General features: G+C 43.0%; 55 protein-coding genes (2 of these 55 only partly in view). 21 read left to right on the forward strand and 34 right to left on the reverse strand.

Going from position 1 to position 57671, the window contains the following annotated elements:
* The 3 genes from SCB77_RS06670 to SCB77_RS06680 all read right to left on the reverse strand — a co-directional run.
* On the reverse strand, positions 1 to 505 hold the start of the coding sequence (locus SCB77_RS06670) for a calcineurin-like phosphoesterase family protein (protein ID WP_320185654.1). 1058 nt of this gene lie to the left of the window's left edge; 505 of the gene's 1563 nt are visible here — the first part of the coding sequence; its start codon is at positions 503 to 505; its stop codon lies off the left edge, out of view.
* Between the two features lie 188 nt (positions 506 to 693).
* The gene (locus SCB77_RS06675) at positions 694 to 1110 is read right to left on the reverse strand and encodes a hypothetical protein (protein WP_320185655.1); all 417 of its coding nucleotides are present in this window, start codon (positions 1108 to 1110) and stop codon (positions 694 to 696) included.
* A 176-nt stretch (positions 1111 to 1286) separates the two neighbouring features.
* Positions 1287 to 1880, reverse strand: coding sequence for a C40 family peptidase (locus SCB77_RS06680; RefSeq protein ID WP_320185656.1), 594 nt, complete (start codon positions 1878 to 1880; stop codon positions 1287 to 1289).
* Positions 1881 to 2100: 220 nt separating this feature from the next.
* Between SCB77_RS06680 and SCB77_RS06685 the strand changes: the two genes are divergently transcribed.
* Positions 2101 to 3006, forward strand: coding sequence for an EamA family transporter (locus tag SCB77_RS06685; protein WP_320185657.1), 906 nt, complete (start codon positions 2101 to 2103; stop codon positions 3004 to 3006).
* A gap of 77 nt (positions 3007 to 3083) precedes the next feature.
* On the opposite strand, the gene mtaB is transcribed toward SCB77_RS06685, so the two are convergent.
* The gene (gene mtaB, locus SCB77_RS06690; protein WP_320185658.1) at positions 3084 to 4406 is read right to left on the reverse strand and encodes a tRNA (N(6)-L-threonylcarbamoyladenosine(37)-C(2))-methylthiotransferase MtaB; all 1323 of its coding nucleotides are present in this window, start codon (positions 4404 to 4406) and stop codon (positions 3084 to 3086) included.
* Between the two features lie 113 nt (positions 4407 to 4519).
* On the opposite strand from mtaB, the gene SCB77_RS06695 reads away from it, so the two are divergent.
* Together SCB77_RS06695 and SCB77_RS06700 are read left to right on the forward strand one after the other, a co-directional pair.
* Positions 4520 to 5341 (forward strand): thymidylate synthase, encoded by an 822-nt coding sequence (locus SCB77_RS06695; protein ID WP_320185659.1) that lies wholly within the window; start codon positions 4520 to 4522, stop codon positions 5339 to 5341.
* Between the two features lie 52 nt (positions 5342 to 5393).
* Complete coding sequence (locus SCB77_RS06700) at positions 5394 to 5888, forward strand: dihydrofolate reductase (RefSeq protein ID WP_320185660.1); 495 nt, start codon at positions 5394 to 5396, stop codon at positions 5886 to 5888.
* Positions 5889 to 5959: 71 nt separating this feature from the next.
* On the opposite strand, the gene SCB77_RS06705 is transcribed toward SCB77_RS06700, so the two are convergent.
* On the reverse strand, positions 5960 to 6970 hold the full coding sequence (locus SCB77_RS06705; protein ID WP_320185661.1) for a D-alanine--D-alanine ligase family protein: 1011 nt from the start codon (positions 6968 to 6970) through the stop codon (positions 5960 to 5962).
* Positions 6971 to 7187: 217 nt separating this feature from the next.
* On the opposite strand from SCB77_RS06705, the gene SCB77_RS06710 reads away from it, so the two are divergent.
* From SCB77_RS06710 to SCB77_RS06740, 7 genes are all read left to right on the forward strand, one after another.
* A complete protein-coding gene (locus tag SCB77_RS06710) occupies positions 7188 to 7943 on the forward strand; it encodes a PASTA domain-containing protein (protein WP_320185662.1) in 756 nt (251 codons plus the stop codon).
* Positions 7944 to 7953: 10 nt separating this feature from the next.
* The gene (gene mltG, locus SCB77_RS06715; protein ID WP_320185663.1) at positions 7954 to 8997 is read left to right on the forward strand and encodes an endolytic transglycosylase MltG; all 1044 of its coding nucleotides are present in this window, start codon (positions 7954 to 7956) and stop codon (positions 8995 to 8997) included.
* 104 nt (positions 8998 to 9101) lie between these two features.
* A complete protein-coding gene (locus SCB77_RS06720) occupies positions 9102 to 9512 on the forward strand; it encodes an acyl-CoA thioesterase (protein WP_320185664.1) in 411 nt (136 codons plus the stop codon).
* Entirely contained in the window at positions 9512 to 10483 is a 972-nt protein-coding gene (locus tag SCB77_RS06725; RefSeq protein WP_320185665.1) for a YihY/virulence factor BrkB family protein, read from the forward strand. Before SCB77_RS06720 ends, SCB77_RS06725 begins: the two co-directional genes overlap by 1 nt.
* Before the next feature lie 247 nt (positions 10484 to 10730).
* Positions 10731 to 12665, forward strand: coding sequence for a 30S ribosomal protein S1 (rpsA, locus tag SCB77_RS06730; protein WP_320185666.1), 1935 nt, complete (start codon positions 10731 to 10733; stop codon positions 12663 to 12665).
* Positions 12666 to 12815: 150 nt separating this feature from the next.
* The gene (locus SCB77_RS06735; protein WP_320185667.1) at positions 12816 to 13631 is read left to right on the forward strand and encodes a metallophosphoesterase family protein; all 816 of its coding nucleotides are present in this window, start codon (positions 12816 to 12818) and stop codon (positions 13629 to 13631) included.
* Position 13632: 1 nt separating this feature from the next.
* The gene (locus SCB77_RS06740; protein ID WP_320185668.1) at positions 13633 to 14208 is read left to right on the forward strand and encodes a hypothetical protein; all 576 of its coding nucleotides are present in this window, start codon (positions 13633 to 13635) and stop codon (positions 14206 to 14208) included.
* 26 nt (positions 14209 to 14234) lie between these two features.
* On the opposite strand, the gene SCB77_RS06745 is transcribed toward SCB77_RS06740, so the two are convergent.
* Together SCB77_RS06745 and gyrB are read right to left on the reverse strand one after the other, a co-directional pair.
* A complete protein-coding gene (locus SCB77_RS06745; protein WP_320185669.1) occupies positions 14235 to 15116 on the reverse strand; it encodes a pirin family protein in 882 nt (293 codons plus the stop codon).
* A 92-nt stretch (positions 15117 to 15208) separates the two neighbouring features.
* Entirely contained in the window at positions 15209 to 17167 is a 1959-nt protein-coding gene (gene gyrB, locus SCB77_RS06750; protein WP_320185670.1) for a DNA topoisomerase (ATP-hydrolyzing) subunit B, read from the reverse strand.
* Between the two features lie 217 nt (positions 17168 to 17384).
* Between gyrB and SCB77_RS06755 the strand changes: the two genes are divergently transcribed.
* Both SCB77_RS06755 and SCB77_RS06760 read left to right on the forward strand, forming a co-directional pair.
* The gene (locus SCB77_RS06755) at positions 17385 to 18008 is read left to right on the forward strand and encodes an OmpH family outer membrane protein (protein ID WP_320185671.1); all 624 of its coding nucleotides are present in this window, start codon (positions 17385 to 17387) and stop codon (positions 18006 to 18008) included.
* A gap of 106 nt (positions 18009 to 18114) precedes the next feature.
* Complete coding sequence (locus SCB77_RS06760; protein ID WP_320185672.1) at positions 18115 to 19017, forward strand: CorA family divalent cation transporter; 903 nt, start codon at positions 18115 to 18117, stop codon at positions 19015 to 19017.
* Positions 19018 to 19032: 15 nt separating this feature from the next.
* Here SCB77_RS06760 and tsaB read toward each other — a convergent pair whose 3' ends face one another.
* The 5 genes from tsaB to mscL all read right to left on the reverse strand — a co-directional run bounded on the left by tsaB (position 19033) and on the right by mscL (position 21165).
* Entirely contained in the window at positions 19033 to 19731 is a 699-nt protein-coding gene (tsaB, locus tag SCB77_RS06765; protein WP_320185673.1) for a tRNA (adenosine(37)-N6)-threonylcarbamoyltransferase complex dimerization subunit type 1 TsaB, read from the reverse strand.
* Between the two features lie 6 nt (positions 19732 to 19737).
* The gene (gene yidD / locus SCB77_RS06770) at positions 19738 to 19992 is read right to left on the reverse strand and encodes a membrane protein insertion efficiency factor YidD (protein WP_320185674.1); all 255 of its coding nucleotides are present in this window, start codon (positions 19990 to 19992) and stop codon (positions 19738 to 19740) included.
* Complete coding sequence (locus tag SCB77_RS06775) at positions 19955 to 20368, reverse strand: ribonuclease P protein component (RefSeq protein WP_320185675.1); 414 nt, start codon at positions 20366 to 20368, stop codon at positions 19955 to 19957. The genes yidD and SCB77_RS06775 overlap by 38 nt, the downstream gene beginning before the upstream one ends.
* Positions 20369 to 20417: 49 nt before the next feature.
* Positions 20418 to 20576 carry a 50S ribosomal protein L34 gene (gene rpmH / locus SCB77_RS06780; protein ID WP_320185676.1) on the reverse strand — a complete coding sequence of 53 codons (159 nt, stop codon included), beginning with the start codon at positions 20574 to 20576 and terminating at the stop codon, positions 20418 to 20420.
* 181 nt (positions 20577 to 20757) lie between these two features.
* The gene (mscL, locus tag SCB77_RS06785; RefSeq protein ID WP_320185677.1) at positions 20758 to 21165 is read right to left on the reverse strand and encodes a large-conductance mechanosensitive channel protein MscL; all 408 of its coding nucleotides are present in this window, start codon (positions 21163 to 21165) and stop codon (positions 20758 to 20760) included.
* A 211-nt stretch (positions 21166 to 21376) separates the two neighbouring features.
* On the opposite strand from mscL, the gene SCB77_RS06790 reads away from it, so the two are divergent.
* The gene (locus SCB77_RS06790; protein ID WP_320185678.1) at positions 21377 to 22024 is read left to right on the forward strand and encodes a response regulator transcription factor; all 648 of its coding nucleotides are present in this window, start codon (positions 21377 to 21379) and stop codon (positions 22022 to 22024) included.
* Positions 22025 to 22062: 38 nt separating this feature from the next.
* Here the strand turns inward: SCB77_RS06790 and SCB77_RS06795 are convergent, their stop codons facing one another.
* From SCB77_RS06795 to mraZ, 15 genes are all read right to left on the reverse strand, one after another.
* Positions 22063 to 23205 (reverse strand): sugar phosphate isomerase/epimerase family protein, encoded by a 1143-nt coding sequence (locus tag SCB77_RS06795; RefSeq protein WP_320185679.1) that lies wholly within the window; start codon positions 23203 to 23205, stop codon positions 22063 to 22065.
* Between the two features lie 81 nt (positions 23206 to 23286).
* Positions 23287 to 23472, reverse strand: a complete 186-nt coding sequence (locus tag SCB77_RS06800; RefSeq protein ID WP_320185680.1) for a histone H1 — start codon at positions 23470 to 23472, stop codon at positions 23287 to 23289.
* A gap of 133 nt (positions 23473 to 23605) precedes the next feature.
* Entirely contained in the window at positions 23606 to 25315 is a 1710-nt protein-coding gene (gene ftsZ, locus SCB77_RS06805; protein ID WP_320185681.1) for a cell division protein FtsZ, read from the reverse strand.
* 140 nt (positions 25316 to 25455) lie between these two features.
* Positions 25456 to 26820, reverse strand: a complete 1365-nt coding sequence (gene ftsA, locus SCB77_RS06810) for a cell division protein FtsA (RefSeq protein WP_320185682.1) — start codon at positions 26818 to 26820, stop codon at positions 25456 to 25458.
* 42 nt (positions 26821 to 26862) lie between these two features.
* On the reverse strand, positions 26863 to 27690 hold the full coding sequence (locus tag SCB77_RS06815; protein ID WP_320185683.1) for a cell division protein FtsQ/DivIB: 828 nt from the start codon (positions 27688 to 27690) through the stop codon (positions 26863 to 26865).
* Positions 27683 to 29041, reverse strand: coding sequence for a UDP-N-acetylmuramate--L-alanine ligase (murC, locus tag SCB77_RS06820; RefSeq protein WP_320186611.1), 1359 nt, complete (start codon positions 29039 to 29041; stop codon positions 27683 to 27685). The genes SCB77_RS06815 and murC overlap by 8 nt, the downstream gene beginning before the upstream one ends.
* 3 nt (positions 29042 to 29044) lie before the next feature.
* Positions 29045 to 30142: an undecaprenyldiphospho-muramoylpentapeptide beta-N-acetylglucosaminyltransferase gene (gene murG / locus SCB77_RS06825; protein ID WP_320185684.1), complete on the reverse strand. Its 1098-nt coding sequence runs from the start codon at positions 30140 to 30142 to the stop codon at positions 29045 to 29047.
* A gap of 7 nt (positions 30143 to 30149) precedes the next feature.
* The gene (locus SCB77_RS06830) at positions 30150 to 31343 is read right to left on the reverse strand and encodes an FtsW/RodA/SpoVE family cell cycle protein (RefSeq protein WP_320185685.1); all 1194 of its coding nucleotides are present in this window, start codon (positions 31341 to 31343) and stop codon (positions 30150 to 30152) included.
* 22 nt (positions 31344 to 31365) lie between these two features.
* Positions 31366 to 32739 (reverse strand): UDP-N-acetylmuramoyl-L-alanine--D-glutamate ligase, encoded by a 1374-nt coding sequence (gene murD / locus SCB77_RS06835; protein ID WP_320185686.1) that lies wholly within the window; start codon positions 32737 to 32739, stop codon positions 31366 to 31368.
* A gap of 1 nt (position 32740) precedes the next feature.
* The gene (mraY, locus tag SCB77_RS06840; protein ID WP_320185687.1) at positions 32741 to 33985 is read right to left on the reverse strand and encodes a phospho-N-acetylmuramoyl-pentapeptide-transferase; all 1245 of its coding nucleotides are present in this window, start codon (positions 33983 to 33985) and stop codon (positions 32741 to 32743) included.
* Positions 33986 to 33994: 9 nt separating this feature from the next.
* Positions 33995 to 35449 carry a UDP-N-acetylmuramoyl-L-alanyl-D-glutamate--2,6-diaminopimelate ligase gene (locus tag SCB77_RS06845; protein WP_320185688.1) on the reverse strand — a complete coding sequence of 485 codons (1455 nt, stop codon included), beginning with the start codon at positions 35447 to 35449 and terminating at the stop codon, positions 33995 to 33997.
* 5 nt (positions 35450 to 35454) lie between these two features.
* Positions 35455 to 37575: a penicillin-binding protein gene (locus SCB77_RS06850; protein ID WP_320185689.1), complete on the reverse strand. Its 2121-nt coding sequence runs from the start codon at positions 37573 to 37575 to the stop codon at positions 35455 to 35457.
* A 22-nt stretch (positions 37576 to 37597) separates the two neighbouring features.
* Positions 37598 to 38002 carry an FtsL-like putative cell division protein gene (locus SCB77_RS06855; protein WP_320185690.1) on the reverse strand — a complete coding sequence of 135 codons (405 nt, stop codon included), beginning with the start codon at positions 38000 to 38002 and terminating at the stop codon, positions 37598 to 37600.
* Between the two features lie 9 nt (positions 38003 to 38011).
* Complete coding sequence (rsmH, locus tag SCB77_RS06860; RefSeq protein ID WP_320185691.1) at positions 38012 to 38926, reverse strand: 16S rRNA (cytosine(1402)-N(4))-methyltransferase RsmH; 915 nt, start codon at positions 38924 to 38926, stop codon at positions 38012 to 38014.
* Positions 38919 to 39392: a division/cell wall cluster transcriptional repressor MraZ gene (gene mraZ, locus SCB77_RS06865; protein ID WP_320185692.1), complete on the reverse strand. Its 474-nt coding sequence runs from the start codon at positions 39390 to 39392 to the stop codon at positions 38919 to 38921. The genes rsmH and mraZ overlap by 8 nt, the downstream gene beginning before the upstream one ends.
* A gap of 505 nt (positions 39393 to 39897) precedes the next feature.
* On the opposite strand from mraZ, the gene aspS reads away from it, so the two are divergent.
* Together aspS and SCB77_RS06875 are read left to right on the forward strand one after the other, a co-directional pair.
* Positions 39898 to 41649, forward strand: a complete 1752-nt coding sequence (gene aspS / locus SCB77_RS06870; RefSeq protein ID WP_320185693.1) for an aspartate--tRNA ligase — start codon at positions 39898 to 39900, stop codon at positions 41647 to 41649.
* Positions 41650 to 41906: 257 nt separating this feature from the next.
* Entirely contained in the window at positions 41907 to 43298 is a 1392-nt protein-coding gene (locus SCB77_RS06875) for an LUD domain-containing protein (protein WP_320185694.1), read from the forward strand.
* Here the strand turns inward: SCB77_RS06875 and priA are convergent.
* The gene (gene priA / locus SCB77_RS06880; RefSeq protein WP_320185695.1) at positions 43292 to 45772 is read right to left on the reverse strand and encodes a replication restart helicase PriA; all 2481 of its coding nucleotides are present in this window, start codon (positions 45770 to 45772) and stop codon (positions 43292 to 43294) included. The two genes, SCB77_RS06875 and priA, sit on opposite strands and share 7 nt — an antisense overlap.
* A gap of 145 nt (positions 45773 to 45917) precedes the next feature.
* Positions 45918 to 46307, reverse strand: coding sequence for a DUF423 domain-containing protein (locus SCB77_RS06885; protein ID WP_320185696.1), 390 nt, complete (start codon positions 46305 to 46307; stop codon positions 45918 to 45920).
* A 187-nt stretch (positions 46308 to 46494) separates the two neighbouring features.
* Between SCB77_RS06885 and SCB77_RS06890 the strand changes: the two genes are divergently transcribed.
* The 5 genes from SCB77_RS06890 to SCB77_RS06910 all read left to right on the forward strand — a co-directional run bounded on the left by SCB77_RS06890 (position 46495) and on the right by SCB77_RS06910 (position 53180).
* Positions 46495 to 49110 (forward strand): PQQ-binding-like beta-propeller repeat protein, encoded by a 2616-nt coding sequence (locus SCB77_RS06890; RefSeq protein ID WP_320185697.1) that lies wholly within the window; start codon positions 46495 to 46497, stop codon positions 49108 to 49110.
* 120 nt (positions 49111 to 49230) lie between these two features.
* Positions 49231 to 50241, forward strand: a complete 1011-nt coding sequence (locus SCB77_RS06895; RefSeq protein ID WP_320185698.1) for a DHH family phosphoesterase — start codon at positions 49231 to 49233, stop codon at positions 50239 to 50241.
* A 22-nt stretch (positions 50242 to 50263) separates the two neighbouring features.
* Entirely contained in the window at positions 50264 to 51247 is a 984-nt protein-coding gene (locus SCB77_RS06900; RefSeq protein ID WP_320185699.1) for an FKBP-type peptidyl-prolyl cis-trans isomerase, read from the forward strand.
* Positions 51248 to 51364: 117 nt separating this feature from the next.
* On the forward strand, positions 51365 to 52147 hold the full coding sequence (locus SCB77_RS06905; protein ID WP_320185700.1) for a TatD family hydrolase: 783 nt from the start codon (positions 51365 to 51367) through the stop codon (positions 52145 to 52147).
* 10 nt (positions 52148 to 52157) lie between these two features.
* Complete coding sequence (locus tag SCB77_RS06910) at positions 52158 to 53180, forward strand: asparaginase (RefSeq protein ID WP_320185701.1); 1023 nt, start codon at positions 52158 to 52160, stop codon at positions 53178 to 53180.
* Between the two features lie 66 nt (positions 53181 to 53246).
* On the opposite strand, the gene SCB77_RS06915 is transcribed toward SCB77_RS06910, so the two are convergent.
* The 5 genes from SCB77_RS06915 to SCB77_RS06935 form a co-directional block, all read right to left on the reverse strand.
* Positions 53247 to 53996, reverse strand: a complete 750-nt coding sequence (locus SCB77_RS06915) for a YoaK family protein (protein ID WP_320185702.1) — start codon at positions 53994 to 53996, stop codon at positions 53247 to 53249.
* Positions 53980 to 54474: a hypothetical protein gene (locus SCB77_RS06920; protein WP_320185703.1), complete on the reverse strand. Its 495-nt coding sequence runs from the start codon at positions 54472 to 54474 to the stop codon at positions 53980 to 53982. Before SCB77_RS06920 ends, SCB77_RS06915 begins: the two co-directional genes overlap by 17 nt.
* Positions 54467 to 54988 (reverse strand): hypothetical protein, encoded by a 522-nt coding sequence (locus tag SCB77_RS06925; protein ID WP_320185704.1) that lies wholly within the window; start codon positions 54986 to 54988, stop codon positions 54467 to 54469. Before SCB77_RS06925 ends, SCB77_RS06920 begins: the two co-directional genes overlap by 8 nt.
* Before the next feature lie 198 nt (positions 54989 to 55186).
* Positions 55187 to 56545, reverse strand: coding sequence for a sensor histidine kinase (locus SCB77_RS06930; protein WP_320185705.1), 1359 nt, complete (start codon positions 56543 to 56545; stop codon positions 55187 to 55189).
* Complete coding sequence (locus SCB77_RS06935) at positions 56545 to 57273, reverse strand: response regulator transcription factor (protein ID WP_320185706.1); 729 nt, start codon at positions 57271 to 57273, stop codon at positions 56545 to 56547. Before SCB77_RS06935 ends, SCB77_RS06930 begins: the two co-directional genes overlap by 1 nt.
* 304 nt (positions 57274 to 57577) lie before the next feature.
* Between SCB77_RS06935 and SCB77_RS06940 the strand changes: the two genes are divergently transcribed.
* Positions 57578 to 57671, forward strand: the 5' end (the start) of a protein-coding gene (locus SCB77_RS06940) for a DinB family protein (RefSeq protein WP_320185707.1). Its footprint extends 566 nt past the window's final position; the window shows 94 of its 660 coding nt (coding positions 1-94); it begins with the start codon at positions 57578 to 57580; its stop codon lies off the right edge, out of view.

Here is a 57671-nt window from a genome sequence, read left to right on the forward strand (position 1 = left end):
ACAAAGGGCCTTTTCTTTCCTTCGCTTCATCCACCACTGCTTTTTTAAAGTACTCCATCTCGGCTTCATCATAGGCCTGTGGGTCGCCAAATACGAAAGCAGAGAATGTGGTAGGTTCTTCAACCGCCTGCAGGCCGAAGTCGATAGATTTCGGCAATTTGCCCGTTGGTGCAACGCCAGCAAACTGCAATGATGGTGATCCTTTTGGCTTGTGGAGGTGGTAGAATTTAGAATGGTTCACTTCATCCAAAGGCAGTTTATAGCCTGAAGGTTTGATCACGAAGATGACATTATCGTCCTGAACCGGCAATTGATAATTTCCTTTTGCATCGGTTTGGACGACCTGGATGCCATTGCTGACACTTACGCCGGCTAGACCGATTTCCTTTTTGCCACGTACGCCATTTGCATTCGCATCGACATAGACTACGCCACGGGCTACTTCCTGTGCCATGGCCGTTCCAGATAGAGCACACGCCAATAGTGCCCAACAGATATTCTTCATAAAATGAACGATTTGTTTGCTGGCAAACATAACTTTATGAAATAAAGAAATTGTAAATAGAGGATTAAGTTGTTGTTAGCTAAATCAAGCTAAACGGCAAAACAGCAGATAGGCATCAGCTCCCTAAAACGAAAAAAGAGCATCCAAAAATGCTCTTCGTTTTAAATATTATAAAAATCTCGGCCTCTTTAACGGGCGTTGGCAATATTGATCATCTCTAAAACCTTTTCTATTGTTGTTTTTGTGGCATCCTTCATCTTTTGGTTTCCCGCATAATCGGCATCTAAGGTTACTTGTTTACGCTTTTCCTTATACTTGTATTCCAAGGTGTAACGTGGAACATCACGACCTTCCAAGGAGTCTTTGCGTGGCGTTGTCATATCGTCGTCAACGTTCCAAAACCCCATTTCCATAGCTTTTCGGTGCAGATACAATAGATCGTCGTCTGTCAACTTAAGTTTTTGCTTCACCACCTGATTGCTTCGATTTAGGTATTGGTAATCTTGGGTGGCGGAATTGTACTGGTTCAACATGGAGTCTCTCGTTCCATAGGAAATAGTAATGTACTCAAAATCTGAAAACCGGTAAGGTGCATTTTTAATCATGTTGGAATAATAAAACACGCAATAGATAAAGAATGAACCTATAATACACAATCCAAGAAAAATAGCCTTTGTTCTTTTAGTCATGACATCGAAGAAATATGTCGCAAAAATAAACAATAAGGCCGAACTTGGAAGGTTGGCCGTTGTAGAAATCCACGAAATATGTAATTTGAATGTTAGATTTTCGGCGTTCCACAACGAACGAAGTATTTGTAGTACCAACTATCTTTCATGTCCGAAATAATGACACCTTTACGGGTAGACACATGCACAAATTTGTTGTTGTGCAGATAGACGCCGACATGATCGATGTTTCTACCACCAAACGAAAAGAAAATAAGATCCCCCTCCTTCAATTTATCTTCATATTTACGTTTTACGTTGTCCCCCATATCGCGAGATGTGCGGGGAAGATTCTTCCGATAGACCTCTTGATAGAGTATCCCTACAAAACCCGAACAATCAATGCCCGATTTCTGCGTGCCGCCTAAACGATGAGGGCTACCCATCCAATTGTCTATAAATTGGTAGAGCGCCTTATTATCCAGCTCCCTAACAGAAACGCCGAGGATATCTGCGTAGTTCTCCATTTTGGATCCCGACAATGATTTGTATCGGGCGTCGCTGGCATCTGTGGGGATCTTTTTTCCAGAAGTACCGATTTCGGTTCTCGGCCGAACAGCGGAGGAACCTTTCCGACGAGCGCCACAGGAAGCGAGAAATACGATAATAAAAACCAGATACAGGAACTGAAATATGTAACGATGCATGTTCGAAGCCATAAACAAATGTAATCAACCGTGTTCCTTGTAGCAAGAAGCGTGCAAAAATTATTATTGGTCAAAGCAAACCGCTGTTTTTAGAAAAGAGTGATTGAGTAGCAAGAATGAAATAACGAAAAGTCAATCAAGTTCACTTGTCTGAATATCGTCAACAATTTAATTCCGGCAAAAGCCTAGACAGGCTTTTCGTAACTTGCGCGAAATTAACATGGAAAAAATCAAAGGCATTATTGCCGTATTTGTTGGGGCAGCAAGTTTTGGCATACTATCAACTTTTGTGAAGAAAGCCTATGCCAAGGGCTTTACGTTGGGCGAGGTTACCGGTGTGCAGGCCCTATTCGGCATGATACTATTGTGGGCAACGTTATTGCTACTGTATGTCGGCTATCGTAAGTACTTCAAGCGATATGCCCGTAAAAGCAGTCGTTGGATGATCCTGATCAGCGGGATTTCAACCGGTGCGGTAAGTTTGCTGTATTATAAGTGCGTGCAGCTGGTTCCAGCATCTCTTGCCATTGTTTTACTGATGCAGTACATCTGGATTGGGCAGCTGATCGAATTTCTGGTGTTTAAAGAACGTCCGACACGAAGAAACATTGTTGGCATTTTTGTGATCCTGCTGGCCACTGTATTGGCGACCGGTTTATTGGAGCAAGATTTTCACACATTAGACATGATGGGGATCTTTTACGGCATGCTTGCCGCTAGTGCATACGCCATTTTTATCATTGTGAATGGGCGTGTAGGCAACGATCATCCGCCACTGCAGAAAAGTGCGTTCATGGTATCTGGTGCATGCCTCTTTATCTTTATCCTACTGCAGCCTTTTAGCTTATTTCATACAGACACCTTGCTGGAGATTGGACCTTATGGCCTGTTGCTGTCTGTTTTCGGAACGGTTCTTCCTCCAGTCATGTTCGCCTATGGCATGCCCAAAATCGGCATTTCCTTGGGCAGTATCTTAAGTTCGGTGGAATTGCCAGTTGCCGTTTGCATGTCCTATTTCGTCTTGCATGAAACGGTGTCAATGCTGCAATTTGCGGGTGTAGTGTGTATTTTAGTTGTAGTTGTTGTGCTGAATATGCCGAAGGGATCCAATAGTTCTACGCCGTAGTAGCCCCATCAAAAGATCAGCATATTAATCCGAGTTGAATCGGTTCGCACAAGCGGATGTTGCCTGCTGCAGAAACCTTAGTGATGAACGAGGAGTTCGGGAAGTTCTTCGATGTCAACCTCTCCTTGTTCGGTTATTGACACAAATTTCACAGGAACAATCTCGTTCACGAGCAAAGGATCATAGAGGGAACGAACTTTTACGTAGTTTTTCGAAAAACCATGCATATATCCATCTTTCACATCACTTTCAAATAGCACCTCGCCTACTTTTCCAAGTTGGGCTTCATAAAAAGCACGGCGCTTCTTTTCGGATAAAATGTGGAGCATCTTGCTACGGTCGCTACGCTGTGCCCCGGGTACTGCACCTTCCATCTGGGCGGCAATAGTATTTTCACGCTCTGAGTAGGTAAACACATGCAAATACGAGATATCCATGTCGTTCAGGAAGTTGTATGTATCAATGAAGTCTTCGCGAGTCTCGCCGGGGAAGCCCACAATCACGTCGACACCTATACAGCAGTCAGGCATTAAAGATTTTATCTTGGCCACACGCTCGGTATATAGTTCCCTTTTATACCGGCGACGCATCATCCCCAAGACCTTGTTATTACCCGATTGTAAGGGCATGTGAAAATGGGGCACAAAACGCTTGGATTGGGCTACAAACTCTATTATTTCATTGGCTAACAGATTGGGTTCTATAGAAGATATACGAATACGATCTATGCCTTCCACATTATCCAGTGCTTTCACTAGATCCAAGAACTTATCCTGGCGCTTGCCTTCGCGAATACCGAAATCGCCGATGTTGACACCGGTCAATACGATTTCCTTCACGCCGGATGCCGCAATTTCTTCCGCTTGGCGGACAATATCTTCAATTTTTCCGGAACGGCTGGCACCACGTGCCAACGGAATGGTACAAAACGTACAAGAATAGTCGCAACCATCCTGTACTTTCAGAAAGGTACGCGTGCGGTCGCCAATTGAAAAGGCGGAAACAAACTGTTTTGTTTCGTCAATAGGAGCATTGTGGATAACGGCCTTTTCTGTTTTGGTCAAATCGTTGATATGCTCGATAATGTTAAATTTCTCGGCTGCGCCCAACACCATATCCACACCAGGAATTTCCGCAATTTCCTTTGGCTTGAGCTGGGCATAACACCCCACGATAGTCACATAAGCATTCGGAGAATGCTTCAACGCTTCTTTTACAACCTTACGACATTTCTTATCGGCATGATCGGTTACCGAACAGGTATTGATGACATAAACATCGGCAGGGCTATTAAAAGCTGTGGTTTCGTAACCTGCATCTTTAAAGATCCGGCCAATAGAGGACGTCTCCGAAAAATTCAGCTTACAACCCAAGGTATAAAATGCGACTTTCTTACTCATGATTTCGGCAAAAATACATAAAAAGTAGCAAAATGTGAGTTGTTGAAAAATTGTGATATTGTAATGATGTAAAAACAAGTATCTTCGTGGTCACACCTTTGGGACTTTTCAGGATGAAACAATATATAGATTTACTTAAACACGTTTACGAAAACGGCGTAAATAAAACGGACAGAACAGGCACCGGAACACGCAGTGTATTTGGTTATCAGATGCGCTTCAATCTACAGGAGGGTTTTCCGCTTGTCACGACAAAAAAGCTTCACTTGCGCTCCATCATCCATGAACTCATTTGGTTTTTGAAGGGAGAAACAAATATTAAATACCTGAAGGATAATGGTGTGAGTATATGGGATGAGTGGGCTGATGCCGAGGGTAACCTTGGTCCAGTTTACGGTTCTCAATGGCGGTCGTGGCCAACAGCAGATGGACGCCACATTGACCAGATCGCACAGGTTATACAACAGCTTAAAAAATCACCCGATTCCAGACGGATAATCGTATCTGCATGGAACGTGGCCGAAATAGAAAATATGGCTCTACCTCCTTGTCATGCTTTTTTCCAGTTTTACGTTGCTCCGGCGGAGCCGGAGAAGGGTATACTCAAGCCGCGCTTGTCCTGCCAACTGTATCAACGCAGTGCCGATATTTTCTTGGGTGTGCCCTTTAACATCGCTTCCTACGCGCTGCTAACGATGATGGTCGCACAGGTTTGCGATATGGAAGCTGGTGACTTTGTACATACGTTGGGCGATGCACACATCTACAGCAACCACTTCGAACAAACAGAACTGCAATTAACCAGAGAACCGAAGCCCCTTCCCACGATTAAGATCAACCCGGCGGTGAAGGATATATTTGATTTTACATTTGCAGATTTTGAGCTGGAAGACTACACGTTTCATCCGCACATCAAAGCGCCGGTAGCTGTATAGCCAACCATTTTTACACATTGAAATAGATTTATTTTATCCACTTCTGATAAGTATGAGCAACCTGAAGATAATATTAATTGTAGCCGCCGCCGAAAACAATGCGATTGGAAAAGACAACCAAATGTTATGGCATTTGCCGGATGACTTCAAGTACTTCAAAAATAAAACTACTGCCCACTCCATTGTGATGGGCAGAAAAACCTACGAATCGATGGGCAAAGCTTTGCCTGATAGAAGGAATATTGTGTTGACCCGGAACGAGGACTGGTCGGCCGAGGAGGTCGACGTAGCCAATTCCATGAACGAGGTGCTCACCTACTGCCGTGATGAACGGGAGATTTACATCATTGGCGGGGGCCATATTTACAAGCAGTGGCTGCCTCAGGCACAGGAAGTACTTTTAACACGTGTACATGCAACTTTTGATGCAGACGCCTATTTCCCCGAGCTACCGACAGCGGAATGGAAGAAGGTAAAAAGCGAACGGCATGAGGCTGACGAACGCCACCAATATGAATTTACGTTTGAAACCTGGGAACGTATCTAAACGATTCAAGCAAAAAGAACAAGGGATAGATTTTTCAAAAATCTATCCCTTGTTCTTTTATAAGGAGGAGGTTAGTTATTGCTTTTCAATGCCGCCTCGATGAGCTCGGCATAGAAATCGCCTTCCTTCATCCCGAACGCACGAACCTGCTGTGGAATAAAACTCTGCGGTGTCTGTCCGGGGATAGTATTTATTTCAATAAAGTAGAAATGGTCGGTTTCTTGTTGCAAAAAGAAATCGACACGTACCATCCCTCGGCAGTTTAGGCGCACATAGATCGCTTGGAGAATACGCGCCGCTCTAGCCTGCTGCTCTTCAGAAAGATCCGCAGGAGTTATCTCTTCGGTCAAACCGGGAATATATTTAGCTTCGAAATCAAAGAATTCGCGTGTCGTTTTTACTTCCGTTGCCGGCAGTACCACCAGCTCGCCCGCCGAGTTTCGAAAGATACCCTGCGAAAATTCACGACCGGTAACAAACTCTTCGATCAGCACTTGCTGACCTGTATTTTCGGCGTTGAAAGCCTTTTCCAACGCTAACGTCAATTCCGACGACTCTTTCACCTTCGTCATGCCTATGCTACTACCGCCGGCATTGGGCTTAACAAAGTAAGGTAACTTCAACTGTTCCTGCACTTGCTGCGCTGCTGTTTCACGATCTGTCTCAAATAGCAACACTGATTTTGCGACGAATAATTCTGGGATATCTGCCAAGATTGCCTTCGTGTATCCCTTGTTCATGGTAAGCGCGGAAGTTAAGGCACTACAGGAAGTATAAGGAAGACCAATCATATCAAAGTAACCCTGTAAGCGGCCATCCTCTCCCGGGCTGCCATGAAGAATGATGAATGCGATATCAAAGGTCAAAAGATGTCCATTGATGACGAGTGAAAAATCCTCTTTATTCACAAGCGATTTAATTCCGGCGTCGTTCACGTGAAACCAGCTATCGACGCTGATCGTGATCGGATATACTTCATACCGTTCCGTATCCAACTGGGAATGTACAAATGCGGAGCTTTTGAAAGACACTTCCGCTTCGCCGGTATAACCTCCGGTCACTAATGCTACTTTTCTTTTCATCTGTTATTTTTCTTCAAGATATCGCCCATCACACTGTAAATGCCCTCCTTCCCCATTGCACTTATCCCGACGATTCATAAATAATGTTAAAGCTGAACAAATATAATTTGCGTTCCACGGAAAAACGAATATTTTTGCTTATTATATTAGTGGTAACGCTTATGGGCATATCGAAGCAAATTGGCTTAACTATTGCTCTTATTATTTCAAAGAATCCATGTCAAAACTGTTGTTGTATCTGAAAACAGATGCTTTTCGAAAAAATCTAATCGCGGCTTTTGTCGTTGTCCTTCTTTTATTTTTGGTTATCTATTTCGGATTACGGGCTTACACCAAGCATGGCGTTGCGATCGAGGTTCCTCAGGTGAAAGGCATGCAGATTGACGAGGCAATTCGAGTTTTGGAGAAAGCTGATCTTGAATATTATATAGACTCCGTTTATCAAATGGACATGAAGCCCGGCTTAGTTATCGAGCAAGATCCTGAGCCGAGTTCCCATGTAAAAACAGGACGTACGATCTACCTAACCATTATCACGCAGGTACCGCCGGACGTTGCTTTTCCAGACATTATTGACAAAACATTTATCGAAGCGTCCGCTATGCTTCGTAACCAATCGCTAAAAGTTGGCGATACGGTCTACGTTTCTGATATCGCGCGCGACGTAGTGTTGGATGTAAAATTTGCAGGACAACCGCTGAAAGCAGGAAGAATGGTTCCTAAAGGATCGAAGATCACGTTGGTTTTAGGAAATGGTCGTGGTGCTAGCGAGGTGGAACTCCCCAATTTAATAGGATTTTCATTGGAAGAGGCTCGTTTTGCTTTGACAGGCGTGGGACTAAACGTCGGCACATTGACTTACAGCGGCTCGGTGCTGGACTCGTTGAGTGCCAAAGTTATCAGTCAACAACCGGATAGTACGGCTGGTTTTGTAGGCATTGGCACAGCCGTGAACTTAACATTATCAAATTAAGGAGCTTGAAATGAGCGATAAAAAAAGAGGTTTTCCAAAATTTTTAAAAATTGTACTGCTTTTAATGTTAGTAGGTGGTATTGTGGTCGGCTACCTAGGCTATCAAGCATTTCTTGGTTCCAGTGTAACTAAAAATGAGCCCTACTTGTATGTTCACACCGGCGACAGCTACGCTGATGTGTTAAAGCAGTTAGAAGAAAAGAACATCGTTACAAATGTACAGTTCTTCGACTACGTCGCTAAAGCTATGGACTATCCGAGTGCTGTGAAACCTGGAAAGTACAAATTGACGGAAGGTCTATCCAACAGGAGGCTTATCGGCAACTTGCGTGGAGGTTATCAAGAGGCTGTAAAATTCCGGTTCGAGAATATCCGTTTGAAAGAGAATTTTGCAGCATTGCTGGGGAAGAACTTCGAAGCCGACTCCGTTTCTTTTCTAAATATTTTGCAAAATAATGCCGTTGCGGAGTCCTATGGTTTTACGGAAGCAAACTTCTTTAGCATGTTTATCCCAAATACCTACGAGATATACTGGAACACCTCGCCGGACAAGATTGTAGCACGTTTCCACGATGAGTACAATACGTTTTGGAACACCGAAAGAAAAGAGAAGGCAGCTGCTTTAAACCTAACGCCTCAAGAGGTGAGTGTTTTGGCTTCCATTGTCAAGGGAGAGGCATTGCATAGAGATGAGATGCCGAAAATAGCCGGTCTTTATCTCAACCGCCTGAAGCGAGGCATCCTGCTGCAAGCAGATCCTACCGTGATCTTTGCGAATAATGATTTCAGTATCCGTCGGGTGCTTAACAAACACCTGACAATAGACAATCCTTACAACACATACCGTTTTAAAGGATTGCCTCCAGGCCCTATCATGTTGCCCAGCATCGCTGCGATTGATGCTGTTTTAAACTATGCAAAGCACGACTACATCTATATGTGTGCAAAAGATGATTTTTCGGGATACCACAATTTTGCCGTTACACAAGCAGAACATTTGGTCAACGCCCGAAAATTCCAACGTGCGCTAGACGCCCGTAATATCAAGAAATAATTACTTTACAACATCAGGAAACGACCGCGACGAAGGCAACTTAGTGCTAAATAAAACAAACGGTCGTTTCCTCTTAACTATACTTTCCATTTTTACTTTTCAACATGTTTACACACGAGACCACATTAAGGACAAGATATGCAGAGACGGATCAAATGGGCTATGTGTATTATGGAAATTACGCATCTTACTATGAGGTAGCGCGTACAGAGATGTTAAGAAGTACAGGAATTTCCTACAGAGAACTCGAAGAAATGGGGGTTATGCTTCCTGTGACCGATCTTACCTGCAAGTATATGCAGCCCGCTCGTTACGACGATTTGATCACCATAAAAACCTACATCCGCGAGAAGCCCAACGTGCGTATCAAATTTGAGTATGAGGTTTTTAACGAAAATGGCGTACTTTTGAACACCGGCTCAACGCAACTTGTTTTTGTTGACATGGAAAAAAAACGGCCGTGCAAAGCTCCACAAATATTTCAGGAAAAAATTGCGCCTTACTTTAGTGTTTAATGCAGAAGAACATACATAGCTCCCTTTTACGCATCAAGATTTACGATAGGTTTATTGAATGGACAAAGGTGGCTATTATCCCAGGATTTGGTTCTCTTCCGCTATATACGGTGTTCAGTTTTTTCTTTCAAGAAATCGCGCGCGAATCTATCCTCAATAAGGCGTCATCCTTGGCTTACAACTTTATGTTGGCTATCTTTCCCGGTATTCTGTTTTTGTTTACCCTCATCCCTTACATACCGGTAGACAACTTCCAACAGAAGCTACTGGACCTGATCCAGGTTGCACTGCCGCATAATGCCTATGAATTTCTGCAAGCCACGCTAATCGATATCGTCAAGAACCAAAATTCAGGTTTGTTGTCTGTCGGTTTTTTGTTGGCAACCTTTTTTGCTACCAACGGCATGACCACCTTAATGATGGCCTTTAACAAGGCGTCTCTTGCTAAAGAAAAGAGATCTTGGCTACGTCGTCGGATTGCTGCAATAGGCCTATCTTTTGCTATTATCTTGGCTTTGGCGACGGGTATCGGTATTTTCACGGGAGCAGGCTTTATCATCAATTATCTCAAGAAACAGATCGACTACGATATATCTTGGTTTTGGACATTCATTGTCACTTTATCCCGCTGGATTGTCCTCTTTGGTATATATTTTATTACCGTAAGCATCTTGTACAAATTTGGGCCAAGTGATGCGAAGAAATGGAAGTTTCTAAATGCCGGCGCGAGTTTGGCAACTATTTTGGCCATCTTGACTTTCACCGGCTTTACCTTTTACATTGACAATTTCGGCGCGTACAACAAACTGTATGGATCGATCGGTACATTGATTGTCGTGATGATTTGGATGTACCTAAATTCCTTGATCCTTTTAATAGGATTTGAACTCAACGCCGCTATCGCGCTATCCAAACAAAGCATTAAAATTGTTAAGCCACGCGTCTACAATTCATTTAAAGCTGAGGAGTAGGATAGAAAAATACACAATCAACTACTAACCATAAGATTACAGCAAGAATCCATTCTCCATAAATGTCAATACAGAAAACGTCAATGACCAATATGGGTGGTGCAAATTAGCTTAAAGGATTCTGTTAACCCTTGTCTCGTTGATAAAATAGCGTCTAAAACATTTTTTTCACTTAATCTCTTGTATATAAAAGTTTTTCGTATTTTTGCAGTCCCTACAATGTGGGGAAAAGGAGAAAAAATAATTAATGGCAAAAAAACAAGAAGCAGAAAAAGAGTTAGCGGCGAAAAACGCAGAGCTACAAGGTGCTGACACTAAAGTAGTGAAAGACACTGAAACAATCGAGTCTGAAGCAGATTCAAAATTGATCGACGAAATCAAATCTAACACATGGAGCACACCACAAGGTGACTTCGACTGGGATTTGGACGAAAAAGCTTTCGGTAACTACAGCGAAGCTGAGCGTAACAAATTGGAAGAGCAGTACGCAGGTACATTCAACCAAATTAACCAAGGGGAGATTATTGAAGGTATTGTAGTATCTATCAATAACAAAGATGTGGTTTTAAACGTCGGTTTCAAATCAGACGGTCTTGTAGCATTATCTGAGTTCCGCGACTTACCTGACTTGAAAGTTGGTGATGCGGTTGACGTATTCGTAGAATCTCAGGAAGATGCGAACGGTCAATTGGTATTATCACGCAAACGTGCTAAAACACAAAAATCTTGGGAAGCTATCAACGATGCATTGGAAAATGATGCAATCATCGATGGTTTCGTAAAATCTCGTACTAAAGGTGGTTTAATCGTTGACATCAAAGGTGTAGAAGCATTCTTACCTGGATCTCAAATCGACATCAAACCTATCCGTGATTACGATGTTTACGTTGGTAAAACAATGGAATTCAAAGTGGTAAAAATCAACCACGAATTCAAGAACGTTGTTGTATCACACAAAGTATTGATCGAAGACGATTTAGAAAACCAAAAATCAGAAATCGTTGCAAAACTTGAGAAAGGTCAAGTATTGGAAGGAACTGTTAAGAATATCACAGACTTCGGTGTATTCATCGACTTAGGTGGTGTTGACGGTTTACTTCACATTACAGATATCTCTTGGGGACGCATCGAGCATCCAAAAGAAGTATTGGCTTTAGACCAAACAATCAACGTTGTTGTTCTTGACTTTGATGACGAGAAAAAACGTATCGCTTTAGGTTTGAAACAATTGTCAGAGCACCCTTGGGAGTCTTTGAGCACAGATTTGGCTGTAGGCTCTAAGGTTAAAGGTAAAATCGTAACTGTTGCAGATTACGGTGCTTTCCTTGAAATCATCCCTGGTGTTGAAGGTTTGATCCACGTTTCTGAAATGTCTTGGTCTCAAAACCTACGTTCACCACAAGAATTCTTGAAAGTAAGCGACGAAATCGAAGCTGAAATCTTGACTTTAGATCGTGAAGAGCGTAAAATGAGCTTAGGTATCAAACAATTGACTCCTGATCCTTGGAAAAACATCACTGAGCGTTACCCTGTAGGTTCTAAGCAATCTGCTGTTGTTAAAAACATGACTAACTTCGGTGTATTTGTTGAACTTGAAGACGGTATCGACGGTTTGATCCACATCTCTGACTTATCTTGGTCTAAGAAAATCAACCACCCTAACGAATTCACTAAAGTAGGTGAAAAATTAGAAGTTGTTGTTCTTGAGCTTGATGAAGAAAACCGCAAATTATCTTTAGGTCACAAACAATTAGAAGAAAATCCTTGGGATACTTTCGAAACCATCTTCACAGAAGGTTCCGTACACGAAGGTACAGTAATCAAAGTTGGTGACAAAGGTGATATCGTAGCTTTACAATATGGTGTTGAAGGCTTCTGCCCGAACAAACACTCCGTTAAAGAAGACGGTTCTGCGTTGAAAGTTGATGAAGTTACTGAATTTAAAATCATCGAATTCAACAAAGAAAACAAACGCTTAGTAATCTCTCACTCACGTATTTGGGAAGACCAAAAAGCAGAAGCTCGTATCGAAGAGTTCAATGCTCGTAAGAAAGAAGCAAAAGCAGCTAATTCAGCCGTTAAAAAAGTAAAAGAATCTGTTGAGAAATCTACTTTGGGTGATTTAGACGTTCTTGCTCAATTGAAAGAGCAAATGGAAGGTGACGAAAAGAAATCTAAATAATTTAGATTCTTAAACATACTTTTCTTAATCCCCAGCTATCTAGCTGGGGATTTTTTATTGACCTAAAACTGACTTTTAATCCCTAAAAGTTAAAAATTAAAACACTAATCTTGTACTATAATTTTCAATGCCAAACGCTCGAACAACGATATGCGATTTTCCACCATCTTAATATCTATTTTACTCCTATTTAGTGCTGTTATTTTTGGTTCCTGCAAGCGGAATTTTCAATACTCGGTGCTGGAAGTGAAACCGCTGGCAAGCGATCTCAATAACAAAGCGATTGCAGAGCTCGCAAAACGCAATCCCAAGGGTAAATTCTCCTTTCTGATTATTTCGGATACACAAATCGCGTACGATGAATTGGAGGCTTTTGTGAAACATGCCAACAAGATCCCAGACGATAGCATCGCCTTTGTGCTACATGGTGGAGATTTCACAGACTACGGTGCCAATTTTGAATACAACCTGTATTACGATGATATCAAAAAATTGAAATTCCCTGTAATCGGAACCATCGGCAATCACGACATGCTGGGCAATGGACGCACCATTTTCCAGCATTATTTTGGTACCGAAGACTTCACGTTTACCTATGGAAACACCGCGTTTATTGTCTTTAACTCAAATTCTAGGGAAGTAGCTTTTGACGGTAGCATTCCAAACCTGAACTGGATCGAAAAGGCCACGAGGGATTTTAAAGAGATGAAAAATATCATCTATCTCTCGCATATTGCTCCAATCTCCTTTGATTTCGATCAGGAAAAAACGCAAATGCTAGCAGACATCTTCGTAAAAACCAGTAATACGCGTCTTTCCATACACGGGCATTCACACTCTTTCGACTATCGGGAATTCTTCGATGATGGTTTTCCTTATCTCGTAGCGCCGACACTATTAAAGCGATCTTATGTAAAAGTTGATGTTGCAGATACCACTGTGACCGTACACGAATTATTTTATTAACATGCAAAAAGTATACGTGCTTCTGTGGACACTGATCGCCTTCCTGCCTGTGAAGGGGCAAATCAACAACTTAGACAGCACCTTGTATAAGTTAATGCCCGACCACGTCAAATTGCAGTATGCAGGAAACATCGGTATGTTTTCAACCGGTTTCGGCTATCGCAGCCCCAATCAAAAATGGATCGGCGACTTTATGTACGGTTTTGTACCCAGCTCCTATGCCAACGATCCCATACATTCATTAACATTAAAAGGAAAATACGTACCTATTGACAGAAGCTATCCGCATACGCTCCAAGTAGACTGGCTACAAGTTGGCCTATGGTTTAATTATTCTTTTGGTGACGATTATTTCTTGAAATTGCCTTCCTATTATGACAGTGGGTACTACTACTTTTCCACTGCAATGAATATAGGTTTAACATTGGGATCTGAAGTTCGCTATAAAAAATGGGGACTATACTATGAACTTGGGACAACCGAAAAAAGGACGATAAACTATGTTAAAAATGCAGGTTCTATAAATTTCAGTGAAATCTGGAATATTGGTATTGGATTAGTATATTATCTAAAATAACACCAATATTCCAGTGTTTCCTAGCCCTATCTTATTTTAGGCTCCGGTAAAGGTACATAGCCATCGTCATTTATCACTTTTGGAAAGCGGTGGTTTTGCCAATCTTCTTTGGCCTGTTCAATTGTTGCTTTATCCGTAGCCACAAAGTTCCAAAAAATGAAGCGTTCTTCGGGAAAAGGCTCTCCGCCGAATATATAAACGGTGGTGTTCGCTTTCATCGTGAAAGAACAGAGGTGTGCGTCCTTGGTAATCAGTATTTGCTTTGAACCATAGGCATGTCCTTGATTTTCGATCTCACCCTCCAAAATATACAGTCCGCTTTCGCCAAACAGATGAGTTCCAATATCGATTTTCTTCTCTTCGGACGACTTGATCTCGATCATATATAACGGGGAATATACCGGTACAGCCGATTTATGGCCGAATGCTTCACCCGCAATCAATTTATAGTGCACAGCATCTTCTTCCCAAGCGGGAATGTCCTTTGCCTCGACATGAAAAAACTCGGGATCCATAAATTCTAACTCCTTCGGAAGAGCAACCCAAATCTGCAATCCGTGCAAGAATTTATCCTGTTTACGCAAATAATCCGGTGTACGTTCCGAATGGGTAACGCCTTTGCCTCCCGTCATCCAGTTTACGGCGCCGGGTTGTATTTCTATTTCCGTGCCGATACTATCTCTATGCATCATGGCGCCATCAAATAGATAGGTCAATGTAGACAAGCCAATATGCGGATGAGGCGGGACGTCCAAATTTTCATAATCCGCCAAGCAGGCAGGCCCCATATGATCGATAAACACAAATGGTCCGATGGATCTTTTTTGGCGAAATGGCAATAGACGACCAACCAAAAAATTACCTATATCAGCAGCTTTCTCTTCCAGTATAAAATCAATATTCGACATAATCAAATGCTTTAAAACCCATACAATTTACAAATAAAAATCCCAACCGTAAGCGATTGGGATCTATAATATCGTTTAAAACTAGCTGTTCATTAAACGTCTATTTTCGCATAGCGTGCATTTTTCTCGATGAACTCCCGACGTGGCGCTACCTCATCGCCCATCAGCATAGAGAAAATACGATCGCATTCTGCGGCATTCTGAATGGTCACCTGCCGTAATGTACGGTGTTCTGGATCCATTGTCGTTTGCCACAATTGCTCCGCGTTCATCTCACCAAGACCTTTGTATCGTTGAACGTTCACGGAATCTTCTTTTCCCTGTCCCTTCAAACGCTGGATTGCCGCTAAGCGCTGATCTTCGTTCCAAGCATATTCGAACTCTCTTCCTTTCTTCACCATGTACAATGGAGGCGTTGCGATGTAAACATAACCTTTCTCAATGAGCTCCTTCATGTAACGGAAATAGAAGGTCAGGATAAGTGTGGCGATGTGCGAACCATCCACGTCGGCATCCGTCATGATTACGATCTTATGGTACCGCAATTTTTCAAGATTCAGCGCTTTGGAATCTTCTACAGTCCCTACACTGACACCCAGCGCAGTAAACATATTCTTGATTTCCTCGTTTTCGTAAATCTTGTGCTCCATAGCCTTCTCCACGTTCAGGATCTTACCACGCAAAGGCATAATGGCTTGAAAGCGACGATTTCGACCTTGTTTAGCCGTTCCTCCCGCGGAGTCTCCCTCGACGAAGAAAATCTCGCATTTATCTGGATCATTATCCGAGCAGTCAGCCAGCTTGCCGGGTAAACCCGAACCGCCCATCACTGTCTTACGTTGCACCAGTTCGCGCGCTTTACGCGCTGCGGCACGTGCTTGAGCCGCAATAACCACCTTCTGCACGATGGCCTTAGCTTCACGAGGATTCTCTTCCAAGTATACGCCCAAGATCTCACCTACAGCGATATCTACGGCGCCCATCACCTCATTATTACCCAGCTTTGTTTTCGTTTGACCTTCAAACTGAGGCTCTGCGACTTTCACCGAAACTACAGCCGTCAACCCTTCACGAAAATCATCTCCCGTGATGTCGACTTTCAAGTTCTTCAATAAACCCGATTTGTCGGCATATGCTTTCAATGTACGTGTTAATCCTCTACGGAAACCTGCTACGTGAGTACCTCCCTCTATTGTGTTGATATTGTTAACGTAGGAATGTACATTTTCCGAATAGGTATCATTATACTGCAGGGCCAACTCAACAGGAATTCCTTGTTTAATGCCTTCCACGTGGATAGGATCCGGAATAAGTGGTTGACGCGTGCCATCCAAAAACTTCACAAATTCCTGAAGTCCACCTTCCGAGAAGTAAACGTCCGATTTTAGTGAGCCGTCTTCCAAAGTCTCCCGCTCATCAGTTAAGGTCAACCGCACCCCTTTATTCAAAAAGGCTAGTTCCCGCAAACGATTTGCTAAGGTGTCGTAGTTATAGATGGTTGTCATGGTAAAGATCTCCGCATCGGGATGGAAAGTTACCGTAGTTCCTGTTTTTTCACTTTCGCCGATTTCCTTAACATCGTACATCGGCTTTCCTTTTTCATACTCTTGTTGGAAGATCTTACCTTCACGGTGCACCACCGCAGAAAGGTGCGTAGACAGAGCATTCACACAGGAAACCCCAACACCGTGCAATCCGCCGGAAACCTTATACGTATCTTTATCAAACTTACCTCCGGCATGGAGTACCGTCATTACGAGCTCCAAGGCAGATTTATTCTCTTTTTTATTTATTCCTGTCGGAATACCGCGTCCGTTATCGCTAACGGAAATAGAATTATCCTCGTGAATATTCACCAAGATATCCGTACAATAACCTGCTACAGCCTCGTCGATAGAGTTATCCACCACCTCATACACCAAATGGTGCAATCCCTTTACACCGGTATCACCGATATACATGGAAGGTCTCTTACGTACCGCCTCTAATCCTTCTAAAACCTGGATATTATCAGCCGAATACGTCGACGTATTTTTATTTTCTTCGCTCATGAAATTAAATTAAAATGAGTACCGTTTAACATTCAAAAATACGATTTTTTTCGCTAAAAATCAAACTTAAGACGGAATAGGACACTTAAAAAAGCAGCCCTCAGGGAGAGCGCTAACGGTATATTTTTCGAAGATTCCAATGCTGAAATGGGGAAATCTAAATTTTTTATATTAGGTTTGCTTGTTGAAAGATTAAAACTTGAAAATTTAGATTAGAATGAATAAACTATTCACAACAGTAACTAAAGTATCCTTGGGCTTGGCCCTAGCTGTCGCGACGGTATCCTGTAATCAAAACGCAAACACTGGAACGGCCAGCAGCAAAGATTCCACAGCTGCCAAAACGACAACCGATACAAAAGAAGAGAAGATCGTCTACATCAATTCCGACACCTTATCTGAAAAATACGAGTATTTTAAAGACATTCGCGCAAAACTTGAGGCGAAAGTAAAAAAAGCACAAAGTGACCTCCAATCTAAAGGACAGGCTTTCCAACGCGAAGTAGCAGACTTCCAACAGAAAGCAGCTACGATGAGTGCTTCCGAGCGCCAGGCTACGGAAGAAAAATTATCACGTAAGCAGCAAGAACTCGGCCGTTTAGACCAAAATGCGTCGGCGTCAATCCAACAAGACGAATCCACGGAATTCAATAATGTTTATAACGCTATCACCGAATACCTGAAGAAACATGCCGAGGATAATGGCTACACATTAGTTTTGACCTATTCCAAGTCGAATCCTACGGTTCTTTATGCCGACTCGAAATTGGATATCACGGCTGACGTAATTGACGCTCTGAACAAGGAATATAAAACCAAAAAGGCGAACGAAAAGAAATAGTTTTCCTACACAAATAGGAAAAAGGCTTCTCCAAAGATCGGAGAAGCCTTTTTTATTTGCTTTTCAATCATTTGATTGATACATTGCCATCGATTAAACATCATCTATGGTCAGGAACATATTGCTCGACACTGAAGCTCCATTTACTTGGATCGATATTCTCGAACCGGAGCTAGCAGACTTTGCAGATTTAAAAGAACGGTTTCAGCTACATGAAGCCTCGATAAAAGACTGCTTGCAAATCGGGCAGCTTCCTAAGATCGAAGAATTTGAGCATTACCATTTCTTGATCATTCGCTCGATACCGCGCAAGTTTGATAACTTCTCCGATACGTTAACCGAAATTACGGAACGTGTTTCTGTATTCTTTGGCGAAAATTTCGTGATAACGGTACATCGGGGACAGATTGACTATTTGGAAAAAATGGTAGACAACTTCCCGCTATCCAAACTACACTCGAGCAAGTTATTCATCAACCACCTGACCTCCGAAGCATTAAAAACCTTTGAAAATTTGGTGATCAACAAATTGAATAAACAGCTCGACAGCTATGAAGAAATGGTATTTCTTCATAAACGACGGAAGGACTTTCTAAGACAACTCTACTATATAAAGCGGCAAATTGATCTTATCCGTATTATCTTGACCCTCTACAAAGACATTGTGGACTTCTTTCATCTCAGTGCCTTCAAGAACATCTATACGCAAGATTTGAAAGACATCTATGCGCGTTCCTCATCGCTCTACCGCAATATCTCCGAAAATACGGCGCAACTATTGTCGGTATACTTTAATATCGAATCCAACCACACGAACGACATCATGCGCACACTAACCATTATCTCGGTTTTCTTTATGCCATTGACTTTCATAGTTGGTGTGTATGGCATGAACTTCGATAACATGCCAGAGCTCGATTGGTATTACGGATACCCAGCCGTAATGATTGCGATGGCTTTACTAGCTTTACTGATCTACTATTGGTTTAAAAAACGGAAATGGCTTTAACATACTCGAGGTAACCTATCTCTTTTTAGGTGTAGTTGCAATAAAGTCTTTTAGGTAAAAGGGTTCGAAATACACCAAATCGACAAATTGTTCACTCCGGTATTTTTCATAGGCCAAGCCTGATAGAAAATCGGCACTATTGGCGAAATGGGATATAACCTCTACCTGAGGGTCTTCAGCAAACAAGGTCTCAAACTTATCCGCTCCACTTCCGAAGAGCACGAAACGCTGTTGATTACTATACTGCCCGAAGAAATCGGCATCAATAATACAGGCTTCTGTATCCCGAATCTTAACACCTGCATCATCATATTTCGCCAAATAAACTTCCATGCGGCGCGCATCGATCATCGGAACCAAAACATTTCCCATAACCAACTCTGGTAGCTGTTCCTTAAACCCAGCTAACATTGCGTCTAAGGTGTTTATTGCAATTAAAGGAATATTCATTCCGTAACACAAGCCTTTTGCTGTAGAGACGCCAATACGAAGTCCGGTATACGATCCTGGCCCCATGCTTACAGCCACAGCGTCAAGGTCCTCCATAGCGATACCGGCCTCGACAAGCAACTGGTCGATGAAAACGGTTAAATGACTGGCGTGCAAATTAGGCTCGTCAGCATCGATTTTGCCAACTGTTTTCCCATTTTTACTGACAGCAACGGCACATACAGGGGTTGCTGTTTCTATCTGTAGTACAAAGATATCTTTCATAGCTGATTAAGGTACAGGGTCATGACCGTGACCACCCCAAGGATTGCACCTCAAAATGCGTCGAATTGCCATTAGACCACCCTTGAAGGGACCATATTTTAGAATTGCTTCTTTTCCATATTGAGAACAAGTAGGCGTATAACGGCAATTGGCACCTAGAAACGGAGAGATAAAAAGCTGATAGAAGCGAATGATTAAAACGAACAAACCTTGTAAAGGCCATTTAATCACCCATTTCCAAATAACGTTTAGTACTTTCATCTTTTAATCTTCCCAATACCAATTCCATCCGCTGGTGAAGCTGCGCCGAGGGCAACATTTCTTTTCCAACATATTGGAAGGCTACAAGCAAATGTAAGGAATGTTCATCAAGAAATCCAGTCAGAATTGCCTTTTGAAGGCGATATGCTTCTCGCATATGCCGTTTTAGGAAATTACGATCCACCGCTCTTTTGAACCTTCTTTTCGAAACCGAAAGAATGCAACGCACCATCGGCGCATTGACACTGTCCAAATCATTGCTGCGGATAAAGACCACGCGATAGGGGTATAATACAAAAGAAGAACCGTTATGGAAAAGACTTTCAATAAGTCTTTTACTACATAGCCGTTCTTCTTTTTTAAATGTATAGCTCATGGTGACAATACGCCGGCTCATAGGCTCGGAGGAGTCACCGGCAACATTACTATCCTTTGTGACGGTATTCGTCTGATACAGTAAGGCGTTTTCTACCTTTAGCTCTACGAGAAGCCAATACTCTTCTACCGTTAGCCGTACTCATACGCTCTTTGAATCCGTGCTTATTTCTTCTTTTTCTTTGCGAAGGCTGAAATGTTCTTTTCATGACGCTATTATGCTTGTTTTTATATTTTTGTTCAATCCGTCCCTAATAAGGGGAATGCAAAAGTACAGTTAATTTGTATAAGAAGCAAACAAAGTTTCAAAATTTTCCATTGCCCCACAAATAATGTTTAACAGAAATATGCCGATGTACTTAAGCAATTTCTAAGGTTAGGTGCTCTTTCTTATTTGTTGCGAAGAATATCCCTGATTTCGGTCAATAAGACTTCTTCTTTAGAAGGTGCTGGTGGTGCCGCTGGGGCCGCTTCTTCTTTCTTTTTCAAAGAATTTAACCCCTTAATCACTAGAAATATACAGAATGCAACGATGATAAACTGAATAACCACGTTCACAAACGTTCCATAGTTGATGGCAACCTCTGCCACACCTGCGGCTTCATCAGCTGCCGTCATCACATATTTAAGGTTGCTGAAATCGACACCTCCCGTTATAAAACCTATTGGAGGCATGATAATATCATTTACTAAGGAGGTGACAATCTTTCCGAACGCACCACCGATAACAACACCGACAGCCAGATCGACGACACTGCCGCGCATTGCAAATTCCTTAAACTCTTTAAAAAATCCCATAATGTGTTATTTATAAGTAATCGATAAACAAAGATGAAAATTAATTTTAGAAAACCACGTTTTAGTACAATTTTTCCGATTTAATTTAAGCAATTTTTTATTTAGTTAGACAATTTATGGCAACGCATTAACTGACTTTTTTTATATCTTTGTTAAAGGGCTGCATTCATTTCAGTTCGTGCGCTTTGAAAATTAAACTGTGTCAAGTACAATGAAAAAAATATTAATTGCCGACGACCATAGTATTGTCCGACTGGGAGCATCATTTATTATTAAGGAGCTCATTCCTGACGCGACCATACTGCAAGCAGAAACGTATGACGAAGTTTATACGGAGCTGAAAAAGGACACCGTCGACTTATTACTTCTGGACATTAACATGCCGGGAGGGAACAATATCAAAATGGTGAAAGAGATCTTAGAAATACAGCCACAGGTGAAGATCTTGATATTTTCTTCTTACGAGGAAAACCTGTATGCACTGCGTTATATCAGCGCTGGGGCGAGTGGCTACTTGCACAAAAACACCGCTATGTCGGAGTTGAAAAATGCGATTCAAAGTATCAGCACCAGAGGACGATATATGTCTGAGGCGGTGAAGGAATTATACATCCAGAAACTGACGACCAGCAAGTCTTCGTTCGACGGGAAGGATCAGTTACGAAAATTATCTAACCGTGAAATGGATGTAGCGAAACACCTTATCAAAGGATTGGGTATTTTAGATGTAGCCAACCTTATGGAACTTAGTTCCTCGACGGTAAGTACCTACAAAAGTAGGATTTTCGAGAAATTGAATGTCAGCAACCTTCCAGAACTGATTGAACTTTTCAAACTACACGATGAAGAGCAACATTAATTGTTGCTCTTCATTATGCTATTTATTATCGATACTGCTTAAAGCAATTGATCGATCGTAACATCGGGTATGTCCTGCACATCAGGCAAAACCAATGCCTTCCCTTTTTGATAAACATATCCTTCTTCTTGAGTTAAATCCCAAAGTAATGGGGATAAAAACCGAATACAGTTGGCAAAGCCTTGGTTTGTCGCTTTTATGTTGCCCGTATCCTTGGAATTCTTAGCTTCGTTTTCGATCTCGAAAGGTCCATCGAAGCCGCGACGGTGTAGTGCAGCGACGAAGTCATTCCAATCCATATGATCAGACCCACCAAAGCCTGGCAGCATGGCCTCGTAATGGTGCCTATCCCAATCATGTTGCGGAATAGTAACCCCAGCTTCTTTGGCCAAAGAAGGATCTACATATTGCATAGGATACATCCCACCCCACTCTATTCGCGCATTGCTCTTCAAATTGCGTGTTGTCTTAACATGAATTCTTTTCAAGCGTGAGATATCCATTTGCTCGATCACATCCACGGGATTTGTATTCTGCCAAATATCATGCGAAGGATCATATATCTCCCCATGTGCTTTACTAGGCACCATAGCGTACATTAATTTACGGGCAGCCAATACAGCGGGGAGGTTGTTGTAAGTACTCGTATAGTGAGAAGAGCGCCAGCCTTCCATAGGGCAATTTTCATATACAATGGTTACCCCTAAATCTTCCGCATACCTGACGATAGGCCCGAAAACGCGCTTATACTCATCTAAGTTCTTTTGGAAACCATCAATTTCATTTCCCAGCTCATGGTTGTACCCAACGAAGGTACCAACTTTAACATCATTCCTATCGCCACCCAGCAGATAGGCGATACGAATAAGGCGCAATAAGTGATTTTGGTTTTTGATCCTTTCACTCGGATCGCCACCGATCATATTTTCAAAAGCGCCCAACGACAATCGAAGATCCGCCTTATTGAATTTATCAATCAAGGCACGAGCATCATCGACCGAGAAGTTCTCATAAGCCAAGTGTGTTGCCGTATGATCTGCACGTGTACCATCTTTCCTGAACACACATAAATCAATACCTTGGGCACCAACTTCTTTCGAGGTATGGATAAGTTCATCTAAAGACAACTTATCATATGCGGAGCTCATCACCCAAATCGGATTATTTAGTTTATCTGCCATAAAATTCACTTTGTTTTACCCGTAAATATACCAAAAAAGCCCTTAAAAAGGGCTTCTCGTATTCGCTATATAGGAAATTCTCTATTTCTGGTTCTTTAACTCCTGTATCCCTAGACGCAAATCCTGCGACAGATTTTTAATGTCCTGCAAGCCTTTTCTAACGCGTGTGCCGGCAGCGCTATTTCCTTTTACAAAGAATTTGTCTGCATCAACTTCCAAGCCATCAACCAATGCTTTCAGCTCTTTGAATTTATCAAAATTAGCCATAATTGAAATGATTTAAGTGTTATAATCTATTAATAATTAACTGTTTTATAAAAATAGTACCTTTTGGCAAATAAAAAAATTTTTATAAAAAAAAGACAGCATAAATGCTGTCTTTTTCTAAATAGGATACGTTTTAGTCGACGTTATCGTGCAAAAACGAATTATTGGGTCTAATTTCTGTTTCACCATCATCAAAAGACAACGTAAAACGAGAAACCTGCGATTGCGAGGAATGTGGAACGTCTTCCAAAGATTTTTGCCGTCTTTTATAAGCGGGCTCATTCTCCAATTCCTGCAGACCATTGCTTGATTTCAATTTCATGCTCAATTCCTTCAAACGCAAGATACGTTCTTTCGTTTTCATCAATTGATCTTCAAAATCGATCTCTTTTGGCTCTGTGGGAACTGCAGGAGCCTCACTAAAGGTATTCCTTACAACAGGCGTTACCTCTGGTTCTGCATCTTTCTCATTTGCACCACTGTAAGCATCAAAAACAGAAGGAAGTTTAAATTCGAACATCGAGGGCGACGTCTTCAATTCAAATCCGCCGTTATTTTGTACCGGGACTTCTTCTTCTTGTTCAGGCTCATCAAAACTCAAGGTATGACGTATTACCTGTGGCTCTTCATTTTTCAAGATAGAAGAATGAATAGGCTTTGGCGAGGTGAACAGATCTACCTGTGGCTGTGCAGACATGCTTGTTGGCTCAACCGCGATGGAATTCTGCACAGGCTTAATATATGTTTGTTGGGTTGTTGCTGGCTCTTGCTTTGCAACAAACTGATTTTGAACCACTGGCTTAACAAACTGATTCGCTACAGGCTCAGGGGTTAAGGGTAACGCTATTTTTTCTTTTTCTTTCTCTTTTACGCGCTCTTCGGCTGTCTGAAAACCTGTGGCAATGATGGTTACGGACAGCTCGTCTTCAAAATTTTCATCGATACAATTACCCCAAATCAAATCTGCGGATAGGCCAGCTTTCTCTTGGATGTAATCTGTTACAATAGCAACTTCATCCATCGTTACTTCCTTCCTACCGGAGGTGATATTTAATAGAATATAACGTGCTCCTTCGATTTCGTTATCTTTCAATAATGGGGATGCCAACGCACCAGTAACCGCTTCAATAGCACGATTTTCGCCCGTAGCAATGGCATTACCCATGATAGCTACACCACTATCGTTCATCACGGTACGTACATCTTTGAAATCGACGTTGACATATCCAGGGATCGTGATAATTTCCGCAATACCTTTCGCTGCTGTCGTTAAAATATCGTCGGCTTTAGCAAACGCTGCCGTCATCGTCAAATTACCAAATATTTCACGCAAGCGATCATTGGAAATAACCAAATAGGAGTCAACATATTTGCGCAACTCTTCCAAACCTTCTTCAGCTTGAGAGCGGCGTCGTTTACCTTCGAACGTAAATGGAGTAGTGATGATCGCGACAGTAAGTATACCAAGCTCCTTTGCTGCTTTAGCCAACACCGGACTTGCACCAGTACCTGTTCCACCGCCCATTCCTGCTGTAATGAAAAGCATCTTCGTGTTGGTTCCCAACATACGCTTGATGTCTTCAATACTTTCAATAGCCGAATTCTCGCCTACATCTGGATCAGCACCGGCACCCATACCTTCTGTCAAACTCGCTCCCAACTGTACCTTATTCGGAATAGGACTCAACTCCAACGCCTGCGCATCCGTATTACAAACGATGAAATCTACACCACTAATCCCCTGCTTGTACATGTGGTTAACGGCATTGCCTCCGCCACCACCAACACCAATAACCTTGATTATCGATGATTGTTCCTTTAACATTTCAAATTGTATCGACATAAAATAACCCTATTTAACTCTTGCTAAACCACTTAGATAATCCCCCATAGGTTCAACAATTCCAATGTAATAATACCAAATTATTCACCATAGTTTTCCACAATTGTTAAATTGTGGAAAAAACCTCACTTGTGGAAAACTTACTTTTTCCCGATAAAAGTATCGTCATCTATTCCCGCATCATCCTTGATAAAATCGGAGAGGATTTTGGTGAACCAACTCTCTTTTTTACGCTTTTCTTCTGCGATTTCGGTAACCTTTTCTTTGCTCACTTTCTTCGTCACCATCTCCTGTTGAGTAGCCTCATCTTCCTCAATGGCTTGCACCCCTTTTATCAATAAACCGATCGAAGTAGCATACATCGGGCTTTTCAACTCCTCCAAGGCTTGCTTATTTAGCATTTCAGTCTTCGCCAAATATTCGTTCGGATAGCCGATGCGACAACCTATGCCGGTGATATACTCTACCAACTGCACCAAATGCTTCAACTGTGCACCGCCACCAGTGATAACGATGCCAGCAATCAAACGATCTTCATAGCCTGATGATTTGATTTCATAATATACGTGCTCAATGATTTCTTCCATCCGTGCCTGAATAATATAGGCTAGATTCTTAACCGAAATCTCTTTCGCTTCACGTCCACGGATACCGGGCACGCAGATTACCTCGTTATCTTTATTTTCATCGGCCAACGCAGATCCGTAACGAACTTTAAGTTGCTCCGCTTGGTTGCGCAACACCGAACAACCTTGTTTAATATCTTCTGTAACAATATTTCCGCCTAAAGGAATAACTGCCGTGTGGCGAATTATACCTTCATGGAAGATGGCTACATCCGTAGTACCGCCACCAATATCAACCAGCACAACACCAGCAGTTTTCTCTTCTTCGTCCAACACAGCTTCAGACGAGGCAAGAGGTTCCAATACCAACGAAGACACTTCAAGATCAGCATTATCCACACAGCGTTTGATATTACGGATATCCGTGACCCGGCCCGAGATGATATGGAAATTAGCTTCCACACGACGGCCCGCCATCCCGATAGGCTCTTTAATTCCCGGCTCGTTATCGATGGTAAATTCCTGCGGTAGTACATGGATAATCTCTTCCCCTGGAGGAAGCACCAACTTGTACATATCCGAGATCAATTGCTCTACATCTAATCGACCTACCTCATCGTAATCGCGCTTGGTAAGAATACCGCGGTGCTGAATACTTTTGATATGCTGTCCGGCGATACCTACGTTAACGACTTTAATATCCACATTCGATTGACCTTCCGCAATGGCGACGGCTTCCCGGATACTGCTTACGGTCTTTTGAATGTTGGCAACCACTCCGCGATTCACACCTGAAGACTCGGCTTTCCCCACCCCCAACAGCTCAATCTTCGTACTACCACTACGACGACCCACTGTCACGCAAATCTTCGTGGTTCCGATATCCAATCCTACGATGATCGGATTCTCCTTTTCGTTTTCTGCTAATCTTGGTTTCATATGCTGTGTATTTGTTGCTGTATATTACTATTACTGTGTTACTTAATTCATTTTCATTTTTGTCTGCAAGCTATCGAGTATCCACCCTTCTTTACGCTCACAGATGATCTGGCCATCATACTTTACATTTACTCTTTCATAGGCATCCGAGCCCACGCGCGGTAAAATATTTTTATAGAAAACGACCAGTCTTTCTAATTTTTCATCCAATTTCATGGCATTTCCCAACACCAATTGCTGATTACCCACTCGCGGGACAATTTCTATATCGCCAGCGTCATTGACATAAAGCTGCACAATCTGGTTGCTCCATAATGGATCTCCTTTCACATGCTCAACAATGGTCACCAAATCTTTGACCAATTTAGTTTCTATCGTGTCCAACGCTTTCTTATACCCTTCTTTAATGTTTCCATTCGCCACGAGCACATGTGGAACGTAACGTAATGTCACCGGCACCTTTGCTCCTTTGGTATCGATATAATATTCATTTCCGGCTCTATTGACAATCCGTAAGACAACCTCGCGTTGTTGGACAGAAATTTGGAGCACGCCGTCCATATCCACATATATTTCTGCCGCCGATACGTAAGGCAATTGCATCAATGCCTGCTCTATTTCTTCAATCGGAATCTGCAACAGTGTCTTCCCGACAACGCTACCGAACTTAGCCTTCACCAAGTCCGAAATGTCGTGCTGATCGATAAATGCCTCTTTGCCTTCTACCATCACACGCATCGCGGTGCACACCTGCGCATTATCCTTCTTTTTCACCAAGCTCATCAACATACCTACCCCGACCAGCGCAACGACCACCAAACAGGCGTAGCCTATTAGCCTCCAAGGTATATTGCGCAATGTGTTAAGCATGTTGTAACAATTCCTTTAAAGGCTTCACAAGTCTATCAATGTCGCCGGCACCAACCGTCACGACCAAGTCGGGTTTTTCCTCCTTCACGATATCCAATACCATTGCAGGGGTTACCAAGCGCTTATTCTCCAAGTCAATTTTATCCAGCAGCCATGCCGAGTTAACGCCTTCTATCGGCAACTCGCGCGCAGGATAGATATCCATCAACAGAAGCTCATCCGCCATTCCTAACACTTCAGCAAAGCCGTCGATAAAATCTCTTGTGCGGCTGAACAAATGCGGCTGAAAGATCACGGTTAGCTTTTTCGAAGGATACAGCTTTCTCATGGATTCCAAAAAGGCGCGCAACTCTTCCGGATGGTGTGCATAGTCATCGATGTATGTAGCGGTCGCTGTACGCACGATGTATTCAAAGCGGCGTTTTGCGCCGCGAAAAGAAGTTAGAGCCTGGCGAATAGCTGCCTCATCGATCTGCAATGCTAACGCTACGGTGATGGCTGCAACAGCATTTTCCACATTATGAAGACCGGGGATCCCTAGATGTAAATCCGCCAATGAAACATCATCCTTTCCGATATAATCGAAATAAAATTCACCAGATACTACGCGAATATTTTTAGCGTAAGCGTCGCACACCTCCTCTTTGGCATAGCTCAACGTCCCAGTGAATGGAAGACCTTTTTTTACGATCGACAAACCATCATCCACCACCCTCTCCAAAAACAAATTGAAAGAATCAATCAAATGTTGCTCATCACCATAAATATCCAAATGGTCAGCATCCGCCGAGGTTACGACCGCGATATTGGGGTGCAGGGTGAGGAACGAGCGATCATACTCATCCGCCTCAACCACTACGACATTATTCGCGCCGTACAATACATTGCTGTTATAATTCGAACTGATTCCACCGAGGAAAGCCGAGCAGTCATAGCCTGAATCTTTTAAAATGTGCGCAATCATTGTAGAAGTCGTTGTCTTACCATGTGTTCCTGCAACAGCAATCGTAAACCGACTCGCACTGATAATACCTAAAACCTCGGATCGCTTATACAGTGTAAATCCTCTATCTAGGAAAAAGTTTTTCAATCCCAGATCTTTTGGCACCGCAGGCGTAAAAATCAACAATGTTTCTGGAGACAGCACTTGGTAAGCATCGGGAATTAAAGACACATCGTCTTGATAGATCACCTCTATCCCCTCTTGCGCCAACGCTTGGGTCAAGTCCGTTTCCGTCTTGTCATAACCTTTCACCTCACAGCCCAAATGATGAAAGTAACGAGCTAAACCGCTCATACCAATTCCTCCGATTCCGAGGAGATAAACACGTTTTATATGATCGAGATTCATCATTTATCTAATTAATTTTAACACTTCTTTTGCTATTGTTTCATCAGCATCCAACATAGCTAGCTTGCTAATTTGCTCGCTTAGCTCAAAACACTTTGCCTCGTCGTTCGCCAAAGAAATAATGGTATCGACCAAATTTGTTCGCGCGCTGATGTCAGACACCAGTATAGCCGCATCTTTACTGACCAAGGCCTTTGCATTCTTTGTTTGATGATCCTCCGCAACGTTGGGCGAAGGCACCAAAATAACCGGCTTACCTACAGCACACAACTCAGATATCGTCCCCGCTCCAGCGCGCGAAACGACAAAATCCGCAGCAGCGTAGGCATAATCCATACGTTGTAGGAATGGAAGCAACACCACATTAGCAGGCAATCTATCGACTAACGTATTTTTCAGCGCCTCATAGTAATAGCTCCCACATTGCCAAATAACTTGAATGTCCTGCTCAACGAAACTATCTAAACCTGCAAGCACACAATCATTTAGTGTCTTGGCACCTAAACTGCCTCCGGTGACTAATAACGTCTTTTTCCCTTCTTGCAAGCCAAAGGACGCCAAACCCTCCCGTTCCCGACCTTCAATTTGCACGGAGGATCGACGAATGGGATTTCCTGTTAGCAAGATCTTCTGCGCTGGAAAAAACTTATCCATTCCCTCGTAAGCCACACAAATCTTGCTCGCTTTTCTTCCCAGCCGCTTATTTGTAACGCCCGCGTACGAGTTTTGCTCTTGAATCAGCGTAGGCAGACCTAAAGCATTTGCCATCATCAACAAAGGCCCCGAAGCGTAACCGCCAACACCAACTGCAACATCAGCCTTGAAAGACTTGATCAAGCGTCTCGCTTTAAGCAGGCTATCCAGCATCTTAAACGGCAACCCCAGATTTTTCACTAAGGACTTACGGTCGATACCTTGAATATCCAAGCCCACAATCTCATAACCAGCAGCAGGGACGCGCTCCATCTCCATGCGACCGTTTGCACCGACGAACAAGATCTCGACATCGGGTTGCAACCGTTTTAAGGCATTGGCAATCGCTATCGCCGGAAAGATATGTCCTCCAGTTCCACCACCGCTTATGATTACTTTGTGTGCCATAATGCTATTAAATTGTTCCTACAACCACTTTCTTCGGCTTCGGAACTTCATATAACTCTTCTTTATCCTTTAACTCTTCTATATTCCGGCTCACGCTGAGGATAATCCCAAGAGCAACGCTCGTGAACAAAATAGACGTACCTCCCATACTCACCAGTGGCAAAGGCACCCCCGTCACAGGACCTAAACCAACCGCAACAGCCATGTTTGCCAACGCTTGGATCGTCAAACTAAAACCTAAACCCGCCGCCAAGAAAGCACCGAATGCCCGTGGACTCAACGTCACGATACGTATACAGCGATACATCAATGCCATATATAGCAGCAGCAATATTGCGCCACCAAGGGTACCGTATTCTTCGATGATGATGGCAAAAATAAAATCAGAGTAAGGGTGTGGCAATAAATTACGTCCAACACTGTTGCCTGCACCTTTGCCAAAAAATTCGCCAGACGCAATTGTCATCTTTGCTAAATTCGCCTGGTAATTTTTATCCTCTTGAAACGACACGGTTCCCGTCGTTGCCTCCTCTGTCTTGAAAAATCCTTCAATACGACTAAAGTAGGTAGCACGCCGAGGACCGACCGAAATAACGATAAGACCCAGTAAACCAACGCCTAACGAAACGATAGCGATCTGCTTAAAAGAAATCCGTCCGATCAGCAACAATAGAATACTCGTTCCAAAAAGCATCAATGCTGTCGACAAGTTAGCCCAAGCGATCAACACAAATACCGCACAAACTGCCCCCATTATTGGCGCAAATGACTTCTTTACGTCTTTAATATCCTCCTGTTTACGCGATAACATCCGCGCCAAAAACGTGATAAGCGCAAGCTTGGCCAAATCCGAAGTTTGAAATGTCTGGTTGATAACCGGGATCGTAACCCAACGGCTAGCATCGTTCACTTTATTTCCGCCTATCAACGTAAACAGCAGTAGCGGAATGGTGATAATCATTAGCAACTTCGAGATGCCAGCATAGTAGCGATAATCCAGTTTATGGGACAAGTACATCAGGCCTATACCAATGGCGATGATCGAGAAATGCTTAAAAAGATAGAGCTCAGTACCTTTACCTTCCTTGTAAGCGAGCGTCCCTACAGAGCTATAAACAGCCAATAGCGACCAACCGGACAATACGATCACAATGATCCATATCCATTTATCTCCTTTTAATTTACTAAAAATCTGATCCATCACCGTATGCGTTTATTAAGCCTTACAATGCCATTACTGCTTCTTTAAATTTATCGCCTCTTTCTTCGTAGTTCTTGAACCAGTCAAAGCTTGCACAAGCCGGTGATAACAACACCGTATCGCCTTTTTTCGATAGGTGCGACGCCATCTCTACTGCTTCTTGCATCGAAGAGCTGTTCACAATAACATCCGTATCATCTTCAAAGGATTCATGAATGCGCACGGTATCTTTTCCAATGCACACAATCGCTTTTACCTTCGCTTTCACCAAGTCACGAAGCATCTCATAATCGTTCCCTTTATCCACACCTCCCATAATAAGGATAATGTCGGGAGAGAAGCTTTCCAGTGCATACCAAACCGAATTGACATTTGTCGCTTTCGAATCGTTGATATAGTTCACCCCTCCGATACAGGCCACATGCTCTAAGCGATGTTCAATATTGACATATGAACTCATACTTTCCTTCATCGTCTGGTTGCGCAACTCCATAGCTTTGGCAACCAAGCCCGACGCCATGTTATTGTAGACGTTATGTTTTCCCTGTAATGATAGTTCTTCAATATTCATCGCAAAAATTTCTTTGTTAGGTATGTTAATTACAATATTTTTATGTTCGTCCAAATAAGCACCTCGCTCTAGCACTTCCCTTTGCGTAAAAGGAAGGTGTAGTGCTTTCGTTTCATACAACGGCAGTGCTTTCGCCGTCTCTTCATCATCCAAGCAATAGATAAAATAATCTGCTTCCGTTTGATTGCGCACCATCCTAAATTTGGAGGCCACGTAATTCTCCAATCGATAATCGTAGCGATCCAAATGATCGGGCGTAATGTTCAGGATGACGGCAACATCAGCCCTAAATTGATACATATCGTCCAACATAAAGCTGGATATCTCTAGGACATATATGTCATAGTCTTCTCGAGCTACTTGAAGAGCAAAGCTTTTACCTATATTACCTGCCAATCCCACGTTCACGCCTGCCTTCTGCAACATGTAGTATGTCAGCATGGTCGTCGTCGATTTGCCGTTCGATCCCGTGATACAATACAGCTTAGCATCCGTATACTGAGCAGCAAACTCAATCTCTGAGATCACAGGCACATTAGATGCCTTCAGAGCTTTCACCAAAGGTGCTTTCTCCGGTATTCCTGGACTCTTCACCACGAGCTCCGCCTGCAAAATACGTTCTTCACTATGCTGCAGCTCCTCGAAAGCGATCCCTTCAGCCAACAATGTTGCCTTGTAGTGCTCTGCTATCGGTCCCTTGTCCGACACGAACACATCGAAGCCTTTATCTTTAGCCAATACAGCTGCGCCGACACCGCTTTCGCCCGCGCCCAACACCACTAAAAATCCCGATTGCGGATAATATGTCGTTGCTATATTGGGCATGTTACCTAGTTTTTAATGTGACAATTGTTACAATGGCCAAGATGATGGATACGATAAAGAAGCGCATAACAATCTTGGATTCATGATATCCTTTTTTCTGATAATGGTGGTGTAATGGAGACATTAGAAAAATACGCCTCCCTTCCCCATATTTCTTTTTTGTGTATTTGAAGTAGGAAACCTGCAGAATGACGGACACGTTCTCTAAAAGAAACACACCGCACAACACCGGTATCAGCAATTCCTTACGAATCAAAATAGCAAAAGCCGCTATGATACCACCAATTGCCAAACTTCCCGTATCTCCCATGAAAACTTGTGCTGGAAAGGCGTTGTACCACAAAAAACCAGTACAAGCTCCAACAAATGCTCCCGCAAAAATCACCAGTTCGCCAGAGTTCGGGATATACATGATATTGAGGTAGTCCGAGAAAATAACGTTACCCGACACATAGGCCAAAATAGCCAAGGTAATACCAATGATTGCAGAAGTACCAGTAGCCAATCCATCAATTCCATCGGTGATATTCGCACCATTTGAAACCGCGGTAACGATAAAAACAACTACCACGAGAAAAACAATAAACGTGACCAAACTACCTTTTAGACCAAACATGCTCAAAACCTTTGCATAGTCGAATTCATTGTTTTTATAAAAGGGGATATTCGTCTTCGTCGATTTCACATTCTCGGCATAATAACGCTCGCCCGTTTGCGTATCGGTCATGATTTGTACCGCACGTGTTGAGGTAGGATTTGTGACTTCTTGACGCGACACAATCTCGGGATGAAAATACATCGTAATTGCGATCAACGTCCCCAACCCAACCTGACCAATAACCTTGAAACGCCCTGCAAGACCCTCTTTGTTTTTCTTGAAGACCTTGATATAATCATCTAAAAATCCAATTGCACCCATCCAGACCGTCGTCACGATCATGATGATCACATAAATATTATCCAATTTAGCGAATAGCAATGTAGGAATAAGGATCCCCGCAATGATGATCAAACCACCCATGGTAGGTGTTCCGGCCTTTTGTTTCTCGCCTTCCAGCCCGAGGTCGCGAACAGTCTCTCCGACTTGCCTGTTATGCAAGGCGCGAATAAGCCGACCGCCATATACCGTGGTAATAATCAACGAAACAATAACAGCCATAGCCGTACGGAACGAGATGTACTGAAACAACCCTGCACCGGGAATATGCACATGTTCTTGTAGCCAGCTAAATAAATAATATAACATTCTTCTTTATTATTGTTCGTTAAACGTTTGTTCTAATATCTCCCTATCATCAAAATGATGACGCTGTCCATTTACCTCTTGGTATTTTTCATGGCCTTTTCCTGCTACCAAAATAATGTCGCCAGGCTGCGCCAAATGACAGGCCGCTCGTATAGCTTCTTGACGTTCAGCAATCGTGAAGACATTCTTCCGATCTTTTGCCGTTATTCCTGCTTCCATATCCCGAATTATAGCCGCGGGATCTTCCGTTCTCGGGTTGTCCGACGTAAGGATCACACGATCGCTCAAGCGCACCGCCACAGCGGCCATTTCTGGGCGCTTCGTTTTATCCCGATCGCCACCACAGCCCAAAACCGTAATAATTTGCTGGTTGCCTGCACGTAAGTCGCGGATTGTAGACAGCACATTTTCCACCGCATCCGGCGTATGCGCATAATCCACGATACCAGCTACACCATTTGCCGAACGCACCACCTCAAAACGCCCCTCTGCACCACTGATCTCACTCATCGCAGTCAGCACTTTCATGGTCTCCTGCTCTAACAAAATAGCAGCACCATACACCGCCAACAGATTATATGCATTGAAACCACCCACGAGTTTCACCCAAAGCTCATGCCCGTCGATATTCAATAGCATGCCATCAAAGTGGCTTTCCACAATACGAGCTTTGAAATCGGTCATATTTTTTAAACCGTAGCTCTTCTTGTGCGCGAAGGTATTTTGCAACATGACCGAACCATTTTTATCATCAATGTTAGTCAGTGCAAAAGCGTAGCGATCGAGGTCATCAAAAAATTTCTTCTTCGCTTTAATATAGTGATCAAAAGTTCCGTGAAAATCCAAATGATCATGGGTGATATTCGTAAAAATACCTCCAGCGAAACGCAAGCCGGCGATGCGTTGTTGCACAACAGCGTGCGAGCTCACTTCCATAAAGCAATAGTCACAGCCGTCATCCACCATATCTCTTAACAAAGCGTTCAAGGCTAATGGATCCGGTGTGGTATGCGTTGCGGGAATGATCCGCTCACCTATTTTATTTTGTACCGTAGAAATCAGTCCTACGTGGTATCCCAAGTTCTCAAAGAGATTAAAGAGTAAAGTAGCCACCGTAGTCTTACCATTGGTCCCGGTTACGCCGACAAGCTTCAACTCCTTCGAAGGATCTCCATAAAAATTAGTCGCCAATAAACCCAGCACGTAGGAAGTGTCGTCTACTAACACATAGGTAACATCCTCTTGCAATGCTTCAGGCAATTCTTCCAATACTAGGACGCTTGCACCAAGCTCCAGTGCCGTATCGATATACAAATGTCCGTCGGTATGCACGCCACGAACCGCCACAAACATGCTGCTTGCAACAACCTTCCGCGAGTCGAAACATATCGACTGTACATCCAACTCGAGCGATCCTTCGAGCTGCTGTACTGGAATAGCGTGTAATAATTCTTTCAGCTTCATATTTATCAATTCAGTGCCAATACAATTGGCGTACCTGCTTTCAATTTCACTCCAGCAACCAAGGATTGCGTTACTACTCTACCCCTTCCCGACACCTTGGTTTTAAATCCTGCATTCTCCATCGTAAAAACGGCATCCGAAAGCCCCATACCCAACACATTAGGAACGATTCCCTCTTTAATTTGCACCTCAACAAAAGGAACACCTTTTGCGGAAGAATCCGTAGGCTGTGCCAGCGCCGTCCAAGCTGTGGGATGAAAGCCCAAGGCCTCATAAACCGCATTAGAAGCTTCCTTCGAGCCTCCCAGTGTCAATGGCGTTTTTGCGCCGGCCACATTAACTTTTCGCGCAGCGAAGGTACCATGCAAGGAAAGATCATTTGCATATACCATATCCGCCAATTCTTTGAAGACAGGCCCCGCTATCGCCCCTCCATAATAACCTTTCCGCGGATTACGGATAACGACGATCATCGAGTACTTCGGGTTTTCTGCAGGAAAATAACCTGCGAAAGATGACTGGTATCGCCTTGCTCCATATCCTCTTGCCCCATCATTCATCTGTGCCGTTCCGGTCTTACCAGCCGAACTGTATAAAGGCGAGCTCAATTTTTTGCCGGTGCCTTCCGTCATCACCCCTTCCAACATGCCCTGCACCTTATCTATAGCCGTTTTTGATGCAATCTGCTTACTAATCACACGAGCTTGAAAACGTTCTACTGTGTTTCCTAAATGACGAATCTCCTTCACAAAAAGAGGAGCAACCATTTTACCGTCGTTTGCCACGGCGTTATAAAAAGCCAACATTTGCAACGGCGTTAGCCGTAGCTCATAGCCATAAGCCATTTGCACAAGCGACAATTTGCTCCAAGTACGACTGTCAGGCGTCTTCACCCAAGGTTTCACTTCCCCAGGGATCTGTAATCCTAAAGGCTGTCCCAAGCCAAAGTGATGCAATTTCGCTGTATATTTTCCGGGGTTTTCTCCGTAGTGTGCATGCACCAATTTTGCTACCCCCACATTCGATGACTCTTCAAAGGCCTCCTTCACACTCAACACCGATTTCTTTGGTGCGTGCGAATCCTTGATCGTGTGCGACGGAACTTTATATGTTCCATTTCCAATATCCACTCTTGTCGAGGTATCCACCAGCCCATCGTCCAACAAAGCCAAATAGCTAGCTAACTTAAAAGTTGACCCTGGATCGGCTCCCTGTGCGATGGCATAATTATATTTTTCGCGAAACACGCCCTCGCCATCTCTGGTAAAGTTGGCAATAGCGCGGACTTCACCTGTCTTCACCTCCATCAAAATCACACAACCATTATCCGCATCACTGGCAATAAGCTGTTTTTCCAAAGCTCGCTGTGCCATATCCTGCATATTGACATCCAGCGTAGAAATAATATCAGAACCATCAACCGGCGCGACTTCCACCTCACGGCTCACTGGTACCCAAACACCTCCTGCAATACGTTGCATCAATTGCGAACCACTTTTTCCATCGATATAGGATCCATACGCCCCTTCCAAACCAACCAACACAGTGTCGCCTTTGGTGTTTTTGTAACCAATCGTTCGCGCTGCAAGATTGGTAAATGGAAGTATCCTTTTGTTTTCCCGTACAGTAACCAAACTGGTAGAGTATCTTTTTTTCCCTTCTTTAAAAGAATGAAACAAAGGAAATCCTTTTACAACCTTTAAATCTTGATGAGAAACATTGCGTTTCAACAGCATATAGCGTGCTTTTTTTGCACGCGCATTTTTCAATTGTGCTAAATATTGTCGAGCCGATTTATCACCAAAATGCGAAGCCAATTGTCCAGCTAACGAATCGACCTTTGAATTGAACACATCACTCTCTTCAGCTGGAATAGACATGGCATCGAAACGCAACTCGTATTCAGGAACCGACGTAGCCAATAAACTACCATCGTTTGAATATATGTTACCTCGCGCAGCCTCGATCAATCGCTCCCTGATTGTTAAACTATCCACCATAGCGCGCCACTCGCCACCATCGACATATTGCAAATGCAGCAGCTTGCCAAAAACCAACAACGCGCCAAACACCATCAGCCCGAACGCCAGGTACACCCGAATAAGTATCGATTTCCTAATATTCATATGACTACGTGTTAACGTGTTACTACTTTTCTTTAACCACCTCTATTTTGATAGGTGGTTCCGTGCGCTCCTTTAAACCCAAGGTGTCTGCCCGTTTTGCTATTTCAGTCTGCGTCGTCAATTTCATCAACTCTGCAGACAAGGACTTATAATCCCAACTCAACTCCTTCACGTCGCGCCCTAATCGGTCAATAGATCTCACCGTTCGTTCAGCCAAATGGCGGTTAGAGATATACAACAATCCCAACAATGCCACAAAAGCCGCAAAAGGCAAGTTTTTAGCTACCAAATAACTGGACAGCTTCTTCGTTGAAAAAATAGACCGGAGAAAATTTTGCGTCTCTTCGACCTTCTCTTCAACTGATTCATTCATTTTTTCCTGAACTTCCTCACTTAATTCCTTGTCTTTTATCGTATTCTTCGACATCACAAAAAATTAAATGTTCCGTTCAGCGACACGCAATTTCGCACTGCGCGATCTATTATTGCTAGCCAACTCAACCTCACCTGCCGTAATAGCCTTACGACTGATCACTTTGAATGGCTTTATTTCATTTCCAAAAAAATCTTTCTCCACCTCACCCTTAAACTTCCCTTTCTGCATGAAGTTCTTCACTAACCTATCTTCCAAAGAGTGATAGGACATGACCACCAAACGTCCACCTGGCTTCAACACAGAAACAGTCTGTTCTAAAAAAGCCTGCAACGCCTCCAACTCCTGATTCACCTCTATACGCAACGCTTGAAACACCTGTGCATGATACTTATGCTCTTTGCCTTTTGGCACTAAACGCTTAATCACCTCTTTCAAACCAGCAACCGTTTCTATTGCAGCAGTCAAGCGCGCAGTCACAATTGTTTTTGCCAAAGAACGTGCATTCTGAATCTCGCCATACATACCAAAGATTCGGTGCAACTCCTCCTCGGCATAGGTATTTAAAACCATCTTCGCATCTAAATCAGCAACCTGATCCATACGCATATCCAGATCAGCATCGAAGCGAATGGAAAATCCACGCTCGGCAGAATCAAACTGATGCGAAGAAACACCAAGGTCACCCAACACCGCATCCACTTCTTTCACACCCAGCAGCCTCAAATTATTTTTCAAGAACTTAAAGTTCTGATGAATCAAGGTAAACCGCGGATCGTCGATCGCATTCTTTACCGCATCAGGATCTTGATCAAATGCTATCAATCGACCTTTCGGCCCCAGATGCTTCATAATTTCTCGCGAATGACCACCGCCACCAAACGTCACATCTACATAAACACCATCTGGCTTTATCGCCATAGCATCCATGCACTCTTGCAACATCACAGGAACATGGTAAACTCCGGCGCTAGTCATCCGAACCTCCTTCCAAGTCAAAACCTCCCATCACTTGCTCCGCTAGATCAGAAAAATCTTCCTCCGACAAAGCTCCTAGCTGTTCTTCATACTTCGCTTTCGACCACACCTCTATTTTCTCTAGGTTACAAGCCAACACCACATCAGCAGTAACTTCTGCATACTCCAACAAACTCTTCGGCAACAAAACACGTCCCGCCGCATCCAACATCAACTCGGTGGATCCACTCATGAACCTTCGCACAAAATCCCGATTCTTCGGCTGAAATTGATTAAGCCTAGATAATTGTTTCAATATCTTATTCCATTCAGCACGTGTATAAATGACCAAATTTTTCTCGAAGCCACGATTCACAACAAGCCCCTCACGCTCAACATCAGGCAGTTGCCTTTTGAGCGCGGCAGGAACCACCATTCTTCCTTTGGTGTCCAGCTTGCATTCGTATTCTCCAATCAAATAGTTCATTTCCTATGAGCCTAATCAAATTTTAAATGTAAAAGTATACACTTTCCCCCACTTTCCCCCACAATATCACACAAAAAAGTTTTCCACACCGAAAAACTGCAAAAATCACATATTGTAAAACAATAAAAAAAATTTAGAAATCGATGATTTACAATTATTTAATAAAACATATTTATTGCAAATATTTTTCTAAAAGTTCGATTGATATTTGTGGCAGAAACTCTCCTTGGTTTCACAAAAAAAACGAACATTGGAACCTAATTGAGAGAAAAGCCTCCTGCGTGGGGAAAAGTGGAGGCTATATGAGAAAAACAAAGCATGGTGGGAGAATGTGGTGGAAACGATATTCAAAGACTACGGCATTCGGAGAAACTGACACACAAACTTTCGTTATTCTCATCGAAATCCAATATTTTTGCGTAAAATCTAGCTGTCACTTTCTCTTGCCCTTTAAATAGAAGAAGCGACAGGTATGGTTTATTTTATTTTTAAATTTTTAGCATACATGTATAGAAGTCATAGCTGCGGCGAGTTACGTATTGCCGACACGAATAAAGAGGTAACACTTGCTGGATGGGTTCAAAAATCGAGGGATAAAGGGTTTATGGTATGGGTAGATCTACGCGACCGATACGGTATCACCCAATTAATTTTTGACGAATCACGCACAGATGCCTCCATCATGCAACAAGCGAAGGCTTTGGGTCGGGAGTTTGTTATTCAGGTGAAGGGCACCGTTATTGAACGGGAATCCAAAAATAGCAATATGCCAACTGGAGAAGTTGAAGTCTTGGTGAAAGAATTACAAGTTCTCAATGCTTCTCAAATCCCTCCTTTTACCATAGAGGACGAGACAGATGGAGGAGAAGATATCCGAATGAAATATCGCTACCTCGATATCAGACGTAATCCCGTCAAAAACAGCTTACTCTTCCGTCACAAAGTGACACAGGAAGTGCGCAATTATCTTTCGAATTTAGATTTCTGTGAGGTCGAAACGCCTTATTTGATCAAATCTACGCCAGAAGGAGCACGCGACTTCATTGTTCCTTCCCGTATGAATCCGGGTCAATTTTATGCATTGCCACAATCGCCGCAAACATTCAAACAACTCCTGATGGTAGCGGGCATGGATCGCTATTTTCAAATCGTTAAATGCTTTCGCGACGAAGATCTACGTGCTGACCGTCAGCCGGAGTTCACTCAAATCGACTGCGAAATGTCCTTTATTGAGCAAGAGGACATTCTTGATATCTTTGAAGGCTTAACGAGACACCTCCTAAAAACGATACATCAAATCGAGATTACCAAGTTTCCACGCATGACGTTTGACGAGGCGATGCGCACCTACGGGAATGACAAACCGGATATTCGCTTCGGGATGAAATTCGGCGAATTGAACCAAGTGTCCCAACATAAGGAATTTTCGGTTTTCAACAGCGCTGAACTAGTCGTTGGAATTGCGGTTCCTGAGGCAGCCAATTACACTAGAAAACAAATCGACGAACTTATCGACTGGGTAAAACGTCCACAAGTAGGCGCGAGTGGAATGGTCTACTGCAAATGCGAGGCTGATGGCAGCTTCAAATCGTCTGTGGATAAGTTCTACGACCAGGGTGATTTAGCGAAATGGGCGGAAGCAACGGGAGCAAAAGCAGGCGACTTGATCTTGGTATTGTCAGGGCCAGCCTTAAAAACACGCACGCAGCTAAGTGCACTTCGTATGGAATTAGGTAATAGATTGGGATTGCGCAAGCCCCATGAATTTGCACCGCTATGGGTAATCGATTTCCCATTATTGGAATGGGATGAAGATACTGCGCGCTACCATGCTATGCACCACCCGTTCACATCACCAAAGCAGGAAGACATGCACCTACTCGACACTGATCCGGGCAAGGTACGTGCCAATGCGTATGACTTGGTCTTAAACGGCAATGAGATTGGTGGCGGTTCCATCCGTATACATGATAAGGAAACACAGGCTTTAATGTTCAAACACCTAGGTTTCACTGCGGAGGAAGCGCAAGAGCAATTTGGCTTTTTAATGAATGCCTTTCAATACGGTGCGCCTCCACACGGAGGACTTGCCTTTGGCTTAGACCGACTAACGGCTATTCTAGGCGGACAGGAAACCATTCGGGATTATATCGCGTTCCCTAAGAATAACTCGGGGCGTGATGTCATGATTGACGCACCGTCCACTATCGACGCAGGCCAACTTTCGGAACTCCATATTGCGGTAGATCTTAAATAGCTCACCGTCCAAAGGTTATTCGGCAAATAACATATATAAATCGGTCCAAAAAAGGAAACGTAGCCTCTTTTGGACCGATTTATTTATCATATTGCGCAGATGCCACCACACATACGTTCTATTGGCATTTTCTTTGCGAGTATTTTATACGACGACTACATGAAAATGGCCGGATAAATTTAATCAAACGCGTATTTTCCTACGAGCACACCGCGAGGGCTTTTTGCCTATCGTCTAAAAAAAGCAGTTTTAACTCTATGGCGCAACAGTTGGCAGAAAAATTCATTCGCGAAAGCACCGCTAAGTCTTTCGACAAAACCCATCGCGAAATGATGAAGAACAATCTTCATCATTTTCAGGATGCCCTATCGCGTGGCACAGCAAAATTTTTCGATCTTGAAAATTCCAAAAAGAAAGCTCATCTGCTTAAATGGAAAGCTGTAGAAAACCTTGACCGCTATTTGCTTGATTTCGAATCAAATTTCACTCGCCGCGGAGGAAAAGTAATTTGGGCAAACGACGTGGAGGAAGCCAGAGAAGAGATTACACGTATTTTGGAACAGCATGAAGCCAAATCGATCGTCAAAACGGCGTCTATCGTATTCGAAGAGCTTGGTTTATCCGATTACCTCGGAAATAAGGGATTTGATATTACAGAAACAGATACAGGCTCATTTATAGCTCGATTGTTGCAGGAAAAGCCGTCAAATTTTATCTCTTCCGCCGGATATCTTGACCGCAGCACTGTCGCGAAGAAGTTTCACGAACAGTTCGATTGCCCGCTCGAAGCGACAGCAGAACAGCTTATAGAAAAAGTAAATGAGCTCCTGTACGAAAAATTTTTGCGGGCAGATGTAGGTATTTCGGGCGCCAATTTTTTAGTAGCCGATAGCGGTAGCATCGCTATCACGGAGAATGAGGGCAATGCGAGATTGATCAGTACTTTCCCGAAAATTCATATTAGTATCGCTGGTATCGACAACGTGGTGCCTTCGGTGCACGACATGGATCTGTTTTGGCCGTTACTTGCCTCCCATAGCAGCAGCCAAAATCCCGCTACATACAACAGCTTACTTAGTGGCCCCAGACAAAATAGCGAAACAGATGGACCTAAAGAAATGTACGTTATCCTGCTGGATAATGGGCGTAGTAACCTATTAACGAAAAAAGAACAGCGGCAAGGATTATATTGCATCCGCTGCGGAGCGTGTTTGCATGTGTGTCCCGTTTATCAAAGTGTAGGGGCAGATGGCTACGGAATTACCTACCCCGGCCCCATCGGGTCGATGGTCGCGCCACATCTACAACAAGCGGACAATCTCCATCACCTGAGCTTCGCTACACCGCTTGATGGTGAGGCATCATCCGTATGCCCAGTGCATATAGAATTGGATAAAATGCTTTTGTTGAATCGAAAAGAAGCTGTTACACAGCATTTAGTTGGCAAGAGCGAGCAACGTTTTTGGAGTGGATTTGCTTATTTGTTTCAGCGTCGTCGTTTACTTGACTTCTTTGGCGGTAAAACAAAAAATTTCTTATTCAAAAGGTTACTCAAAAAAGCTTGGGGTGATCAACGTGACTTCCCAAAGCTTGCCGATAAGTCCTTTTCCAAACAATGGCGCGAACAAGAAAAACGGAAGGATCAATAAGGATCAACATCGATGGCAATACGTATACCTTTATTATTTTTATCGACTTCAAACTGTGTGATAGCTTGTTGCATGAGCTCCTTAACCTTGGCTATACTGACATTGTTACGTTCAATCTTCAAGGTGATGGTCTGTATAAAGTAATTGCGAACGCGGGATACCAATGGAGGTTCCGGTCCGAGTACACGACTACCCAAATTGCTACGCAGTAAGTGCGCCAACCGCATAGCGCCGTCATGTGCATCCTGCATATCGGTATGTCGTACTTCCATCTTTATCAATCTATAAAAAGGAGGATATTGGTAATTTTTCCGTTCCTTTACCTCGGTCAAAAACATACCCTCGTAGTCATGTAAAATGACTTGTTCCAATACACGATGGTTGGGTGAATGCGTCTGTATAATGACGCGTCCATCTTTCTCTCGTCTTCCTGCGCGACCCGCTACCTGCGAGAACAACGAAAAGGCACGCTCGTAGGCACGAAAGTCGGGAAAGTTAATCATGGCGTCGGCATTGATGATACCTATCAGGCTAACACGACCAAAATCGAGACCTTTAGCCACCATCTGTGTTCCAATAAGAATATCAAACTCGTGGTCATCAAAAGCGGTGATAATCTTATCGAAGCCATGCTTCCCCTTGGCAGCGTCCAAATCGAGACGTCCTATGCGCGCTTGGGGAATAAGAAGTTCAAGCTCTTCCTCCACACGCTCTGTCCCAAAGCCTTTGCTTTCGATATGTGGCATTCCACATGCTGGACAGACTTGAATAGGAGGCTCACTGTGTCCACAGTAATGACAGTGCAGGTGATTGGTCGATTTATGGTAAGTCAGGCTAACATCACAGTTTATACATTTTGCTACCCAACCACACGTACTACATTGCACAAACGGCGTATGTCCACGTCTATTTTGGAAGAGAATAACTTGTTCTTTGCGTTCTAAAGCATCACTTATGCCTTGCAACAGAACGCCACTGAAGTAGGAAAACATTTGCTCTTTGCGCCCTTCCTCAGCGATATTTACAACTTGTATTTCGGGAAGCTTGGCATCGCCAAAACGTTCCTTAAGCTCAACCAATCCGTATTTATCGGCTTTCGCATTGTAGTAACTTTCTATCGACGGCGTTGCAGATCCAAGTAGCACCTTAGCTCCCTGCAAGTGTGCCAAATAAATCGCCGTGTCACGCGCATGGTAACGTGGGGCGGGTTCATACTGCTTATACGAACTTTCATGTTCTTCGTCAACCACAATTAATCCCAAATCTTTAAACGGTAAAAACACGGACGAACGTGCCCCCACCACGACCTTATACTCGCCCTTTATCACCTTATGCCATACCTCTGCTCGCTCATTATCATTGAATTTGGAGTGATATACACCAAGCTTGTCACCGAAATGCATCTTCAGTCGATCCGTTATCTGCGTTGTAAGTGCAATTTCAGGCAGCAGATAAAGTACATTTTTTCCCGATGCAATCATTTGTTCGATCAAACGAATATACAACTGCGTTTTTCCGGAGGCTGTGACACCGTGCAACAAGACGACGTCCTTTTGCTCGAAGAGTGTATTGATTTGTTCAAAGGCTAGCTGTTGTTTATCATTAAACACAAAATTGGTTGTTATCTCGACGTCAACGCCACCCAAACGGGAGACCACCTTTTCTCGAACTTCGAACACCTCTTTTTCAATCAATGAAGCCACAATTCCACCACCGACGCCTGTCATCTCCATAATGTCTTGTCTGGTAACTTCGGGATTGCTCTTGCGCAGTTGAAGAAAGGCTAATAGCGCATCCTGTTGTTTAGGCGCTCGATTTAAGGAGTCCATCAGCGCATGTAAGCTTTCCCCATCTGCAAAGGTCGCTGCCAACTGTAAAAAAGACTTACGCTTCGGCTTGAAACGATCCTTTATTTCCTCAGAGATCAAGATGTAGCCATGATCAAATAGCGATTTGAGCAAAGGAAAAACCGTTTTCTGTCCGAGAAGCTTTACGATATCATTGACTGTAAGTTCGCCCGCTAAATCCAGCGCTTCCATCACCAAGTATCCTTTGTCGGACAGCAGAGATCGATCCAAGCCTTCAGCCTCGGAAGCAACAATTTTGGTCTCGCTAGCCATCTTAAGCGCGGCGGGAAGAGCCGCTTGCAGCACTTCACCAAGGTAGCACATGTAATAAGCAGCCATCCACTCCCAGAGCGCCAACTGGCTTTTGTCGACGACCGGCTCATCATCGATCACGTTGAGGATGTATTTAGCTTCGTAACTTAGCGGAGGTTCGTGAGATAAACGGTGAACAATGGCCGCATAGATCTTGTTCCTTCCAAATTGAACGATCACTCTTTTGCCAATAGCCACATCACGATTCCATTCTACGGGCACTCTATATGTATAGGTCTTGGCAATGTACAAAGGCAGAATAACCTCTACAAAAAGTGTTTCACGATCAATACCAAATAAAGAGGTGTCAGACATAAGAACAAAGTTAGAAAACCTTCACGAAATCTTAATAAAAGAAATAAGAACCGAAACGCGAGCCGATCGCGACAATAAAAAGGAATAGCCTTCAAATAAAAAGCCTTCGGTTTATGGAAGGCTTCTTTATCGAGTAGTTTTTATGTCAAGAACGGTTTCGAACTGCCGCGACAAATAGACCTCCCCATCCAACGATGAAGCACAGTCCACCGAGTGGAGTGACAGGCCCAAGCATGGTTAATCCGTCTAGTCCGAGTAACGATCGAACGCTAAGCAAGTACAAAGAGCCTGAAAACAACAGAATGCCTAATACAAAGGCTATGAAAGAAACGCGTATAGATGCATTTTTTGCCCGCGAAAAAGTAGACAGAAACAATAAAGCCAAGGTATGGTAAAAGTGATATTGATTTGCTGTCTTCCACGTTCCTAAATGATAGTCGCTAATCTTGCCTTCAAAGCCATGTGCTCCAAATGCCCCCAATATCACAGCCGTCAGCCCAAAAAAGGAAGCTGCTAATATAATTTGTTTATTCATAAAGGAGATAAAATTCTATAACGTATGTTTTTGCGCTTATAAATGTATAAAATTAAATGCAAATTGCCTTTCAATTTTTTCAGCTTTCGCGAGCCGTCACTAATTTCGAGGCATAGATATTCCCCCATTTTTTATCGGCTTTGCTTTTTATTTTTTTATTTTTGAATCTGTTACAGGTTTGTGCGCAATGAGAAATACCATTATACTTTCAATTTTACTGTTCGTCGCTGTCATCGGCGCTTCCATATATTACTTCGCAGACTTAAACGGTAGCGAGAAAGAAGGTCTGCGTCCACTGACGTTTTTGCCCAAAGAGACGTATCTCGTTAGCACATTTCACAATGATGCGACGACCGATAATATCTTCAAGGATTTCGAGCTATTTGAGGCGTTAATCGGCAAACAGGATATGAAGCAATGGCAATTGTGGAAGGCTAAGCTGCTACGTAACGCATCCTTACAGCCCTACGTCAACGGTTCGGATCTGTACCTTTCGTTTCATCCGGAGGGCGAGAAGATCGTTTCGCTTTTCAGCATTCCAACAAGTGAGCCCATCGAAGTAGAGAGTCTTGCGGCTGTCATGGCAGAGGTGGGTAAAGAATTCAACGTTACGCACCGCGACACCTTGGGTGCTCGTATTTTCCACCTTCACAGTGGTAATAAGGATAGTATTTTCCATATTGCCTATCATAAACAGATATTCTTTGCGAGTTACTCGGACAGCCTAATAAACCGGGTGCTTGATAACAACCAGCCTAAGCTAGACAAACATGCAATCGATTACTTTGCGGAGAACAACAGCAGAAATTCGCCGTTAAGCGTTTACTTCCTACACGATGAAGTCGCTAAAATTTCGCAACATCTGATGCGTAACCGTCCCGGTAACAACATTGGCCTTTTCACATCCATTGGAGGGCAATCTGCCTGGAATCTTAACTTCAAGAATGATGCACTGATCTTGAGTGGTGAGAGTGAAACCATGCGCGACAGAAAAAATTACCTAGAGGTCTTCGGTAGGCAAAGCAAAACCACGCAAAGTCTTTTCAATTACTTTCCAGAAAATACGGCCACCTACATGGCTTTTGCCATTAGCGATCCCGCGCTCTTCCAAGATGATCTACAAAAAATGTTCAAGGAACGGGGCGAATCGGAAAAATTGTCCGATCAGCTTCAGCAACTGGAACGCAACAGCAACCTATCCTTAAACAAGGAGATACGACAAATATTCGGAAATGAATTTGCGGTGGTCGAACAAAGCAATCAGACCTCACTAGCCTTTGTAGCCCTTCATGATTCATCGCAACTGAGTCAAAACATTGATCGTATTTCTACGGAAACAGGAGATTCCATATTCCGTTTCGATCAATCCAATGTGCTGTATGCCCTATTCGGCGACCCCTTAAAATCATTTACTCGTCCATATTTTATGAAGCACGAAAACAGCATTGTGGTCGCAAATAGCCAAAGCCTGTTGCAAGACTTCAAACGGGATATGCGCAGGGAGAACCTTTTGATCAACACACTAGGATTCAAGAACTTCGAAAAGATACAAGGTAACGAGGCCAATGTGACCTATTTTCAACGCACACGCACCTCTTCCGCCTTAATCGGCAATTTGCTGAAACCCGCTTTTCGCGAGAACTTCCGCGACAGCGACGACTTCGGGTTTCAAGACTTCTACTCTTGGTCGCTCCAAATATCGGGAAACAACGGAGATTTTCTATCCAACATTTACGCCATCTATAAAAGTAAAACTGCCTTAGGAGCTACACCAGAATGGAGCTACACGTTCGAGAACCGCCCTATTACGGCACCTTGGGTGTTTGAACATTCCGACACTAGTCAATTCATCCTTATACAGGAGCAAGATCATACGGTTCATGGCATACATCCTTCCGGAAAGCAACTTTGGTCGGCTGTGTTTCATGGACGCGTGGTCGGCGAAGCTCAACAATTGGCAGATCGATCGATTGTACTTGTCACGGATCGCAACCGCCTGTACCGGTTCGACAGTAGCGGCAACGGCTTGCCGGGCTTTTCGTTGGGTTTGAGTGCGGAACCAAGCTATACGCCTACCGTTGCTGAACTTAACGGACAACAGCTTATTTTTATCCCCGCCGGTAACGAGCTTTTGGTGTACGATCTGGAAGGCAAGCGTATGGAAAATTGGAGTAACGAGAAATTGGCTGGCAACATTCTTTTTGATGTTAAAGCACGCAATAGTCAAGTTTTTATAGGCACCGAAAATGGTCATTTCTACCAATATGATGCGAATGGAAAACTGATTAAGCAAGAAGTCATTAATGGTGGTCATTTCCGAAATCCGCTTGCTTTTATTGCGCAGGAAGATGCCGGCAGCACGCTCATAGCGATAGACACCGCCAACAATTTCGTGACGATAGATTTTAAGCAGCCTGCAACAAAACGAACAGTAGGAAATTGGCATGGTAAATCGATCTTGGCTTTTGACCACATGGGCGCTACGCCAGCAAACAGATTGATTGTCCTAGATGGCAAGAAACTTTCCACACTTCAGCTTCCAGACGGCTCTCCACTATATGACTTTACCTTCACGCAAGCGGCAGAAGACAGACCACAGTTTTTCGCCAACGGAAGCCTTCTAGGCATCGCTTCGCGCGAAAATGGGCTGATTTATATTTTCGACGACAAAGGCACTGTGGTAAACGGCTTCCCAATAGAATCTATGCCGCTCTTTTATTACGGCAAAATAGACTATAATAGTGCTACCTATTTATTGTGTGTGCGCAGGGACCGAAAACTGTATGCCTTTAAGCATGATTAAAAATACGTGAATATGGCAGGTAATACAACTGACACGGAGAGCGTTTCCATAGAAACACTTCTTGTTAAAAAATTTCTTGAACCAACAAAATTGTAGTAGGTTTGCAATCTTAGATTATTTATGCTGACAGGACAAATACATTTACATTTACTTTCCGAACCTAAGAATATCGTTATCACCACCCATCATAAGCCTGATGGCGACGCTTTAGGCTCATCTCTGGGTTTGTACCATTGGCTCAAAGCTAAAGGACACCACGTGGAGATAGTATTATCATCCGACTTTCCTACATTTTTGGATTGGATGCCCGGTCGCGAAGAGGTAATTATTTATCCCACGGCGAAAGAACAATCCGAACACTTATTGGCAAATGCGGACATCATTTTTTGCCTAGACTACAGTGCTATAAGTCGAACCAACATTCTAGAGCCTCTTATCCGCGCTGCGTCGGGTCAAAAATGGATGATCGATCATCACCTAGATCCGGAAGACTTTGCGAGCTTAAGTTATTGGGACTCCAATGCGGCGGCAACTGCACAGCTTATCTATACGTTCATCTGTTCAGTAAACGGAGACCGAGAAGGCATGAGCCCAGAAATCGCGACCTGCCTCTATGCAGGAATCATGACTGATACGGGTTCTTTCCGTTTTCGTTCGACTACGGCGGCGGTACACCAAATTATCGCGTCATTGATCGACGCAGGAGCGAAAAATTGGGAGATACACGAGCAAGTTTACAACAGCTCCACCGAGAATCGACTGAAGTTTTTGGGATACTGTTTGCTCAACTGCCTAGAAGTTATTCCGGAATATAATACTGCTGTATTTTCGGTCAGCAAAGAAGATCTGCAGAAGTTTGATGTAACTACTGGAGACACAGAAGGCTTAGTGAATTATGCCCTTTCGGTAAAAGGAATTCGTTTAGCTGCTTTATTTATTGACAGAACCGAATTAATTAAATTATCTTTGCGATCAATTGGAGATATTCCATGTAATGAGATTTGTAAAAAGTACTTTAATGGGGGCGGGCATTTAAATGCTTCTGGTGGTAGTTCGAGTGACGAACTGAGCCAGGTTGTCAATAAATTCAAGTCTATTTTACCAGCATATAAAGAAATATTAACAAAATAAATTTAGTGATTAGATCAGAAAAATGAAGAAATCAATTTTATTCCTTTCGGCAGCTGTCGCCGTTTTAGCGACTGCAGCTTGCCAGAACTTCAAAAAAGGTGATGGTGGTCTTGAATATAACATCGTAAAAGATGCCGGCGCAGAAAAAGCAAAAGCTGGCGACTTGCTATCGGTGGATATGATTGTAAAGTCAGACCGTAAAGATTCGTTATTGCAAAGTACATATGATATCGGTTTGCCACAAATCGTCAACATTGCTCCAGATTCTATCCCGGGCTTATACGCTGGTGACTACAACTCCATGTTCAAGTTTTTAGGAGAAGGTGATAGCGCGGTTTTCCGTTTAAACCTAGACACCATGGCTGCAAAAACAGGACAGCCAAAGCCTGAATTTGCAGACAAGTATGTTACGTTCACTGTAAAAGTTAGAAAGCACTTCAAAAAAGGAAATCTTACTGACTCTGCATTATACGCACAGATCGACAGCTACTTCAAAGGCGAGATCGAAGGCTTAAAGAAATCCGAAGAGAGCAAATTGGCCGGTTACATTGCCGACAAAAAATTGGAGCCTAAGAAAACAGCTTCAGGCCTTCAATATGTCATTGCTGAAGAAGGTAAAGGAAATAAAGTTGTCGTAGGTGATACTGCTGTTGTTAATTACACCGGCAGATTGGTGAACGGAAGCATCTTCGATACCAACAATGCTGAAACAGCGAAGAAAGAGAACAAATTTAATCCAATGCGTCCTTATGAGCCACTTCGTTTCCGTGTTGGACACGATCCTGTTATCCAAGGATGGACAGAAGGTTTCCAATTGTTAAGCAAAGGCAGCAAAGCAACATTATTGGTTCCTTCTAGCTTAGGTTACGGCGAGCGCGGTGGCGGTACCATCCCTCCATATGCACCTCTTGTTTTCGAAATCGAAGTAGTCGATGTGATTCCTGGACCGAAAACAGAAGCGCCTGCTCCTGGTCCTATCGTAGACTCTGTCGCAACAAAGAAATAAGAATTTTATCAAATTGATAATGGAAACGCAAGATTATTAAAAGTCTTGCGTTTTTTTATGCTCGATTAGGTCTTATACTACGAAAAGACTAAATTTAGCCCCATTATCAACGATCATATGTCCACTAAACCCTATACACTGACTGATACGCATACCCATATCTACTACCATCTAGCCGATGCAAAATTGGATGAGCAGCTATCCCGTTGTTTCGAACAAGGAATAGATCGCTTGTTTCTTCCAAACGTAGACAGCGATTCTATAGCGCCGGTTTTTGCCACCGTAGAAGCTTATCCAGCCAACTGTTTCCCAATGTTGGGTTTACATCCATGTTCTGTTAAAGAAAACTTCCGAGAGGAGCTTCGTATCATCGAAGAGGCGCTATCTGCTTATAAGGTGTATGCTATCGGAGAAATTGGTCTTGATCTTTACTGGGACAAAACCACACTTTCTTGGCAAAAAGAAGCCTTCCGCATTCAAGTCGAATGGGCGAAATCGTTGGGACTACCTATAGACATACATTGCCGTGAAGCTTTTGACGAATTGTTTGAACTACTTGACGAGCTTAAAGATGACAAACTGTTCGGTATCCTACATTGTTTCACGGGAGACTTAGAGCAGGCTAAAAAGGCTATCGACCTTGGTTTTTCCCTCGGTATTGGTGGCGTTGTGACATTTAAAAAATCGGGGTTGGATGCGGTAGTAAAGGAGATTGATATGGTCCATATCGTATTAGAAACCGATGCCCCCTACCTTGCTCCTGTCCCTTTTCGGGGGAAAGAAAATGAAAGCAGTTACTTACATTACATCGCCCAAAAAGTAGCAGATATCAAAGAAACGGATATTCGTCATATCGCCGATATCAGCACCGCAAATTCAAGAAAAATATTTGGAATTTAAGCGCTTAACCATGCAGAACATATTTATCATTTACACCGGCGGAACAATAGGGATGGTAAAAGATCCAGATACCGGTACATTCGTTCCATTTGATTTCGAGCTCATTGCTCGCAATCTACCCGATCTAGCGCGTCTAAACTACAAGTTGACCGTCCATTCCTTTACACCAATTATTGATTCCTCGAATATGAGGCCTTCCATTTGGGTAGAAATGGCGCAAATCATCAAAGACAACTACGAGCATTATGATGGCTTTGTTATCCTACATGGATCGGATACGATGTCGTTCTCTGCCTCTATTTTGAGCTTCATGCTCGAGGGATTGCAGAAGCCGGTCATCCTTTCCGGATCGCAATTGCCAATCGGCGAAATTCGAACGGACGCGCGCGAAAATATGATGACCGCACTGGAAATTGCCTCGGCAAAGGAAAACGGGAAGTCGATCATCCAAGAAGTATGTATCCTCTTCGACAACAAGCTCTTCCGCGGAAACCGATCGTTCAAATATAATTCGGCAAAGTTCGAAGCATTTCGTTCACCCAACTATCCCGTTTTAGCGGAAGCAGGGATACACATCAACTACAACAGGGAAGCCTTGCTCAACAATAACGACAAGCAATTCATCATGCACACCAAATTAGACGACCATGTGGGCATGTTAAAGTTGTTCCCAGGCATCAGTCCCAAATTTATTCAGTCAATTCTGGATGCCGACGTCCGCAGTATCGTAATGGAAACATTTGGATCGGGTAATACCATGACCGACGACTGGTTTTTGGATATGCTAGCAGCAGCGGTCAAGAAGGGCAAGAATATTCTCGATATTTCGCAATGCAAGGTAGGGTCAGTGGAACTTGGGCGATATGAAACATCACAAGGACTTAAGGCTATCGGTATACTAAACGGTTACGATATGACTTTCGAAGCGGCTGTTACAAAGTTAATGTACCTTCAAGGTCATTTTGAAGATCAGGAGTCCGTAGCCTATTGGATTGAGCGCGACATTCGCGGCGAGCTGACCGTGAACGATTAACCGCGCAACATAAACATATCATGTAGAAAATTTCAAATTCCCGACTGCCCGAAGGTCGGGAATTTTTTATGCGGTACAGTTTTCCTTATGCCTGCGATCAAAAAGATGTTTCACCCGTGTCAACTTATAGAAGTCGTATAGCGCAATGACCAAAAGGATGACGCAGGTTAGGTAGAATGTTCCGTTTTCCAAATATAGATATCCAATACCACCGAAGATACCACCAATGACGTAGGCTGTCATAATGGTGAGAAGCAGGTGAAATTTATCAACCAAAGCTTTGTTTTGCCGATTCTGCCGCTTACTAAACATCGAGACCAAGATGGCCAAATCTGTCGTCAGGCCGGTAAGGTGCGTTGTTTTCACAACTGAATTGGAAATGCTCGCAGTTAAACCATTTTGAAGCCCCATAGCGAAGAGCAGTGCGGCAACCAGAAATTCGGTTTCCTGCAGCGAGTTACTGTAAAAGAAGTCAAGATACAAACCTACGAATAGAATACTCAGAAATTCCAATATAACGGGAATTGCATGGGATATGTATTGGCTCCAGCGTCCTCTACCTTGTACAATAACAAAGTTGGACAAGAAACTGCCCATAAAAAACAATAATATCCACAACAGCACAACTGCGCCTTGATACCAATTGCCTTTACTTAATTCTTGCGCAAAAACCGCATAGTAACCTGTTATGTTAGATGTAAAGGCAAAAAAAACAGTTACCGAGGCCACGTTGACCATCCCGGCAGAAAATGCCGTCAACGCCCCCAATTTTACATTATCACTCTGTGTACGATGATTACTATATTTTCTTAGCATATTGATCTGAGGGATCTTTTCTTTCCAAAACGATTTCTATTATACCCTTTACTTGCAAATCAAAATTAAGGTGTAACACCAGTCTATCATCGCTTATTTGTTGAATTTGAAAACTTTCCATTTGCTTTCCATTTTTGCGAAGCTCCAGAACGTGTCCACGCCCCTTAATAAGCCACTCAATGTCACTGCTTTGATTTGGGTCTGCGGATAGCAGTGAACGGTTTTCTTCAAATTTCCACACGCCCAAGTGCAATTCCTGAAAATCCTGTAGAATCTCCTTACGCAAGCCTTCTTGTAACTGCGAATTTGATGCCAATTCTCCCGAGGCATTGTCCTTTTCTAATCGCCACTCTTTCTCTACCCACTCTCCTTGAATTAGGCGTTCCGGGTTCTCGTGATACATCACGACCAAACTACTGCCTATCAATAGCAGCGCGATGAAAATATAGTTTATCTTAACCAATATATCCCTACTCATAACTTACCCTCCAATCTCTTCTAAAAAAAATGCTATCCATGGAATCTATCCCTTCCAACAGCTGATCTTCCAATTTCACAGGAACGATGATGGCCGAGATGCTTTCCACATTTTTACGCAGTACCTCTGTTAGATCGAACACGCTAGATTCCTTTGAAGCAAAAAGATAGCCCTCCGGAAGCACAATATGTGTGACGCGCCCTCCCTTAAAATAGTTACGCAGGTAACGTCCATTTCTTGAAATAATCAAGTCCGAATACATTTCAACTAAGTTGCTCTTGAAACGCGATTTGATCATTTCACATCCCTTGATAAAGTCTTCACTTTCGAGCCTCGAAAGATGATCCTCTTTTGTAATTCCTAATAAACTCGTAATGGAATCGCCCACATCGTATCCGCAAGCAAGCACCAACTCGACTTTCTGATCGGCATTTTTCTCCATGAAGTTCAAAACAATGCGAAGAGAGTCCACGCTAAAATCTGTCGGTACGAGAACACGTGCTATATTTGCCATACTTTACCTTTTTTTCAAAGTTACGAGGCAGGCATAGCAATGGCATGAAGCCCACATTAGTTTTCAATTAAACTTCAGCGAAACAGATTAAAACAGGATTAAAAACACCGATAAAATTAAAATAGGATTAAAAAAACAGGAAACCGTCGCCTAAGATCCGTAATAAGGATATTATGGAAAACCGTACTTTCTGTCGGATTACAACAGTTTTCGATCAATGGTTGGCAATTCTATCCGTACGGTAGTTCCTTTTCCTAGGGCGGAAGACACTGTGAGCTGCCCATTGTGCATCTTCACAATATTTCTTGCTAGTGGGAGACCGATTCCATATCCAGAAAAATTAGTGGTATTTGAAGCGCGAAAATAAGGGTCATAAATGTATGACAGTTCTTCTTCAGGGATGCCAATACCCTCATCACGAATGAGCAGTAATACACCTTTATCGAAAGCTCCCAAGGCTACATATGCCGTCCGATTGGTTGAATATTTACAAGCATTGGAAACAATGTTTGAGATGGCGAGTTGTAGAAGCGGAGCCGATCCATTGACCTTCAGCTTCATGCTATCATCGGGAAGCATACTAAAATCTGTCTTAATATGAAAATGTTCGTTGATGGCCTTAACGGTCATTTCTGCATCCATCACGATCTGATCGATGCGCACCGGTTTGAAGGTTAGGTTATTGTTTTCAAATCCTGTTCGTGCAAGTAACAGCAGTGCACTTGTTTTCTTTTCCAAATTTTCGGCTGCATCAGCAATTTTTTGAATAGATTGTTTGTACTCCTCGACTTTGCGTTCTTTGGATAAAGCCAAATCCGCTATTCCAATGATTGATGTGAGCGGTGTGTTCAGTTCATGTGAAGCATTACTCACGAAATTTTTTTGTGTCTCAAAGGATGTTTCAATTCGGGTCAGCATTTGATTGAATGTACTAGCTAGCTTACTTAATACGCCACTATCCCTATTAACGGTCAAGCGTAAGTATAGGTTCTCTGATCCGATCTTTTCCACCTCACCGATGAGCTCGCTGATCGGCTTAATGAAAGAGCGCTTTACCAACAGCGACACGACGATAACAAATAGTACGCCCAGCAAAAGCGCAATAATTAGCAGATTTCTTAAATAATTTAAGTGATGGGTGTAAAAATAATTCTCTGCAGAAACACCGAGTATGTAGCGTCTTCCTTTTTGCAAATACAACTTCGTCGAATAAAATGTATTGCCGATCTTGAAATTACTCGTCCCTGTTTTATCAATTTGCTGCCATAATTCTTTATTAAATCCGCTGCTGTGCACGATGTGGTTGTGCTCATCAAATTCAACAATAAATTCATGTTGCTTGTTGAGTTCTTCCACATAGGTCAAAGACCATTCCGTTGCGACACGTTCTCCGTTGAACATCTTTTCTGCCGCCAAGTTACGTCGCAGTTCCAATCGTTTGTAAAAATCGGAAAATGCAAAATTCGTGATGGAATACATGATGAACACCACAAAGGATGCGGTGTAAATCACTAGAATGGTAATTAATGCATAAAGAATCTTATTGTAGTTACGCATCAGCTTTCAATTTTTAACACGTAGCCCATCCCGATGACGGTATGTATTGCTTTTACAGGTGTAGCTTTCTCGATCTTCTTCCGCAAATAGTTCACATAAACATCGACTACATTTGAACCGATATCAAAGTTAATCCCCCAAACCTTATCCAAGAGCTCACTTCGTTCAAAAACCTTCTGAGGCGCCTGTATAAACAGGAGTAAAAGCCTGTATTCGGTCGACGTGAGATTTAACTCCTGACCATCTGCGTAAGCGATCTTCTTATAATCATCTATCTCTAGGAATTTGTAGGTGAATAGGCGTTTTTCTACCGACTGCACCTGTTTAGTAATTTCTTGTTTACGTCGTATGAGGGTTCGTACGCGTGCTTTAAGCTCGATAAGCTTAAACGGTTTGGACAGGTAGTCATCAGCACCGCTATCGAGCCCTAGCACTACATTTTCTGGACTGCCGAGTGCAGTAACCATCAGTATGGGTAGATCCGTATAACCCAACAGACGAAAGTTCTTACAGATGTCCAAACCATTCATTTCCGGGAGCAACACATCTAAGATAACAAGGCTGATGGCATTGTTTTGCAACTTGTGCAGCGCATCCTCATATTTGGTAGCATGAATCACCTGATAACCATCTTCCTCCAGCCCCTGTATGATGACCTCGGCAACATTTCTTTCATCCTCTACTAGTAATATACGTTGTCCATCCATAGATCCGATCTTTGCTTGCAAGGGTTTATAAACAGCTAAAATATAACATTTTTATGGATATATGATGCAGCGGTAATCTCAAAGACGAAAACAACAGATTATTTTTTTGCATGTACTATTCTTTATAAAGTAAATAAGTAAAAAAACTAGCAGATCATTATACGTTGCGCAGCACATCAGATTCTGCGGAGCTCCTTTAAATTCTTGTCTTATGCAAAGTACAAAAAAACAAAATAGCCTTATACTTGTCATAGATAAACAAGGCTTTTCTTGCGTTTCGCTAGAAACAGTCCGTGTTCAGTTTTTACATTATAAACCAAGGTCAATGAAAACGTATATTATTCGTCCACTTATGATAAGTCTGATGACGCTCTTGATGGCAACAGCGTCCAAAACAGTATTTTGCTACGAGAAGGTCG

This window comes from Sphingobacterium bambusae (assembly GCF_033955345.1).
GTDB lineage: Bacteria > Bacteroidota > Bacteroidia > Sphingobacteriales > Sphingobacteriaceae > Sphingobacterium > Sphingobacterium bambusae.

What these genes read in the sequence shown, in the direction of transcription:
- SCB77_RS06675 (WP_320185655.1), bottom strand. Translation starts at nt 1,110, where the DNA reads ATGATTAAAAATGCACCTTACCGGTTTTCAGATTTTGAGTACATTACT.
- SCB77_RS06680 (WP_320185656.1), bottom strand. Translation starts at nt 1,880, where the DNA reads ATGCATCGTTACATATTTCAGTTCCTGTATCTGGTTTTTATTATCGTA.
- SCB77_RS06685 (WP_320185657.1), top strand. Translation starts at nt 2,101, where the DNA reads ATGGAAAAAATCAAAGGCATTATTGCCGTATTTGTTGGGGCAGCAAGT.
- mtaB (WP_320185658.1), bottom strand. Translation starts at nt 4,406, where the DNA reads ATGAGTAAGAAAGTCGCATTTTATACCTTGGGTTGTAAGCTGAATTTT.
- SCB77_RS06695 (WP_320185659.1), top strand. Translation starts at nt 4,520, where the DNA reads ATGAAACAATATATAGATTTACTTAAACACGTTTACGAAAACGGCGTA.
- SCB77_RS06700 (WP_320185660.1), top strand. Translation starts at nt 5,394, where the DNA reads ATGAGCAACCTGAAGATAATATTAATTGTAGCCGCCGCCGAAAACAAT.
- SCB77_RS06705 (WP_320185661.1), bottom strand. Translation starts at nt 6,970, where the DNA reads ATGAAAAGAAAAGTAGCATTAGTGACCGGAGGTTATACCGGCGAAGCG.
- SCB77_RS06710 (WP_320185662.1), top strand. Translation starts at nt 7,188, where the DNA reads ATGTCAAAACTGTTGTTGTATCTGAAAACAGATGCTTTTCGAAAAAAT.
- mltG (WP_320185663.1), top strand. Translation starts at nt 7,954, where the DNA reads ATGAGCGATAAAAAAAGAGGTTTTCCAAAATTTTTAAAAATTGTACTG.
- SCB77_RS06720 (WP_320185664.1), top strand. Translation starts at nt 9,102, where the DNA reads ATGTTTACACACGAGACCACATTAAGGACAAGATATGCAGAGACGGAT.
- SCB77_RS06725 (WP_320185665.1), top strand. Translation starts at nt 9,512, where the DNA reads ATGCAGAAGAACATACATAGCTCCCTTTTACGCATCAAGATTTACGAT.
- rpsA (WP_320185666.1), top strand. Translation starts at nt 10,731, where the DNA reads ATGGCAAAAAAACAAGAAGCAGAAAAAGAGTTAGCGGCGAAAAACGCA.
- SCB77_RS06735 (WP_320185667.1), top strand. Translation starts at nt 12,816, where the DNA reads ATGCGATTTTCCACCATCTTAATATCTATTTTACTCCTATTTAGTGCT.
- SCB77_RS06740 (WP_320185668.1), top strand. Translation starts at nt 13,633, where the DNA reads ATGCAAAAAGTATACGTGCTTCTGTGGACACTGATCGCCTTCCTGCCT.
- SCB77_RS06745 (WP_320185669.1), bottom strand. Translation starts at nt 15,116, where the DNA reads ATGTCGAATATTGATTTTATACTGGAAGAGAAAGCTGCTGATATAGGT.
- gyrB (WP_320185670.1), bottom strand. Translation starts at nt 17,167, where the DNA reads ATGAGCGAAGAAAATAAAAATACGTCGACGTATTCGGCTGATAATATC.
- SCB77_RS06755 (WP_320185671.1), top strand. Translation starts at nt 17,385, where the DNA reads ATGAATAAACTATTCACAACAGTAACTAAAGTATCCTTGGGCTTGGCC.
- SCB77_RS06760 (WP_320185672.1), top strand. Translation starts at nt 18,115, where the DNA reads ATGGTCAGGAACATATTGCTCGACACTGAAGCTCCATTTACTTGGATC.
- tsaB (WP_320185673.1), bottom strand. Translation starts at nt 19,731, where the DNA reads ATGAAAGATATCTTTGTACTACAGATAGAAACAGCAACCCCTGTATGT.
- yidD (WP_320185674.1), bottom strand. Translation starts at nt 19,992, where the DNA reads ATGAAAGTACTAAACGTTATTTGGAAATGGGTGATTAAATGGCCTTTA.
- SCB77_RS06775 (WP_320185675.1), bottom strand. Translation starts at nt 20,368, where the DNA reads ATGAGCTATACATTTAAAAAAGAAGAACGGCTATGTAGTAAAAGACTT.
- rpmH (WP_320185676.1), bottom strand. Translation starts at nt 20,576, where the DNA reads ATGAAAAGAACATTTCAGCCTTCGCAAAGAAAAAGAAGAAATAAGCAC.
- mscL (WP_320185677.1), bottom strand. Translation starts at nt 21,165, where the DNA reads ATGGGATTTTTTAAAGAGTTTAAGGAATTTGCAATGCGCGGCAGTGTC.
- SCB77_RS06790 (WP_320185678.1), top strand. Translation starts at nt 21,377, where the DNA reads ATGAAAAAAATATTAATTGCCGACGACCATAGTATTGTCCGACTGGGA.
- SCB77_RS06795 (WP_320185679.1), bottom strand. Translation starts at nt 23,205, where the DNA reads ATGGCAGATAAACTAAATAATCCGATTTGGGTGATGAGCTCCGCATAT.
- SCB77_RS06800 (WP_320185680.1), bottom strand. Translation starts at nt 23,472, where the DNA reads ATGGCTAATTTTGATAAATTCAAAGAGCTGAAAGCATTGGTTGATGGC.
- ftsZ (WP_320185681.1), bottom strand. Translation starts at nt 25,315, where the DNA reads ATGTCGATACAATTTGAAATGTTAAAGGAACAATCATCGATAATCAAG.
- ftsA (WP_320185682.1), bottom strand. Translation starts at nt 26,820, where the DNA reads ATGAAACCAAGATTAGCAGAAAACGAAAAGGAGAATCCGATCATCGTA.
- SCB77_RS06815 (WP_320185683.1), bottom strand. Translation starts at nt 27,690, where the DNA reads ATGCTTAACACATTGCGCAATATACCTTGGAGGCTAATAGGCTACGCC.
- murC (WP_320186611.1), bottom strand. Translation starts at nt 29,041, where the DNA reads ATGAATCTCGATCATATAAAACGTGTTTATCTCCTCGGAATCGGAGGA.
- murG (WP_320185684.1), bottom strand. Translation starts at nt 30,142, where the DNA reads ATGGCACACAAAGTAATCATAAGCGGTGGTGGAACTGGAGGACATATC.
- SCB77_RS06830 (WP_320185685.1), bottom strand. Translation starts at nt 31,343, where the DNA reads ATGGATCAGATTTTTAGTAAATTAAAAGGAGATAAATGGATATGGATC.
- murD (WP_320185686.1), bottom strand. Translation starts at nt 32,739, where the DNA reads ATGCCCAATATAGCAACGACATATTATCCGCAATCGGGATTTTTAGTG.
- mraY (WP_320185687.1), bottom strand. Translation starts at nt 33,985, where the DNA reads ATGTTATATTATTTATTTAGCTGGCTACAAGAACATGTGCATATTCCC.
- SCB77_RS06845 (WP_320185688.1), bottom strand. Translation starts at nt 35,449, where the DNA reads ATGAAGCTGAAAGAATTATTACACGCTATTCCAGTACAGCAGCTCGAA.
- SCB77_RS06850 (WP_320185689.1), bottom strand. Translation starts at nt 37,575, where the DNA reads ATGAATATTAGGAAATCGATACTTATTCGGGTGTACCTGGCGTTCGGG.
- SCB77_RS06855 (WP_320185690.1), bottom strand. Translation starts at nt 38,002, where the DNA reads ATGTCGAAGAATACGATAAAAGACAAGGAATTAAGTGAGGAAGTTCAG.
- rsmH (WP_320185691.1), bottom strand. Translation starts at nt 38,926, where the DNA reads ATGACTAGCGCCGGAGTTTACCATGTTCCTGTGATGTTGCAAGAGTGC.
- mraZ (WP_320185692.1), bottom strand. Translation starts at nt 39,392, where the DNA reads ATGAACTATTTGATTGGAGAATACGAATGCAAGCTGGACACCAAAGGA.
- aspS (WP_320185693.1), top strand. Translation starts at nt 39,898, where the DNA reads ATGTATAGAAGTCATAGCTGCGGCGAGTTACGTATTGCCGACACGAAT.
- SCB77_RS06875 (WP_320185694.1), top strand. Translation starts at nt 41,907, where the DNA reads ATGGCGCAACAGTTGGCAGAAAAATTCATTCGCGAAAGCACCGCTAAG.
- priA (WP_320185695.1), bottom strand. Translation starts at nt 45,772, where the DNA reads ATGTCTGACACCTCTTTATTTGGTATTGATCGTGAAACACTTTTTGTA.
- SCB77_RS06885 (WP_320185696.1), bottom strand. Translation starts at nt 46,307, where the DNA reads ATGAATAAACAAATTATATTAGCAGCTTCCTTTTTTGGGCTGACGGCT.
- SCB77_RS06890 (WP_320185697.1), top strand. Translation starts at nt 46,495, where the DNA reads ATGAGAAATACCATTATACTTTCAATTTTACTGTTCGTCGCTGTCATC.
- SCB77_RS06895 (WP_320185698.1), top strand. Translation starts at nt 49,231, where the DNA reads ATGCTGACAGGACAAATACATTTACATTTACTTTCCGAACCTAAGAAT.
- SCB77_RS06900 (WP_320185699.1), top strand. Translation starts at nt 50,264, where the DNA reads ATGAAGAAATCAATTTTATTCCTTTCGGCAGCTGTCGCCGTTTTAGCG.
- SCB77_RS06905 (WP_320185700.1), top strand. Translation starts at nt 51,365, where the DNA reads ATGTCCACTAAACCCTATACACTGACTGATACGCATACCCATATCTAC.
- SCB77_RS06910 (WP_320185701.1), top strand. Translation starts at nt 52,158, where the DNA reads ATGCAGAACATATTTATCATTTACACCGGCGGAACAATAGGGATGGTA.
- SCB77_RS06915 (WP_320185702.1), bottom strand. Translation starts at nt 53,996, where the DNA reads ATGCTAAGAAAATATAGTAATCATCGTACACAGAGTGATAATGTAAAA.
- SCB77_RS06920 (WP_320185703.1), bottom strand. Translation starts at nt 54,474, where the DNA reads ATGAGTAGGGATATATTGGTTAAGATAAACTATATTTTCATCGCGCTG.
- SCB77_RS06925 (WP_320185704.1), bottom strand. Translation starts at nt 54,988, where the DNA reads ATGGCAAATATAGCACGTGTTCTCGTACCGACAGATTTTAGCGTGGAC.
- SCB77_RS06930 (WP_320185705.1), bottom strand. Translation starts at nt 56,545, where the DNA reads ATGCGTAACTACAATAAGATTCTTTATGCATTAATTACCATTCTAGTG.